The sequence below is a fragment of the Rhodophyticola porphyridii genome (assembly GCF_003688285.1).
Classification (GTDB): domain Bacteria; phylum Pseudomonadota; class Alphaproteobacteria; order Rhodobacterales; family Rhodobacteraceae; genus Rhodophyticola; species Rhodophyticola porphyridii.
The window spans coordinates 1-43993 of sequence record NZ_RCNT01000012.1 but is presented as its reverse complement, the minus strand read 5'-3'; the positions used below and the strand labels follow the sequence as shown (position 1 = coordinate 43993).

Here is a 43993-nt window from a genome sequence, read left to right as displayed (position 1 = left end):
TTCGGCAGGCTCAAGGATTGGAGACGCGTGGCAACCCGCTACGACCGATGCCCGAAGGTCTTCCTGTCAGCCATCGCTCTCGCCGCACTCGTCATTTACTGGCTATGAGTCCTGACCCTAGAGATGCCATCTGGCGTCGAGCTCCTCCACCCCGGAAAGTCCGGGTATGTGCTGAAAGATTTCAGGAGGCTCGCTATGGCTTTCAAGTTGCTCTTGCACTATTTTGAATAGTTGGACATCTGAAATACCAGAATACTCTGCGCAATCCCTTAAAGAGTCCAAATTGGTTCCGTCAAATGCGACAAAAGTCAAATCTGGATCAAATTGTTCACCGTTTGCTCTCGCTAAGTCGAATATCCGTACGTTGACATCTCTCTCCGACAGGTAATTTTCTGCCAGATTCTGGCCAGCGTTTTCGCCCAGAGCCTCTACGGTGTCGCAGAACAGGATATTGTAACTGTCATCAAGATCATTGGCCAAAGTCGCACCGAATCCCAACGGCACACAGATAACCAAGCATATTATCCCCTTAATAAAACTTAAGCCCGCAGATTCCCTGCTTGCTACCACGCTTAACAGGATTTCATAGTGAAATGCGGTGGAAGTTTTTCGGAGGCCTGCCACTCGATTAAAGGCACTCACTACATTAAAGAAACCAAACTTACCCCAACCGGCCATCATTCCTTGCCACACCGGCTCTGTTGCACAAATCCCGTGGGGGATTCATCTCGTGAATCCAGCGTGGTAGCTGGTCTGCATGAGCAGACCCACACTCTCGACCTACAGGACCGGGAACTGGCCAGCCTATAACGAAGCGCTCAAGCGCCGGGGCTCGCTGACGATCTGGTTCGACCCCGAGATGAGCTGGAATGCCGTGCCGACAGGCAGGCGTGGCCGCCAGCAGACCTACAGCGATGCCGCCATTCAGACGTGCCTTTCGATGAAGGTGCTGTTCGGCATGGCGCTCAGGCAGACGACCGGCTTCGTCGAGAGCCTGCTACAACTGGTCGGCCTCGACTGGACGGTTCCGGATTTCAGCACACTGTCCCGCCGTCAGAAGACCCTGGCTGTGATCATACCGTATCGCGGGTCCAAGGGGCCGCTGCGCCTGCTGATCGACAGCACTGGCATCAAGGTCGAGGGCGAAGGCGAGTGGCACGTTCGCAAGCATGGTGGCCCGAAACGCCGCGTCTGGTGCAAGATCCACCTCGGGATCGATGAGGAAACATTGGAAATCCGAGCCGTGGAGATCACAGGGAGCCACATCGGCGATGCGCCAGTGTTACCCGACCTGCTCAAACAGATCCCGGCGCACGAGCAGATCGGCAGCGTCACCGCCGACGGTGCCTACGACACCCGCAAATGCCACGATGCCATCGCTGACCGCGGTGCCCACGCAGTCATCCCTCCCCGCAAGAACGCCAAACCGTGGAAGACGGTCACCGCCGGTGCGGTCGCACGAAGCGAAGCACTGCGGACATCGAAATACCTCGGCCGCGCGATCTGGCGACGATGGAGCGGATATCACCGCCGAAGCCGCGTCGAGACGAAGATGCATTGGGTGAAACTGCTGGGCCAGCGGCTCATGGCTCGGGACTTCGACCGTCAGGTTGCCGAACTCCAGGTCCGCATCGCCGTCCTGAACGGCTACACCGCGCTCGGCATACCTGTCACAGAAGCTGTGGGATAAGTCAGTCTGGGGAAAGGGGAACCTCGGCCATCAGCTCCTTTGTGCAACAGAGTCCTGACGCTCTGCGACGCCCATGTTGCTTCGGTCCAGTGACCAGAGATGTCGACAGACCAGAAAGTGTCGATCCACGTAGTGTTTCCTGTGTTTATTCTGTACTCGGGCCCCGAGGGGCACCACGAAAACCAGCCTAAGTGCTTGATTTTTATGGCTCCGGCGGTAGGGATCGAACCTACGACCAATTGATTAACAGTCAACTGCTCTACCGCTGAGCTACGCCGGAACTGAGCGCCGATATAGCAAGCCCGATTCCCCGCGTCCAGTGGGGCGATGCGAAAAAACCGAGACGGTCGTCACAGCAGGGCAAAGGTGGCCCTGGCGTTCATCTCTCCCAATGTTTCAACCAGATTTCGATCTGTTAAATCAATGAGATGGGCGAGGATGTTGCGCTCGGCCATGGGCAGGAGCGCGGCGGGCGTGTCGGTGTAGATCCGGCCGGCCAGTGCGGCGGTGTCGGCAGGCGCCTGGCTGAGCGCGTCCATGATCGCGGTCTCGCGGGCACGGCGATGGGCGACCAGCGCGTCACATCTGTCCTGCGGTGTCGTGACCGGGTGCCCGTGTCCTGGATAATAGACCCTGTCCCCGCGCGCCCGCAGCCGGGCAAGTGAGGCGTAAAAAGCGGTCATGTCGCCATCGGGCGGCGAAATCAGCGAGCTGGACCACCCCATGACCAGATCACCGCTGAAAAGCGCTCCGGCCCAGCCAAAGCTCAGATGGTTTGCCATGTGACCCGGGGTTTCGAGCGTTTCGATCTGCCAGCCATCGCCATGGATGAGGCTGCCATGAACCAGTTGCCGGTCGGGGGCGAACCCTTCGTCGATCCCTTCTCCGCCGCCGATACGGTCTTCGCGCGCCAGCGCCTGCATCACCGGGCTGCGGCCCCAGTCGCTTGGCCCCGCCGCCAGAACCGGCGCGCCGGTTGCCTCGGCCAGCGGACGGGCGAGGGGGGAGTGGTCCAGATGGGAATGGGTCACCAGAATATGCGAGATCCGCTGCCCCGGCTGCACCGCCTCCAGAATGGCGGCCAGATGCGGCATGATCATCGGGCCGGGGTCGATCACGGCGATATCCGTCTTGCCGATCAGATAGGTATTGGTGCCCCGCCCGGTCATCGGCGACGGATTGGGCGCAACGATCACACGCAAACCGGGTTCCAATGCCGTGGCCGTCATCCGCTTGTCCTTTGCACCGCCCCGCGCCCCGGGTTAGATGGGCCATGATGTTCGGCTGGCTCAAGAGATTCATGCCGCGGGGGCTTTACGGCCGGGCCGCATTGATCCTGATCGTGCCGATCGTCACGTTGCAACTTGTCGTCTCGGCGGCGTTTCTGCAACGTCATTTCGAGGATGTGACGCAGCAGTTGACCGCTGCGCTGGTGCTTGATCTGCGCTATATGCTGGCCCGGTGGGAGCGGGAGGGCGGGCAGGCCGCAGCCGAGGCCGCTGCGTCCCTGCAACTGACGTTGACCGGCGATGCGCCGCCGGAAGAAGACGCGCGGCTGTTCTATGACCTTTCGGGCCGCAAGGTCATGGCCGAGTTGCAGGCGCGGGTGCCGGAAGTGACCCGGATAGATCTGGCCGAAAACGACAGGCTGGTCCAGATCGGTCTGATCACGCCCGATGGCCCGGTGGAGGTCGAGGTGATGCGCGGGCGCGTGTCGGCTTCAAATCCGCACCAATTGCTGGTGCTGATGCTGTTCACCGGGCTTCTGATGACCGCCATCGCCTATTTCTTCCTGCGCAATCAATTGCGCCCGATCCGGCGGCTGGCGCGTGCTGCGGAGGAGTTCGGCAAGGGCAGGGTGGTGTCCTACAACCCGCGCGGCGCGCTGGAAGTGCGATCGGCGGGGCGCGCATTTCTGGACATGCGCAACCGTATCGAACAGCAGATCGAACAGCGCACGATGATGCTGTCCGGCGTCAGCCACGATCTGCGTACCCCGCTGACGCGGATGAAGCTGGGCCTCAGCCTGCAGGAGAGAACACCGGATATCGAGGCGCTGGAACGCGATGTGGCCGAGATGCAGGCGCTTCTGACGACGTTTCTGGATTTCGCCCGTGCCGATGCGCTGGATGATCCCGCCCCGACAAATCCCAAGGATCTGGTCGACCGGATCATCGAGGATGCGGCCCGTGGCGGCGGCACGGTGGAGCTGGTTGCACCGGACGATGTTCCACAGGTGGAAATCCGGCCTCAGGCCGTGCGCCGCGCCCTCGGAAATCTGGTTTCGAACGCGCTTCGCTATGGCGATCATGCGCGGGTCACACTGCATGTTCTGGATCATGCCGTGCGCTACACGGTGGAAGATGACGGCCCCGGCATCCCCCCGGATCAGCGCGCCGATGCGTTGCGCCCCTTTGCCCGGTTGGACGAGGCGCGCAATCAGGACAAGGGCACCGGCGTCGGGCTTGGTCTTGCCATCGCCAGCGATATTGCACGCAGTCACGGCGGCACGCTGCGGCTGAGCCAAAGCGCCGATCTGGGTGGGCTCAGGGTCGATCTGGTTCTCGCGCGTTAAGCCTGACCGTGCCGACGGTTCCGCCTTGAAATCTGCCTCACGGTGCCAGTTCGCGTGGGGCGTATTGCCCCATAAATTTTTGATATTAAATTATTTTTTGGAAGGCGGTGGTAGGCCCGGCAGGACTCGAACCTGCAACCAAAGCGTTATGAGCGCTCTGCTCTAACCAATTGAGCTACAGGCCCGCCTGAGGCAGAGGCTTATCACCTTGCTCCGGCCCGTCAAGCTTGCGCGGTCGCGCGCACTGTCTTATGGCGTCGCGGGAGCCAGCGGACGGAGAGCTTCGATGCCGAATTTGCCCATTTTGTGCCTGCGTTATCTGCTGTGGCTGGTCGGTGTCACCCTGGTTTTTCTGCTGGCGGTCAATCTGGCCGGACTGCCGCTTGGTCCTGCGACGCAGGTGATACTCGCCTCCGCCCCGGCGATCGAAATCGCCGCCAACGCCATTCGCCGCGCGGGCGTCATCCCGCCCTTCAGGGCCTGGGTTCAGCTCTGGGCGGCGATGTTCGCGGTCTACGTGCTGTTGGAGCTTGTCTTCATCGCCACCTTCGCGCCGCAGCTTTTCGGCATTCTGGCGCGGATGGCGGAGGGCAGTCAGGGCTATCTGATCGCGCGCGCCATGGTTCTGCCGATGCTGGCGCTGTTTCTCTATCTGGGTGTGCGCTCGGAACGCGCGCGTCCTGGGCGGTAGCGGAGATGGACAGCCACCCGGCCCGCTGCTAGCAGGGCTGTGACTGTCAGAGGGGGCAAGATGACCGACGCGAAAAACAGCCTGACCTATGCCGAGGCGGGGGTCGATATCGACGCGGGGAACGATCTGGTCGAACGGATCAAGCCGCTTGCGGCGGCCACCGCCCGGCCCGGCGTGATGGCGGGCCTTGGCGGGTTCGGCGCGCTGTTCGATCTGAAAGCCGCGGGATATGACGATCCGGTGCTGGTGGCCGCGACCGATGGTGTCGGCACCAAGCTGCGGATCGCGATTGATACCGGCAAGCTTGACACCATCGGCATCGACCTTGTGGCGATGTGCGTCAACGATCTGGTCTGCCAGGGGGCGGAGCCGCTGTTTTTCCTGGATTACTTCGCAACCGGCAAGCTGGATGTGGAGGGCGCGGCGCAGATCGTCGAAGGCATCGCACGGGGCTGCGAAGGCGCGGGCTGTGCGTTGATCGGCGGAGAGACCGCGGAGATGCCGGGCATGTATCAGGCCGGTGATTTCGATCTTGCGGGCTTTGCAGTAGGGGCGATGGAACGCGGCGCGGTCTTGCCCGCCGGGGTCGGGGAGGGCGATGTGCTCTTGGGCCTCGGCTCCGACGGGGTGCATTCGAACGGCTATTCGCTGGTCCGCCGGGTGGTTGATATGTCGGGTCTCGGCTGGCACGCGCAGGCGCCCTTCGCCTCGGGGCCACTGGGCGCCGAATTGCTGACGCCGACGCGGCTTTACGTCAAACCGGCCCTTGCCGCCATCCGGGAGGGAGGCGTTCATGCGCTGGCCCATATCACCGGCGGCGGGCTCACCGAAAACCTGCCCCGCATCCTGCCGGACGGCATGGGTGCGCTGATCGATCTGGGCAGTTGGCCCCTGCCGCCGGTCTTCGGATGGCTGGCGGATGTCGGCGGGCTGGAAGAAGCCGAGATGCTGAAAACCTTCAACGCCGGCATCGGCATGGTCCTGGTCGTGGCGGAGGACCGGGCGGAGCGTCTGGCCGGGCTCCTGCGCGCCGAAGGGGAAACCGTGTTCCGGATCGGGGCAGTCACGGAGAATGCGGGCATCCGGTATTCCGGGGCGCTTGGGTGAGCAAACGGGTTGCAATTCTGCTCTCGGGCGGCGGGTCCAACATGGTCGCGCTGGCCGAGAGCATGACCGGCGATCATCCGGCGCGGCCCTGTCTGGTGCTGGCCAATTCCGAGCGGGCAGGCGGGTTGCAGAAGGCGGCCGCGCGGGGCATTCCGACCGCCGTCGTCGATCACCGGCCATTCAGGGGCGACCGGCCCGCATTCGAGGCGGTTCTGAACGACAGGCTGGAGGCCGCGAGCCCCGATATCATCTGTCTTGCGGGGTTCATGCGTGTCCTCACAGAAGGTTTCGTGGCCCGCTGGCAGGGCCGGATGCTCAACATACATCCGTCGCTCCTGCCGAAATACCGGGGTCTTGAAACCCATGTCCGCGCGCTTGCGGCGGGCGACGCGGAACATGGCTGCACCGTGCACGAGGTGACCCCGGCGCTGGATGACGGCCCGATCCTTGGTCAGGCCCGTGTGACCATCGAGCCCGGCGATACCGCTGAGACGCTGGCCGCCCGCGTGCTGATCATGGAGCACCGGCTTTATCCCGCGGTTCTGCGTCGCTTCGCGGCAGGCGATCGCCGGCCGGTTTTCCTGCCCTAAGCGCCTGCGTCGCACTTCTCGGCTGCTTGCCACCCCGAGCGTTCGGCCGTCGCAAGAGGCCCGAGCGTCAAGACACTTTCAATTCCGATGCGGCTGGCCTATCACCGCGCCCCAGACAACCTATGACCCGTTTCCAGGAAAAGCCTCCGATTTTGCCCCAGACCCTGACCACCACCGATGCGCTTGCCGCGTTTTGCGCCCGCGCTGCCACCGTGCCCTATGTCACAGTCGATACCGAGTTTCTGCGCGAACGCACCTATTTCGCGCAGCTTTGCCTCGTGCAGCTTGCCCTGCCCGGCACCGATGAGAGCGACGCAGTTCTGATCGACCCGCTGGCGGACGGCATCTCGCTTGATCCGCTCTACGATCTGTTCGCGAACGAGGCCGTTGTGAAGGTATTCCATGCCGCGCGTCAGGATCTTGAGATTTTCCATGTGGAGGGCGATGTCGTCCCCACGCCGCTTTTCGATACTCAGGTCGCGGCCATGGTCTGCGGCTATGGCGATCAGGTCGGCTATGAAACGCTGGTCCGCAAGATCACCAAGGGCGGCGTCGACAAATCCTCGCGCTTCACCGATTGGTCCCGCCGGCCCCTGTCCGACGCGCAGAAAACCTATGCCCTGGCCGATGTCACGCATCTGCGCCAGATCTACGAGCATCTGGCCACTCGCCTGGACGAGACCGGGCGCACCGCCTGGATGGAAGAAGAGCTGAGCACCCTGACGGATGCCAGCAATTACGTGGTGGAGCCGGAAAACGCCTGGCGGCGGCTTAAGCTGCGCAGCAATTCCGGCCGGTTCCTGGCCATCGTCCGGGAACTGGCGGCGTTCCGCGAAACCCATGCCCAGACCCGCAACATACCCCGCAACCGGGTGATCAAGGATGACGCGTTGATGGAGATCGCGTCGTCCAAGCCCAAATCCCTTGAGGACCTGGGCAAATCGCGGCTGCTTCTGCGCGAGGCGCGGCGCGGCGAGATCGCCGAGGGGCTGATTGCCGCGGTGGCCCGGGGTGTCTCTGCCGATCCGAATACCTTCCCCGACATGCCCGCGGGCCGTGACCGCTCGGCCTTGAACCCGGCATTGGCGGATCTGTTGCGGGTGTTGTTGAAAGCCAAGGCGGAGGAGGCCGGCGTGGCGCAGAAACTGATCGCTTCGGCCTCCGATCTCGACGATATCGCTGCAGGGCACCATGACGGGCTCTGGTCCAAGGGGTGGCGCCGCAAGGTGTTCGGTGAGGATGCGTTGCGGCTGACACGCGGAGAGATTGCGCTGTCGGCCAATGGCCAGAAGGTTCAGATCATTACGGTCTAGCCCGCGCCGGGCCGGGCGCTTGCGTCACCGCCGGTTGACGCTCCTCCGGTTCGTCTGAGCCTGCACAACGATGGTGCGGATGCCTTGCAGATCCTGATTGCTCAATTCGGTCCCGGCCAGAATCTCGCGGGAGCGCTGCGTGCCCTCGCGGGTGGCGACCGGGGGTTCGAAAACGCGGAACTCATAGACGATACGGCCCTCGCCCCGTTCCACCTCGACCAGATCGGCCATCCAGTAGCCTTGCCGGGGCGGGAGACCCATTGCGCGCACGATCGCGCCGCCGGGATGCGGATCCACGTTCAGGCTGATCACCTGCGCCACCAGCGGGCGCGGGTCGGTCACAGCCACGGTTTCCACCACAGCAACCCGTTCTTCGCGGTCATTGCCGAACCAGTTGAACGGGTTCAGCCGCGTCGAACAGGCCGAAAGCCCCAGAATTACTGTCAGCGTGATCAGCAGACGAAATGCCATCTTGCCCCTCCGGCTTTTTCTTGAGGAAATGCGTAGCGCATTGGCCCGGCGATGAAAAGCGCCTCTGGACGTTTGCAGGTCCGCGGCCTACCTCAGGGACGCAATCGGATGACGGAGGTACCCATGGCCAGCGCGGCATTTGAGGAGATCGCAGAAACCTTTGAGTTTCTGGACGATTGGGAAGACCGCTATCGCCATGTTATCGAGCTGGGCAAGGCCATGGACCCGCTGGAGGAGGCTTTCCGTGTGCCCGCCACCAAGGTGGACGGCTGCGCCAGCCAGGTCTGGATCCTGCCCCGAATAGAGGGGCAGGGGCCCGATGCGGTGTTCAGTTTTCAGGGCGAAAGCGACGCGATGATCGTGCGCGGACTGATCGCGGTGCTGCACGCGCTTTATTCCGGGCTGACCGTGGATGAGGTTCTGAAGGTCGACGCAGGTGGCGAACTGGCCCGGCTGGGGTTGAACGATCATCTTTCCGCGCAGCGTTCCAACGGATTGCGCGCGATGGTGGAGCGGATCCGGAAACTGGCCGGCGAAACGGTGGCCGCCGCCTGAGCCGAACTCCCGTGCACCCGCGCTTACAAGGGGCGCAACGCGGCCTCCAGATCGCCGTAGCCGGTGAACCGCCGCTCGAAATCGAGCTTCAGGAATGCCGCGCAATCCTTCGCTTTCGCGGTCAGCCCGGGGTCGTCGGTCTGTGCCTGATAGACCAGCTTTGTGTAATGGCCGAAATACATGTCCCGCAAATCGGGGTGCCGGTCGAGACCAAGCGGTTTCGTCACGAAGGCGTCGAATTGCCGGACAAGGAAATCGGTGAGGTAGAAGGCGGATATCTCGCCCCGCGCGGCAAACTCCGCATTCCCCTCGAAAAAACTGTAACAATGCGGGCCTTCGATCATCTCGATGCCCAGCTCGGCGCAGCGGGCCTGTAACAATCCGCCGGTCCCGCAATCGGCATAGGCCACGAAAATCTCACCATATCTCTCGCGCTGCTCCGCGACGGCCTTGGCCACCGCGTCCGGGATTCTTTCGGGCGTGTTGTGCAATATCGCCGGCAGGCAATGCAGGTCCAGATGTGACCAGCCGTTTATGTTAATGATATCAATGATCTCGCGCGCCAGCGCCCCGCAGGCCAGGATCAGGACACGCCCATTTTTCTGTGCGTGGATGCCATGATTTGTCAGAGTCTCGTCATCTATGTGCATTGAAACACTTTACACCAGTCCGTGCGCTCACGGCGCTGTGGGTTGAGCGGATCAGACCCTTGGCCGAGTCTGGCGTCAAGACAAACCCGGATCTCAGACAGACCGCATTCGAAGGATGACACCGATGACAGCCACCACGACGCCCACCGCCGGCAGCGCCAGCCTGCCCGCGATCAATCTCCACACACTCGCCCTGATCTTGATAAGCGGAGCGGCGGGCACATTGGCCTTCGACCTCTGGGGCAAGGCGATTTCCCCGATGCTCGGGTTCGCGCAACTGGCGCCCGTCGGACTGGCGCGCGGTTTTCTGGGCGCGCTTGGTCTGCCGAACGGTGCGGCGGCGGGGAACTTCATGCATCTCTTTCTGGTGGGGGCCATCGCCTATCCGGTGGGTTGGCTTTTCATTGCCCGCCCCGTCATCGCGCGGATCCTGCCCGGGCTGCATTGGGTCATCGGCTCGGCCATTTATGGCGCCGGTCTGTGGGTCTTTGCCATCGGCGGGATCACGATGATCGCGGGGCTGCCGTTCTTCCTGGGCTTTACCGGGATCACCTGGGTCGCTTTGGCGGGGCATGTGTTTTACGCCATCGCCGCGGCGGCCGCGGTTGTGTATCTGGACCGGCAGAGGAGCCGGTGATCCAGCCGGATCGGTTGGGCAGGAACTGGGGCCCGTGATGCGCACGGGCCCTTCGCCGGTCAGGCGGGGTGCCCTGTCTTTTGCCGGTCGCCCCCGCCGGGGCGGCAGGATCAGACCGGCCTGAGGCGCGGCCCCAGAACCGACAGCGCCAGCCCCGCCATGATCACCACGGCCCCGGTCACCTCCAGAGGGGTGAGACGCTCCCCGAGGACCAGCGCCGCCGTGGCGATGCCCACGACCGGGATCAGCAGCGCGAAGGGTGTGACATCGGCGGCCTTGTGCCGCGCCAGAAGCGCGCCCCAGAGCGAGTATCCCAGAACCGTTGAAATCAGCGCCACATAGACCACCGCGACCCAGCCCTGCATGCTGAGCGCGGCGATGGTGGCGACGGGCTCCGGCCCCTCCACCGTCAGCGACAGGGCCAGCATCGGCACCGGCGGGACAAGGCTGGCCCAGATGAAGAGCGGCAGCATCGAAACGCCACGCAGACCTTTCAGGACCAGATTGCCGCCGGCCCAGCACAGCGCCCCGCACAAGATCAGCCCAAGGCCCACCCGCGTGAGGTTGCCGCCCGCGCCCACGCCGAAAATCACCAGCCCGGCGACCGCGACCGAGATCCCGAGTATCTGAATGCCGTGCACCCGTTCCCCCAGAAACAGCGCCGACAGGAGGATCGTGAGCGGCGCCTGCGCCTGCAACAGCAACGAGGCCAGACCCGCCGTCACATCCGCTCGCATCGCGGCGAAAAGAAACGCGAATTGCCCCATGTTGATCAGCGTACCCACGGCGAGGATTTTCCACCATGGCACGGGCGGGCGGGGCAGAATCGCGAGCAATGGCAACAGGATCAGAAAGCGCAGGCCCACGAAAAGAAAGGGCGGCAGTTCATCCAGGGCCAGCTTCATGGCCGTGAAATTCGAGCCCCAGGCGATGATCACGATCGCGACGATGGCCAGATCGCGGCCGTTCATACAGGCAGACGTCCGCTCGGAGACAGCAGCCATGCCGCGCGTCCCTCGATCACGATGGCCGAAAGCGGCCCGCCAAAGGCCGCGCCGGTATCGATGTTCAGCCGGTTGCCATGGTGCTCGACCCGTTCGATGGGCGTATGACCATGGACCACGAGCAGGCCGTGATCCTCGCTGCTTTCCAGAAACTCCTTGCGGATCCAGATCAGATCCTCCGGGTCCTGCTGCTCCAGCGGGAGCCCCGGCCGGATGCCTGCATGCACGAACAGACAGGCACCGTGCAGAAAGGTCAGCGGCAGCGACGCAAGAAAGGCGTGCTCCGATGCAGACACATGGACCCGTGCATCGCGCTGCAGGTCGGCGGCGGGCGCATCGGGATCCATCCCGAAGGAGGCAAGCGTCGCCCGCCCGCCAATACCGGGCCTCAGATATCCGTTCGCCTGCGCATCATCGGTGCCGGGAGGGTTGGTCAGGAAATCGTCCAGCATCTGCTCGTGATTGCCCTTCAGAACCACGATGCGGCCGTCGGTCTGCTGCTGCGCGCTCAGATAGCGCAGCACGCCGGCACTGTCGGGGCCCCGATCCACCAGATCGCCGATATGGACAATCGGGGCGGTCTCGTCGCCGCAGGCCGTGCGGTCCGCGGCGATTAACTCATGGGCAAGCTCCAGCTTGTCCAGATGACCGTGAATATCTCCGATGGCATAGGTTCGCATGGGGGCACCAAATCGGGATGTGAGGGCCGACGCAAGGGCAGAGATCCGGATGCAGGGGCCTTGGGGCACGACTTGCCGGGGCTGATGCCCGGCGCTCCGCCTCACGCGTGCCTTCGCCAGAGCGGCGAGAGACCGGGAAAGAAAAAAGGCGCGCCTTCCGGCCCGCCTTTTTCATTCACTCCGGTCCGCCGAACGGCTCAGGCGCTTGCGGCCATCTGGTTGTGTTTGCGCGCGATCCAGTCCTTGGCGGTTTCCACGGCAACGGCCGCATCCCGGCAATAGGCGTCGGCGCCGATGGCCTTGCCGAACTCCTCGTTCAGGGGCGCGCCTCCGACCAGCACGATGTAATCGTCGCGCAGGCCCTTTTCCTTCAGCGTGTCGATCACGACCTTCATATAGGGCATGGTCGTGGTCAGAAGGGCGGACATGCCAAGGATGTCGGGCTCTTCGGTCTCTAGGGCTTCGAGATAGCTTTCCACCGCGTTGTTGATGCCCAGATCGACCACCTCGAACCCGGCGCCCTCCATCATCATCGACACAAGGTTCTTGCCGATATCATGGATGTCACCCTTGACCGTGCCGATCACCATCTTGCCGACACGCGGTGCGCCGGTTTCGACCAGAAGCGGTTTCAGGATCGCCATGCCGCCCTTCATCGCATTGGCCGCCAGCAGAACCTCGGGGACGAACAGGATTCCGTCCCGGAAATCGTTGCCCACGATGGTCATGCCGCCCACCAGCGCCTCCGTCAGGATGCGGTAGGGCGCCCAATCGCGCGCCAGCAGGATGTTGACGCCTTCCTCGATCTCTTCCTTCAGACCGTCATACAGGTCGTCGAACATCTGTTGGACAAGCTCGTCATCGTCCAGATCCGCGAGGATGATGTCGTCTTCTTCTTCGGACATGATTAGGCTCTCCCTCTTCTGGGTGTCCTGTGCGCATTTTGACCATTAGCTAGGCTAAGGGGGAAAATTGACGCGCTGGATTGCGACACAGGCCGTGCTGCGACCGACCTGCGCTTGTAAATGTTCTTGCTATGTTCTAGATATCGGAGATGGAAACGGACCCGATCCTTTCCCCCGATCGCCGCAAGGGCCGGGGCGCGGCCAGCAACCGAACCGGCCGGTTCGAGCGATTTGAAAGAACAGGATTTTCCGATGGTTGGGCGGAGGAGGAGGCCCTGCCGCCGCTGAAGGCCGAAGTGCGGGAGGAACTGGCAAAGTCCATCATTACCCGCAACACCAGCCCCGACATCCCGTTCGACCGCTCCATTAACCCTTACCGCGGCTGCGAACACGGTTGCATCTACTGCTTTGCCCGGCCAAGCCATGCCTATTGGGGCCTGTCTCCGGGCCTCGATTTCGAAACCCGGCTGACCGCCAAGCCCAACGCGCCCGAGCTGCTGGAGGCGGAGTTGCGCAACCCGCGTTACCGCCCCCGCGTCATCGCCATCGGCACCAATACCGACCCTTATCAACCCATCGAACGGGACCGGCGCATCATGCGCGGCGTCCTTGAGGTGTTGCAGGCGTTTCAGCACCCGGTCGGGATTGTCACCAAGGGTACGCTGGTCGAGCGGGACGCGGACATCCTTGGGCCCATGGGGCAGGCGGGGTTGGCGCGGGTCGGGATCTCGATCACCACGCTGGATCGGGGTCTGGCGCGAAAGATGGAGCCGCGCGTGCCGTCGCCCGCGCGCCGCCTTCGGGCGATCGAGGTGCTGTCCCGCGCCGGCTGCGAGGTGCGGGTCATGGTATCGCCCATCGTGCCCGGCCTCACCGATCCAGAGATCGAGGCGATCCTGACGGCCGCCCGCGACGCCGGTGCGGTGGCGGCGAGTTTTGTGGCGCTGCGTCTGCCGCGGGAGGTCTCGCCGCTCTGGCGCGACTGGCTGGAAGAGCACTACCCGGCACGGTTCAACAGGGTGATGGAGAAAATCCGCGAGATGCATGGCGGGCGGGATTACTGCAGCGACTGGGGCAAGCGGATGACGGGCACTGGCACCTATGCGGAGCTGATCCGGGCCCGGTTTCGCCGGGCATCCCGGGCGCTCGGGCTGGACCGGGACCTGCCACCGCTCAGGACAGATCTGTTTTGTCCACCGCCGGCAAAGGGCGATCAACTCAGCCTTCTGTGACCTCGCCCGCCTCGCGGTCGGAACAGCCCCATACCAAACGGCAACAGGGTCAGGGAAACGCGGCCGCGTTGCGACACTTGCCACGGAAAGGGCCATGACACACGCCCCGGTCATCCGCGCGTGCGGCGCCGGCTTGGGCGCGCACGCGTCGGCCCGGCCCCGTCGGTGCCATCGCTGTCGGACGAAAACCCGCCCAGGGCGGCGGTGATCGCCTCCAGCGTGGGCGCAGCCGATTTCGGCTCTGTCTCCAGCGCCGCGCGCATCTTGCGCAAATGCTCGGGCTGGGTGCCGCAGCAGCCGCCGATGATCGTGGCGCCCGCATCGCGGGCCAGCACCGCATAGCGCGCCATCAGATCGGGCGTGCCATCGTAGTGGATATGCCCGTCCACATATTTCGGAATGCCCGCATTGCCCTTGGCGATCACCGGCCGCTCGTTGCCCGAGGCGCGGAAACCCAGAACCGTCCGCAGCAGGTCCGACGCGCCGACCCCGCAATTGGCCCCGTAGGCCAGCGGTTTGTGATCCAGCCGTTCCACCATCTCGGACATCGCGGCCGAGGTCAGGCCCATCATCGTGCGCCCCGCGGTGTCGAAGCTCATCGTGCCGCACCATGGCATATCGGCCAGCCGGGCGGCCTCGGCGGCGGCCTTGTATTCCTCCGCCGCGCTGATCGTCTCGACCCAGAGCACGTCGGCCCCGCCGGCCTTCAGCCCTTCGGCCTGTTCGTGGAACATCTCCACCGCGTTTTCGTGGGTCAGGGCGCCCATCGGGGCCATGATCTCGCCCGTGGGGCCCATCGAGCCCGCCACGATCACCCGCCGTCCGGCCTTGTCGGCCACCTCGCGGCCGATCTCGGCGGCGGCCTTGTTCAGCTCGAAGGCGCGATCCTGCGCATCATGCAGCTTCAGCCGCGCGCGCGTACCCCCGAAGGAATTGGTCAGAAACAGATCCGACCCGGCCTCCACCGCTCCGGAATAGAGCGCGGTGATCCGGTCGGGATGTTCCACATTCCACAACTCGGGCGCATCGCCTGATTGCAGGCCCATGTTGAACAGCGTGGTTCCCGTCGCCCCGTCGGCCAGAAGCCAGTCACGGGTCGCCAGAAGCTCGGACAGCGCATCGGTCATGTGAATTGGGTCTTTCCTACTTGCAAGCAGGCCGGACATGGCGTCTGTGCCCTTTCCGCGCAAGCTTATTCTCTGCATAATGGTTATGAGCCGCCTTGCAGGGCATGCGGATCGCCGCCTGTCACGCGCCGATCCGCATATGATCGCACCGCGTCTGTCCCTAGTCCGGCGCGATGCCGGGATCGGGGGCGCGGACCGGCCGGGTCTTCATGCAAAACGGCCCCGCGGACATGGATCCATCGGGGCCGTCGAGATGTGGGGTCGTGTCGACGATCTAGACTTCGTTCAGAAGCTGGCCCTTGGCCACCGCCAGAAGCTCGGCATATTTGGCGCGGATCTCGGCCTCCGGCACCCGGTCGCCCAGATCGCCCATCACCTTGCGCATCACATCTTCGTGGCCGGCCTCTTCGAAATCGGCCTTCACGACCTCGGCGGCATAGGCGTTTGCCTCGTCGCCGGTTTTGCCCAGAATCTCCGCCACCCACAATCCCATCAGCTTGTTGCGCCGGGCTTCGGCCTTGAAAGCCATTTCGGCGTCATGGGCGAATTTTGACTCGAACGCGTGTTCGCGATCATCGAAGGTGGTCATGTCTGTTCTCCGTTCACAGGGAATGCCGGTCGACCCCATTATGCCGGGTGGACACAGGCTCGCAAGCGGATATGGCCCATCCGCCTTGCGACAGAGCGCCCGATGGCCTATAGCGCGGCTCAATTGACGGAATGTGGGGGCACGTTTCGGCCCCCTTTCACGGAGACAATATGGCACGGCGCAAACTGGTCTACGAAGGCAAGGCCAAAATCCTCTATGAGGGGCCTGAACCCGGCACACTGGTGCAATATTTCAAGGATGACGCCACCGCCTTCAACGCCGAGAAACGCGATGTGATCGACGGCAAGGGCGTGCTGAACAACCGCCTGTCGGAGTTCTTCATGACCGGTCTGGGCAATATCGGCGTGCCGACCCATTTCATCCGCCGCATCAACATGCGCGAGCAACTGATCCGCGCGGTGGAGATCATCCCGCTGGAAGTGGTCGTGCGCAACGTGGCGGCGGGCTCGATCTCCAAGCGCCTTGGCATTGACGAGGGCACGGCCCTGCCGCGCCCGATCGTGGAATTCTACTTCAAGGACGACGCCCTCGGCGATCCGCTGGTGAGCGAAGAGCACGCCATCGCCTTCGGCTGGGCCAGCCAGCAGGATCTGGACGACATGATCTCGCTTGCGCTGCGCGTGAATGACTTCATGAGCGGCCTGATGATGGGGGTCGGCATCAAGCTGGTGGATTTCAAGATCGAGATCGGTCGGATCTGGGATGGCGATTACATGCGTCTGATCGTTGCCGACGAGATCAGCCCCGACAGCTGCCGTCTCTGGGACATGGAGACCGGGCAGAAATTCGACAAGGACGTGTTTCGCCGCGATCTGGGCAATCTGGCCGATGCATATACCGAAGTTGCGCGGCGTCTGGGCGTGATGCCCACCAATGCCGCTCCGGTGACGAAACCGACCTTGATCAACTGATACCGGGCATTCGGGGCATGGGCCGGACCGGGGCGAAATCGAGACAGAAAGAAGGGGCAGACGCGATGCGCGCAACCGTTACCGTGATGCTGAAACAAGGCGTGCTGGACCCGCAGGGCGAGGCCGTGCGCCGCGCGCTTGGCGCACTGGGCTTCGACGGTGTCGAGGGTGTGCGCCAGGGCAAGCTGATCGAGCTGGATCTGGCCGATGGCACGACCGAGGCGCAGGTGACAGAGATGTGCGAGAAGCTGCTCGCCAACACGGTGATTGAAAGCTACCGCGTGGAGATGGGCTGATGCGTGCGGCGGTTCTCGTTTTCCCCGGCTCCAACTGCGACCGGGATCTGGCGGTGGCGTTCCGGAATGCCGGCTTCGATGTGGAGATGGTCTGGCACAAGGATACCGATCTGCCCGGCGGCCTTGATATCGTCGGCGTGCCCGGGGGGTTTTCCTATGGAGATTATCTGCGATGCGGGGCCATCGCTGCGCAATCGCCGATTTCGGGTGCGCTGAAGGCCCATGCGGCGCGCGGCGGCTATGTGTTCGGCGTCTGCAACGGATTCCAGATTCTCACCGAAACCCGGCTTCTGCCCGGGGCGCTGCTGCAGAATGCAGGGGTCAAATACATCTGCAAGACCGTGACCTTGCGTGTGGAGACGACAGACAGCGCCTTCACCAATGCCTATACGGCGGGGGCGGAGATCGATATCCCCATCGCTCATCACGAAGGCAACTATCAGGCCGATGCCGAAACGCTGGCCCGGCTCAGGGGAGAGGACCGCGTGGCGTTCCGCTATCTCGATGCGCCCAACGGATCCACCGACCGCATTGCAGGGATCCTGTCGGAAAACCGCCGCGTGCTCGGGATGATGCCGCATCCCGAACGGCGTGCAGAACCCGCCCATGGCGGCACGGATGGCGCGGCGCTGTTCACGTCGCTGTCCGAGGCGCTGGTCAACGCCTGATGGAGATGGCTGCAAGATGCTTGAGGCGGCAGGCCTGCATCGCGTAATCTGCCGGCGATGAGCCTTATCAAAACCAATCTTTCTGCCTCGCGGCGCCTTGGCCTGAAGCACACCTGGGTGATGCGCGGGCTGATGATGCTGTTTCTGGCCGCGGCCGTGATCGTGATCTGGATATCGAATATCTGGCTGACCGAACGGTTCACCGAAAGCACCCGCAACCGGGCCGAACTGCGCCTTGCGCTTTATTCCGGTTCGATCGTGTCGGAGCTTCAGCGAAACTCGGTGGTTCCACTGCTCTTGAGCCGCGATCCGCTTCTGATCCGGGCGCTCGATCAGGGCGATTACACCACCACGTCGCAACGGCTGATCTCCTATGGGGAGGAAATCGCCGCGGCCTCCATGTTTCTGCTGAGCCGCGAGGGGCGGGTCGTGGCCGCCACCGACCGCAACCGTCTGGGAGAGCTGTTGAACACGGAGCCCTTCTTCGTGCAGGCGCAGCGGTCGTCAGATACGGTTTTCAACAGCAGCCAGTCGGAAACGGGCGCCTTCGATTTCACCTTTTCGCGCCGGGTCATGGATGACAACCGGCTTCTGGGCGTGGTGGTGGTGGAGGTCAATCTCGCCCGGCTCGAAGACCGTTGGCGTGGCACGACCGAAGCGGTGTTCGTGGCCAATTCCGAAGGGCGGATCATGCTGTCCACCGAACCGCGCTGGCGCGGCCGGACCGAGGAGGAGGCGTTGGCGCTCCGGTCCCCGCCATCGGCCATCCAGCGCGCAATCGAGGCGACGGGGGATTGGGCCTTCGGGGACCCCACGCCCTATTTCTTCGGCGACGCAACGATCCGGCTGGAAAGCCGCATTCCGTTTCGCGGCTGGCGGCTGACCTCGTTCACCGCCTATGCCTCGGTGCGGGAACGTGTGAACGGGGTTCTGGCGCTCCAGATCATGGGATTCGCGCTGCTGCTGGCAGGGGGGTTCTACGTGCTGAGCCGCCGCGCCCGATTGCAGAGCGCGATTTTCCAGCGCGAGTCGGCAGAGCTTCGCCGGTTGAACGACAGGCTCGGGCGGGAAATCGCCGAGCGCCAGAAGGTCGAACGGACCCTTGAGGAGGCCGAACAAAGCCTCGCGCAGATCCAGAAACTGGCCGCTCTGGGGGAGATGTCTGCCGCCGTCAGCCATGAACTGAACCAGCCGCTGGCCGCCATGAAGACCTATCTGGCGGGGGCAAAGCTGCTTCTGCAACGGCGCCGGCCCGATGAGGCGCTGAGCTCCTTCCAGCGGATCGACGACCTGATCGAACGGATGGGCGCGATTACCCGGCAGCTCAAAAGCTATGCCCGCAAGGGCGGCGAGGCTTTCGAGCCGGTCGATCTCAGGGATGCGCTGACCGGGGCGCTGACGATGATGGAGCCGCAACTGCGCCAGATGACCGTGGATATCACCCAGAACCTGCCCCGTCGCCCGGTGATGGTTCTGGCCGACCGGTTGCGGCTTGAGCAGGTGATCATCAACCTGTTGCGCAACGCGCTGGATGCGATGAAGGCAGAGGACGACCGCGAGCTTGACCTGATTGTGGCCGGCGGGGACGAGGCCGTCCTGACGGTGCGTGACAGCGGCAGGGGGATTGACGATCTCGATGCTTTGTTCGAGCCATTCTATACAACGAAGAAACCCGGTGACGGGGTGGGCCTGGGTTTGGCGATCTCGTCCGGGATCGTGACGGACCTCGGCGGGCGACTGACCGCACGCAACGGCGCCAAACGGGGCGCCGTGTTCGAGATGCGCCTGCCGATCCTTGATCGGTCCGCCAACGCCGCCGCTGAGTGAGCATAGAGGACGACGCCATGAAAATCGCGATTGTCGATGACGAACAGGACATGCGCCAGTCGATCAGCCAGTGGCTGGCGCTGAGCGGATTTGATACGGAAACCTTTGCCAGCGCTGAGGATGCGCTGAAAGGGATCGGCCCGGACTTCCCCGGTGTCGTGGTCAGCGACATCAAGATGCCCGGCATGGACGGGATGGCGTTTCTGAAGCGCCTGATGGGCATGGACAGCGGCCTGCCGGTGATCATGATCACCGGCCATGGCGATGTGCCCATGGCGGTGGAGGCGATGCGGATCGGCGCCTATGATTTCCTTGAAAAACCTTTCAATCCGGACAGGATGACCGAACTGGCCAAACGTGCCAGCCAGACCCGCCGGCTCACGCTGGACAACCGCGCCCTGCGCCGCGAGCTGTCGGACGGCACCGTCCTGATGCGCAAGCTGATCGGGTCTTCTCCTGTTATGGAACGGCTGCGGGAGGATATTCTCGATCTGGGGCAGGCGGATGGCCATGTGCTGATCTCCGGCGAAACCGGAACCGGCAAGACCCTTGTGGCCCATGCGCTGCACGCTGTCGGGCCGCGGGCGGGCAAGAGCTTCGTCGCCATCAGCTGCGCCGCCCATGACGAGGATGCGTTGTCCGCCATGCTGTTCGGCCCGGTGGGCGAGGGGCAGGATCTGCCCCTGATGGAGCAGGCGCGCGGCGGATCGCTGGTTCTGGAGGATGTGGAGGCGTTGCCGCAGGCGCTGCAGGCGCGCCTGCTGACCGCGATCAACGATCAGGGCACGCCGGCGGAAACCCGTATCGTGGCGATCTGCAATGCGGCCGAGCCCGAAGGCTGCGAGGCGGCGCTTCGCCCCGATCTCTTCTATCGCCTTGCGGCGATGCGGATCGACCTGCCGCCCTTGCGCCAGCGCGGGGAGGATATCCTGACCCTCTTCAACCGGTTCGGAGAGCAGTTTGCCGAGGAATACGGCACCGACGCGCCCGAGGTCACCGCGCAGGAGGCCGCGCAGCTTCTGCAGGCGCCATGGCCCGGCAATGTTCGGCAACTGATCAACATCGCCGAGCGCGCGATCCTTCAGCAACGGCGGGGGTCTGGGACGATCGCGTCGCTGCTGATGAGCGACAATGCCGAGATAAGCCCGCAGGCCGTGGGCGAGGGCAAACCGCTGAAAGAATATGTGGAGGCGTTCGAGCGTATGCTGATCGACAACACGATGCGCCGTCATCGCGGATCTATCGCCAGTGTGATGGAGGAGCTTTGCCTTCCGCGCCGGACATTGAACGAGAAGATGGCGAAATACGGGTTGAGCCGGTCGGACTATCTCTGACACCGGGCTGTCGGCCCGGTGGGTCAGATCTCGGGAGCCAGTCTGCGGCCAGCCCGCACCCGATTGAGCAGACCGCGCCAATGGGGCTCAATCCATTGATATGGCGGGCTTTTTGAAAGGTCGCGCATATAGCCTGTTTCGGTGGAGGAAGAGAGGTCTTCGCCCCTTGGTCGGTCGGCACTGGGATGCGAGTACGGGGTGGAGCGCGGAAATAGCCCATTGTAATTCCGCCTGCGCTGCCATTAATGTCACCTAAGGGTCGGCAGGGTATGCTGACCCCCTTACAGTTTCTCTGCCCCCCTGTCGCGCCGGGCAATTCGCCGCGCAGCAGCCGGGCAGGTCACAGGGCCGGTTAGGGCCCAGCAAGATTGCCCTTGAAAACAGGGCCAATGAACGGGTGGCGCTGACATTGTCGCGCTATCGGAGACAAACCGCGATGACACGCGCGCGACAAACCCCGATACGAACCAGCGTGGCTTCGGCCCGTCCGGTGGGTATGTCGGCGCGCGTCCTCGCCATTTCAGGACAACATGGCAGCCATGCCGCCCGACGGGCGGGCAAGGGGCCATGCGCAAGGATAACATGGCAAAAAAGATGCTTATCGATGCCACACACGCGGAAGAGACCCGCGTTGTCGTGGCAGACGGAACCAAGGTCGAGGAGTTCGACTTCGAGTCGCTGAACAAGCGGCAACTGGCAGGAAACATCTATCTCGCAAAGATCACCCGGGTGGAGCCATCGCTTCAAGCGGCCTTTGTGGATTATGGCGGCAATCGCCACGGCTTTCTCGCCTTTTCCGAAATTCATCCCGATTATTATCAGATCCCGACGGCGGATCGCGAGGCGCTGCTGGCCGAGGAACGGGAATATGCCGAGGCAATGGCCGCGACCGAGGACGAACCGCGCCCGAAGCGGCGCAGCCGCAGCCGCCGCCGGAAGGGTACCGAGACCAAGGCCGAGAGCGCCGCGCATGACGTGGTGACACGGGGCGAGACCCGCGCGCCGTCGGGCATGGATGTCGTCGATCTGGGCGATGAAGACGAGGATGAGATCGCAACGGCCGATCTGAACGATGCCGTCCACGAAGCACCGGGCGCCCCTGAGAATGGGACGCAGGCGGACACGGTCGAGGAGGATGCACAGGATGCCGCCGAAGCGGACATCTCCGATATGGGCGCCGATGACAACGGCTCCGAAGAGGATGGTGCCGAGGATAACGGGGCCAATGACGGCGACGCGGACAGCGCCGAACAGGATGATGTGGATACGGTCGCCGATGATGATGACCAGGAAGACATCCGCCCTGTCCGCAAGCCGCGCCCCAGGAAGTACAAGATCCAGGAGGTGGTGAAGGTTCGCCAGATCATGCTGGTGCAGGTCGTCAAGGAAGAGCGCGGCAACAAGGGCGCGGCACTTACCACCTATCTGTCGCTGGCCGGCCGCTATTGCGTGCTGATGCCGAATACAGCCCGTGGCGGCGGGATTTCCCGCAAGATCACGCTGGCTGCGGACCGCAAGAAGCTCAAGGAGATCGCAACCGGTCTGGACGTGCCTCAGGGGGCCGGGCTGATCGTGCGGACCGCGGGCGCGAAACGCACCAAGGCCGAGATCAAGCGGGACTACGAATATCTGCAACGGCAATGGGAACAGGTGCGCGCGCTGACGCTCAAATCCATCGCGCCGGCCCCGATCTACGAAGAAGGCAATCTGATCCACCGGTCGATCCGCGATCTCTACAACCGCGAGATCGACGAGGTTCTGGTAGAGGGCGAGGCCGGATATCGTCAGGCCAAGGACTTCATGAAGATGATCATGCCGTCCCACGCCAAGAACGTGAAACAGTACACCGATCCGATGCCGCTTTTCGCGCGGCACAAGGTCGAGGGCTATCTCGCCGACATGTTCAACCCGGTGGTGCAACTGAAGTCCGGCGGTTATATCGTGATCGGCGTGACCGAGGCGCTGGTGGCGATCGACGTGAACTCCGGCCGGGCCACCAAGGAAGGCTCGATCGAAGAGACCGCGACCAAGACCAATCTGGAGGCCGCCGAAGAGGTGGCGCGCCAGGTGCGCCTGCGCGATCTCGCAGGCCTGATCGTGATCGACTTCATCGACATGGATGACCGGCGCAACAATGCCGCCGTCGAGAAGCGGATCAAGGACAAGCTGAAAACCGACCGTGCCCGCATTCAGGTGGGCCGGATTTCGGCCTTCGGGCTGATGGAAATGTCGCGTCAGAGGCTGCGTCCGGGCATGCTGGAGGCGACGACCCAGCCCTGCCACGCCTGCCACGGTACGGGTCTTGTCCGCTCCGATGACAGCCTTGCGCTGTCGATCCTGCGCCAGTTGGAGGAAGAGGGGACCCGCCGCCGGTCACGCGAGGTGTTGCTAACGGCACCCGTGGGCATCGTGAATTTCATCATGAACGTGAAACGCGAATACCTGGCTGCGATCGAGGCGCGCTACGGCCTGTCGATCCGGATCGAGGCCGATCCGCATCTGGTCGCCCCGGACTACAAGATCGAGAAGTTCAAGACCGCCACCCGCAGGGTACCGGAGGCCGCGCCGATCGTCTCGATGGATGCCGCGCTGATGGACGAGATCGAGGAAGAAGCCGTCGCCGACGAAGTTGAGGTCGCGGATGGTCCGGAGGCCTCCGACGGGGAGGAAAACGGCACCAAGCGCAAACGCCGTCGTCGTCGCGGGGGCCGTGGTCGCCGCAAGACCAATGCGGAGACGAGCGACGAGAGCAATGGCGACGGCACTGCAGACGAAGCGCCGCAAGACGCGGATGGGCGGGATGCACCCGAGGCGGTCGCGGAGGATGCCGCCACCGCGGCGCCTGCAACGGAGGCACGTGCCGAGGTGGCAGCCCCGGATCAGGAGAGCGCCTCCGGAAACGCCGATGAGGAGGAGACCAAGCCCAAGCGCCGCCGCTCCCGCGGGGGGCGTGGCCGCAAGAAGACCGACGAGGCGCCGGCCGAAGAGTCCGCCGAGGAGGCACCGGCCGAACAGGAGGTCGCCGCTGCAAGCGATGAAGAGCCCGTGAGCGAGCCCCCTGCACCCGAAGTCAAGGCGAAGAGGACGCGTCGCAAAAAGGCCACGCCGGCAATGGCTGAGGCATCCGTTGCGGAGGCTGATGTCGAAGGGGACCTGCCGACCGAAGAGGCGTCCGAACCCACCACCACGCCGGAGCCCGAGCCTGCGTCGGAGCCCGTGCTGGAAACCGCGAAGGTTGCTGCGGATCCTGCACCGGAACCCGCCCCCGAGCCGCAGCCGGAGACGCAGGCCGCGCCCAAGGAATCGGCCAAGCCGAAACGCAAGGGCTGGTGGTCGCTCGGCTGACGGGCGCGCGTCGGACCCCTTGAAGACCAGACGGCAAAGGGCGCCCCGGTGGCGCCCTTTGTCATGTCGCGGTCTGCCCGCCTCTTTTGTGCCGCGGCTGCCGCTTGTCCTGCGCACGTGTCAGCGCCGGTGGGGCTCCACTTCCGGGGCGGCTGGTCGCAGGTCGGCCCGAAAGCGCGTTGCCCAATCGCGATTGGTCCGGTCAGCCAGCTTGGCGACCGTCGGCGTCACGCCGGCTGCGGCCTCCTGGCTCACGCCAAGCTCGGCCAACAGGCCGCGCAATGTCCCGGCCGGGTCGGCTGCAAGCGTTTCATACGTGATCCGTTGCGGTTCAATGCCTTCGGTGTCGAACCAGCGGGTCCACTCGCGATCATAGGCGAGGAAGCGATCGTGATGCTCCCGGATCTCGCGGCTATCATAGACCGGCGCGCGCGGCGGAGAGACGCGCTCAAGCTCCGTGCCGTCGGACGCCCGATGCCACAGGCCCGTCTGATTGGCCATCGCGTAAGACACAGCCTGCTCGACCTTGTCCAGCCGGGTCAGGTGAATGAAGGCGGTGCGACCGAACGCCATTTCGAAACGCTGCAAATCAGTTGCCGGCTCAGGGTAAAGCACCGCCAGTTTCCGGGCGAAAAAATCGAAGCTGTGTCGTTGCAGCCTGAGCCCGAAGATCCCGGTCTCGCGCCGACCCTTTGCAAGCGCGGCCTGCACTATATCGGCAAGCACGTCCTTTTCCGGGGCGGACGCGGCGGGCGACAGGCCAAGGGCACTGGCCCAATCCGCCACGGACGGTTTGTGAAAATAGGAGTCGGGCTTGCCCGATACACCGGTTGCAGCCAGTAGCTGGCAAAGTAGCGTGCTGCCGCTTCGCGGGGACGTGCAGATGACATAGGATGCGAATTCAGCCATCGTTCACCCTTCGGTGCCGGCCACCCCGGTTGCGCCTGCACAGGCAGGTATCCCGGCTTTGTGACGACGGCGCGACAGGCAAACCGGCGCTAACGCGGCTTTCCTGCAACGCACCCTGGGCGGGGGGCAAAGCTCAGTTCGCTTCGGCCCGCACCTGCTCCGCCAGTTCCGCCATCGCCTCATAGGGCAGGTAGCCGCGCAGCAACTGGTCGCCCATCACGAAACTGGGTGTTCCGCTGATCTGCAAACGCTGCGCCAAGGCATAATTCTCTTCCAGAACCCGGTCGATCTCCGGGACATCGATGCCGGCCAGAATCGCCTCCGCGTCGAAGCCAAGCTCGGTGGCAATCCGGCTCAGGCTCTCTTCGGACACCTCCGCGCGCATCACCATCATCGCATCGTGAAGATCCTTGTAGGCCGCGTCCCCCTCGATGATCCGTGTCGAGAGCGCGAAGCGGGAGGCAAGCGTGGACTGCTCGCCCAGTATCGGGAACTCCTTGATCACGAAGCGGATATTACCATCGCTTTCAAGCAGTCGCTCCACCTCGGGAAAGGCTCGCCGGCAGAAGCCGCAGCGGTAATCGAGAAACTCCACCAGCACGAGATCGCCCTCGGGGTTGCCCCCTTCCCAGGAGGTTTCGGAGTTGAAGAGTGCCTCCGCATTGGCCGCCACGAGGTCCATGTCCTGCGCCGCCTCGGCGGCGGCCTGGCGCTGTTCCAGAACCCCGATCGCCTCCATCAGCACTTCGGGATTATCGAGCAGATAGGCCCGGACTTCCGCCCGGAAGGCCGCGCGCTCCGTATCGGTCAGGGCGTCCAGATCGACGGCGAGGGCAGGGCCGCTCAGGATCAGCATCAATCCGGTCAGGGCGGCGGCAAAAAACGATTTCATCAGCGATTTCTCCGGCTTTGGGCGGCTTCGGCCACCCGTAACACATCTTGCGCGCGAAGCCACCCGCCCGATCCGTTGGGCAGCAGACCGCTGGCGCGGTTGGCGTGAATCTCGGCGTCTTCCATCCGGCCCAGGATCGCGTAGCGCTCCGCCGTCACGACCGAGGCCATGCCATTGTTGCCGGCGCGGGCATAGGCCAGAGCCAGATCGCGTAGCATGCGCGGGTCGAACGGATCGCGGGCATAGGCCTGTTCCAGCACCTCGCGGGCGCGGGCATTGCCGGAGGATGTGTCCGCGGCCAGAAGCGCGCGCCCGTAGCCCGCCAGAATGAGCGGCTCCCGAGGGGCCAGTTGCACGGCGCGGGCATAGGCCTGCACGGCCTGCGCGAAATTGCGCGATTCAAACAGGATCTGCCCCTGAAGCTCCTGATAATACGGATCATTCGGGCGCATCTGTAACAGCCGCCCGACCTCGGATATGGCCCGCGCGGCATCGGCGTTCTGGTGATGCGCGATGGCGCGCGCCAGCGTCGCGATCTCGCCCTGATCGGTGCGGCCCGCCTGCCGGAGCGTCTGGCGCGGGGCATTGAGGAAGCCGCCGAGCTTGGCGCGGGTCCGGGCGAACCAGTACTGTGCCTCGGCGCTGCTTTCGGCGCCCGCCGCGCTGCCGGAGCGCCCGTTGACAAAGGCCTCGACACTGCGCACGCGATCGCGGGTCAGCGGGTGGGTGCGGACATAAGGGTCCTGACGCCCGGCCGACAGGGCCTCCTGACCGCGAAAGATTTCCAACACCTCCAGCATCGCGGCGGGGTCGATCCCGGCCTGAACCATGTAGCGCAGCCCGGCCTGGTCGGCACTGGCCTCCTCGGCGCGGGTATGGGCGAAAAAAAGGCGCGCGGCGGTGGAGCCGGTTCCGATCGCGATCCCGGCGCCCAGGCGGCCATTGTCCGATGCAGCCCCCGCCGCCAGCGCCAGAAGCAGGCCCATGCGTGCGGCGCTTTGCGCGCTGCGGGCATTGGCTGGGCGTCGGGTCAGATGGCCATTGGCGATATGGGCCGCCTCATGGGCGAGCACGGCCTGCAACTCTGCCGGGTCCTCCATCCGCATCAACAGACCGGAATGAATGAAGATATGCCGGGCATCGGCCACGAAGGCGTTCAGCGTCCGGTCGTTCACCACGATGATCCGGGTGGAGGTCGGCAGACCCGCGGCGCGCAGGATGGGCGCCGCCAGTTCCTGCAGGCCGCGTTCGATCTCTGCGTCGCGAATGATCGAACGCGCCTCGGCGGCCCATGCGCTCAGCAAAAGGGCCAGCGCTGCGATCAGCGTCGTAAACGGGCGGCGGCGGGGCATTGACGTCTCCCATGGGGCCTGCTTCAACGCGTCATCATAGGGAGGCTTTCATGCGACATTCAAGCCGGGCCGAGGTTGATCCCTTCATCGTGATGGACGTGATGGAGGCCGCCCGTGCCGCCGAAGAGGCCGGTCGCCATATCATCCACATGGAGGTGGGGCAGCCGGGCTCCGGCGCGCCACGAGCCGCGCGGGAGCGCCTGGTCGCCGAGATGGAGGCCGGGCCGCTTGGCTACACGGTCGCCCTCGGCCGCCCCGATCTGCGTGAGGCCATCGCCGCGCTTTACGGTGAATGGTACGACCTCGATCTGGATCCGGCGCGGGTGGTGATCACCGCGGGCGCCTCGGGCGCGTTTCTTCTGGCCTTCTCGGCGCTGTTCGATGCGGGCGACAAGGTGGCTCTGGGTGAGCCGTGCTACCCGTCCTACCGGCAGATCCTGCGCGCGCTCAGCCTTGTGCCCGTGGGGCTGCAGACGGATCTGGCCAGCCGCTACCAGCCCCTGCCGCGGCAAATGTCCGGCGATCTGGCCGGGCTGATCGTGGCCTCCCCCGCCAACCCGACCGGCACCATGCTGGACAAGACGGCCATGGGCGCTCTTGCCGGGTCCTGCGCGGAGCGAGGGATCTCGCTGATCTCGGACGAGATTTATCACGGTCTGCAATATAACGGGCGCGCGATTTCGGCACTGGAACTCACCGACGAGGTCTATGTCGTCAACTCCTTCTCCAAGTATTTCTCGATGACCGGCTGGCGTCTCGGCTGGATGGTGGTGCCGCCGGATCATGTGCGGCTGATCGAACGGCTGGCGCAGAACATGTTCATCTGTCCGCCTCATGCGGCGCAGGTCGCAGCACTTGGCGCGCTCAGCCCCGAAGGCCGGGCCGAGCTGGATGGCCATCGCGCGGTCTATGCCGCGAACCGGGCGCTGATGCTGGAGGGACTCGCCGCGGCCGGTTTCGACAGGGTCGCGCCCGCGGATGGCGCGTTCTACGTCTACGCGGATGTCTCGGAGATCACCACCGACAGCCAGGCATTCTGCGCCGAGATACTGGAGCAGGCCGGTGTTGCGGTGACGCCGGGGCTGGATTTCGACCCGGTTCGCGGGGAGAGGACGGTCCGTTTCTCCTATGCGCGTGCCACGGCGGACATCGAGGAGGGGCTGGCGCGGCTGAAAGGCTTCATGTCGACGCGGGCCGCCGCCGAATAAGGTGACGATCTCGCCAGACCGGCGTTTTCGTGATCCGTCCCGATGCAGGATGCCTCTTGGGCCGCGCTGCCGGCTCTGCTAGTCTCCGGCAAATTCTTTCGGCGGAAGACCGATGATCCGAGCAGTTTTGAGTTTTCTGATGATCTGGCTGGCGATCCCGGCCCTGGCGCAGGACTTCCGCGCCTTGGCCCGGGTTCTGCCCGCCGACAGTTCGCTGAGCGATGTGGCCGGCGGCGGCGCCCGAATGGCGCTTGCACTGACCCAGGCGGTGCCGTTTCGGGTGTTCACTCTGGATGACCCGGCCCGCGTGGTGGTGGATTTTCGGGAGGTCGCCTGGGACGGCATGTCCGCCGATTTCGATGCCGCCGACGCGGTGGCAGGCGTCGAGACCGGCGGCGCGCTTGAGCCGGGCTGGTCGCGTATGGTGCTGGAATTGTCCCGGCCGCTCGCCGTGGCCCAGGCCGCGATGGCAACCGATCCTGCCGACGGGACGGCTACCGTCCATCTGCGTCTCGACCCCACAAGCGCGGAGGCGTTCGCGGAGACCGCCGGCGCGCCGCCCGGTGTCGCCACGCTGGTCGCGCCGGCTGCGGGCGAAATGGCCCGCCCCCGGCAGAGCGGCGCGGGCATGCTGGTCGTGGTGCTGGACCCGGGCCATGGCGGGCTGGACCCCGGCGCGCAGCGCGATGGCCATGACGAGGCCGATCTGACGCTGGTTTTTGCCCGCGAGTTGCGCGAAACGCTGGTGCGGTCGGGCCGGTTCGAGGTGATCCTGACGCGCGATAGCGATGTATTCGTGCCACTGCCCACTCGGGTCAGTATCGCCCGCGCTGCAGGTGCGGATCTGTTCATCTCGCTTCATGCCGACGCGCTGGCCGAAGGGCGGGCGACGGGTGCGACGGTCTACACGCTGTCGGGAACCGCGTCCGATGAAGCTTCCGCCGCGCTGGCCGAACGCCATGACCGGGCGGATCTGCTGGCCGGGATCGATCTCAGCGGCAGCGACGATGTGGTGGCGGGCGTTCTGATGGATCTGGCGCGGCTGGAAACCGACCCGCGCTCGGATGCGCTGGCCGATGCGCTGGTGGCTGGCATCGCGGCAGCCGAGGGCGATCTGCACAGCCGCCCGCGGCTGGAAGCAGGATTTACCGTGCTGAAAGCCGCGGATATCCCCTCGGTCCTGGTGGAACTGGGGTTCATGTCCGAGCCGGAGGATCTGGCCAACCTCCTGGATCCGGTCTGGCGTGCGTTGATGCAGGCCACGATGCGCGACGCCATTCTGGATTGGGCGGTGGAGGATGCGGCGGCGGCCACGCTCTTGCGGCAATAGAGCAAGGCGCGCCACATGGATCATGGGACAGGCATGGGGGCTACCCGGCAACGGGCCGTGCATTTGTGATCGCGGAAAGATGCCTGTGGCTTTTGACCCCGCCCGCCGGGACCCCTATAAGCAGGCATCAGGTGGCGGCACAGGTTCGACATGATCCGATTCACTCTTGGCATTTTCGGCGCGATCTTCAGTTGGTTGACGATCGGGCTGGTGTTCGCCGCGCTGTCGATTGGCGCGGTCCTGTATATGTACAGCCGCGATTTGCCCGATCACGAAACGCTGGCGCGCTACACGCCCGCAACGATCAGCCGGATCTATTCCGCCGAGGGCGAGATTGTTGACGAGTTCGCCCGCGAGCGGCGCCTGTTCGTGGCGGCCGAGGATGTTCCCGATCTGGTGGCCCATGCCTTCGTGAGTGCCGAAGACCGGAATTTCTACGAGCATGACGGATATGACCCAAGGGCAATCGGCGCCGCCATCGTGGAAGCCGTGCGGTCGCGGGGGCGCGACGTACGCGGCGCATCGACCATCACACAGCAGGTGATGAAGAACTTCCTTCTGGACGGCTCGCGGACGGTCGAGCGCAAGGTGCAGGAGATAATCCTTGCCGCCCGGATCGAACAGACGCTGAGCAAGGATCGCATTCTTGAGCTGTATCTCAACGAGATTTTCCTCGGCCAGAATTCCTATGGTGTGGCTGCCGCCGCGCAGACCTATTTCAATGCCTCCCTCGGAGAACTGCGCCCGGAGCAGGCGGCATATCTGGCGGCACTGCCGCAGGCGCCATCGAACTTTCACCCGGTGCGTGACTACGACCGGGCGATCAACCGCCGCAATTACGTGCTGCGCGAGATGTTCGAGAACGGGTATCTGAGCCGCGATGAAATGGAGACGGCGCAGGCCGCGCCCCTGGAAACCGTTCAGGGCGGCCATATCGAGCCGTTTCGCGCCACGGTTCCGCCGCGGAACTACTTCACTGACGAGATCCGCCGGCAATTGTCGGTGCAGTTCGGGGAGGAGGAGTTCTTCTCCGGCGGCTATGCGGTGCGCGCCACGATGGATGAAAGCCTGCAACAGGTCGCGGAGGTCGCGCTGCGCCGGGGGCTGGAACGCTACGACCGCGCGCAGGGACTGTGGCGGGAACCGCTGGCGGTGATCGACCCCGCCCTTCTGGAAGGCACCGATGAAGAGAGTTGGCGCGCGGCGCTTGCGGATACGGATATTGCCCGCGACATCGAAGGCTGGCATGTGGCGGTGGTTCTGTCGGTCGGCGAGAGCAGTGCGCGGATCGGGATCGAGGATGTGCCCGAGGATGAGGACGGCCATTTCATCCCGGCCGAGGACGTGACCTGGGCGCGGCCAGTGGATGCCGATGGCAACCGGGGCAACGCTGCGCGGGTTGCCGGGGATCTGCTGGACGTGGGCGATGTGATCCATGTGCGCGCGATGACAAGCGACAGCGACGGCAGCTTCATCCGCTGGACGCTGCGCCAGATCCCCGAGGTGCAGGGCGGCTTCATGGCGATGGATGTGAACACGGGCCGTGTGCTTGCGATGCAGGGCGGGTTTTCGTACCAGTACTCGGTCTTCAACCGGGCCACACAAGCAACGCGGCAACCGGGGTCGAGCTTCAAACCCTTTGTCTACGCCGCCGCGCTGGACAGCGGTTACAGCCCGAATACGATCGTCATCGACGCACCGATCGAACTGGATACGGGCGCAGGGATCTGGCGCCCGACCAACGCGTCGAACCAGTTCTACGGGCCTGCGCCGCTTCGCACGGGTATCGTGCGGTCGCGAAACCTGATGACCGTGCGTCTGGCGCAGGATGTGGGTATGGAAACCGTGGCCCGTTATGCCGAACGGTTCGGCGTCTACGACGACGCGGAGACCTTTCTGGCCAATTCGCTTGGCAGCCAGGAGACCACGCTGTTCCGCATGGTGGCGGCCTATGCGATGTTCGCCAATGGCGGTGAACGGGTGCAGCCGACGCTGGTCGACCGCGTGCAGGACCGCTTCGGCGGGACGGTCTATCGTCACGATCAGCGGCTGTGTCCCGATTGTGAACTGGCCTCGCTGGAGCCCGGCGTGGCGCCGCGGATCGTGTCCAACCGTGAACGGGTGATCGACCCGATCACGGCCTATCAGCTGACCTCCATGATGCGCGGTGTGGTGGAGCGCGGCACGGCGTCCTCCACGGTGAACCTGCCGGTGCCGATCGCGGGCAAGACCGGCACCACGAACGACGCGCGCGACGTATGGTTCGTGGGCTTCTCCTCCAATATCGCGGCGGGGTGTTACATCGGTCATGACCAGCCGCGCCCGCTTGGCCGCGGGGCCTCGGGCGGGGGGATGTGCGGGCCTGTCTTCAACGAGTTCATGCAGGCCGCAATCGAGGAATATGGCGGCGGCCCGTTCCGCGTTCCCGAAGGCGGGGTGTTCTACAATATCGACCGTTTTTCGGGCCAGCGCCTGCCCGACGACGCGCAGGGCGACCACGTTGTCGCCGAATTGTTCCGTCAGGGCGAAGAGCCGATCTACGGGTTGTTGGCGATTGTCGATGGCGGGTTCGCGATGGGATCGGACCTGCCGATGTTCGCCCGCGGCGAGGAAGACGCCGGCGAGGCGGGCACCACTGGTCGGACGGTCACCACCTCAACCGGCGACAGCGCGCGGGTCCCCACCGGTACGGGCTTCGGCACGCTGAGTTCGGGCGGGCTTTACTGACATGCGGAAAGTTTGCCCGGGGCCGCGCCCGCTTGCGGGCGCCGGGCCGCTGGTCTAGATCGGTTGGACACTGACATGATCCTTCACGAGGCAGGCTGATCCATGCGGGCCGAGACCCAATCCCATATCGAAAAAGTACAGAAATCGCTTGAGCTTCTGGGCCAGCGATTGGGGCTGGAAACGGCCCGGCACCGGCTTGAGGAGTTCAACGCCCGGGTGGAAGACCCGGATCTGTGGAACGATCAGGCCGCGGCGCAGAAACTGATGCGCGACAGGCAGGTGCTGCTGGACAAGATCGGAACCTATGAGGCGATCAAGGGCGCGCTGGAGGACAATGTCGGCCTGATCGAAATGGGGGAGGAGGAGGGCGATGACGAGGTCGTCGCCGAGGCCGAAACAGCCTTGGCAGCGCTTGTGGAGGATGCGGCGGCCAAGGAGCTGGAGGCGCTGCTCGACGGCGAGGCCGACGCCAACGACACATTCCTTGAGATCAATGCCGGCGCGGGTGGAACGGAATCCTGCGACTGGGCCTCGATGCTGGCGCGGATGTATGTGCGATGGGCCGAGAAACGCGGCTACGAGGTGGAACTGCAATCGACCACCGCCGGCGACGAGGCTGGCATACGTTCGGCGGTTTACAAGATTTCCGGCCACAATGCCTATGGATGGCTGAAATCCGAAAGCGGCGTGCATCGTCTGGTGCGGATTTCACCCTATGACAGCGCGGCGCGGCGGCATACCTCGTTCAGTTCGGTCTGGGTCTATCCGGTGGTCGACGACAATATCGAGATCGAGGTGAACCCCGCTGATATCCGGCTGGATACCTATCGCTCCTCGGGCGCTGGCGGACAGCATGTGAACACGACGGATTCAGCGGTGCGGATCACCCATATTCCCACCGGTATCGTGGTGACGAGTTCGGAAAAATCGCAGCACCAGAACCGCGATATCGCGATGAAGGCCCTGAAATCCCGGCTTTACCAGATGGAGTTGGACCGCAGGAACGAGGCCATCAACGAGGCCCATGAGGCCAAGGGCGATGCGGGTTGGGGCAACCAGATCCGGTCCTATGTCCTGCAACCCTATCAGATGGTGAAAGACCTGCGCACCGGCTACGAAACCTCTGACACGTCCGGGGTTCTGGATGGCGATCTGGACGGGCTCATGGCCGCGACGCTGGCCATGGATGTTTCCGGCAAGAGTCGGGCCGAGGCGCGGGCGGAATAGACGGGCGGGCCACGGCGCGCGGTCGGCGGGCAGACGGAGCCGGTCTGCCATTGCCCCGGGCGCGGCCTTGGGGCCCGATGAAGGGGGCGGAATGTCTGATTTTCTGCATGTGGATGCGGTCGAGCTGTCGCGACGGATAGCGGCGCGAGAGGTGAGCGCGGTTGAGGTGATGCGCGCCACGCTGGCGCGGATCGACGCGGTGAACGCCCGCGTGACTGCGATCGTGTCCCTTCGCGACCGTGAGGCGCTGATGGGGGAGGCGCGGCTGGCCGATGCCATGCCGCGCGCAGGTTGGTTGCATGGGATGCCGCTCGCGGTAAAGGACCTGGTAGGGGTCAAGGGCGTGCGATCGACCTGGGGGTCCCCGTTGCGCGATTGCGTGCCCGTGGCGGACGAGGCGCTGGTGACCCGGCTGCGCCATGCGGGCGCGATCATCATCGGCAAGACCAATGTCCCGGAATTCGGGCTTGGGTCCCATTCCTTCAACCCGATTTTCGGTGTCACGCGGAACCCCTATGATCTGTCGCGCAGCGCCGGCGGATCTTCGGGTGGTGCGGCGGCGGCGCTGGCAACGGGGCTGATCCCGGTGGCCGACGGGTCGGACATGATGGGCAGCCTGCGCAACCCCGCCGCCTGGAATAATGTCTACGGGTTCCGACCGACCGCAGGGCTGATACCGTCCGAGCCGGGCGACAGCATTTTTTCCCACGGGCTGAGCACGCGCGGCCCGATGGGCCGTTCGGTCGCCGATGTTTCGGCGCTTTTGGAAACGCTGACCGACGGGGCGTTTCAACCGGGGCCGCCGCCGCGGAAAGCCCCGCGGATCGGCTGGCTTGGAGACTGGGGCGGCGCCTATCCGATGGAGGAGGGCGTGCTGGATCTGGCAGAAGGCGCCATGGCCGCGATGCGCGATCTGGGCTGGGAGGTGGAGCCGCTGGCTCCGCCCTTCGACGCCGGCGCGCTCTGGCAAAGCTGGACCGATCTGCGGTCATTCACGGTGGCGCTGGAATACGGGGCCGACTGGCGCGATCCGACCCGCCGGACCCTGCTCAAGCCCGAGGCCGTCTGGGAAATCGAGCGCGGCCTTGCGCTCGAGGGAGACCGGATCGAGACGGCGGCGGCGATCCGGACGCGCTGGCTGTCGACGCTGGATAAGGTGTTCGGGCAAGTCGATGCGCTGCTGCTGCCATCGACCCAATGCTGGCCGTTTCCGGCGGAGTGGAGATGGCCGCGGGAGATCGCGGGCATCGCGATGGACACCTATCACCGCTGGATGGAGGTTGTGGTGCCGGTCAGTCTGGCGGGGTTGCCCTGCCTGAACCTGCCCGCGGGCTTTGGCGCCGCAGGCCTGCCCGGCGGCGTGCAACTGATCGGGTCCAAGGGGGGCGATGGGCCAGTGCTGGCGCTTGGCGAAATCTATCATCAGGCAACGCAATGGCCGCAGACCCATGTGCCGGTCCTTGACGATGACACATAAAGTGGCAAATCCGCCCGGCAGGGGCTTGGCGCGCGGCAAGCCCTGCCGCTAGAGTTTCGCAAGGGAGGATCCGGGATGAGCGACATAAGCCAGCCGCGCCCCGCCTCGAAAGTGCCCGCTGTCAACCGGATGAGCTTGGGCGATCTGGGCTATGCGCTGAAGATGGGGCTGCGGGATTATCTGGCCGCGCCGTTCATGGGGCTGTTTTTCGCCCATGTCTATGTGGTGGGCGGCTGGCTGATCTATCTATTTCTCTTCGTCACCGACCAGATTTGGTATGCGATACCGATCACGCTCGGCTTCCCCCTGCTGGGGCCGTTTCTGGCAGTCGGGCTTTACGAGGTGTCACGCCGTCTGGAGCAGGGCGAAGGCTGGCGGCGAAACGATATCTTCGGCGTGATCTGGCGTCAGAAGGACCGGCAACTGCCGTCGATTTCCTGGGTGATCATCGTCTATTTCCTGTTCTGGTCGTTTTTCGCGCATATGCTGTTTGCGCTTTTTCTGGGCCCCTCGGCGCTGACCAATGTCACATCGTCCTACGCATATCTGCTGGAGCCGGAAGGGCTGATGATGCTGATCGTCGGCACCTTGGCTGGGGCGATATTCGCGCTTGTCCTGTTTTCACTGACAGTGATCGCGCTGCCGCTTCTGCTGGACAAGGAACTGGATTTCGTGACCGCGATGCTGACCAGTTTCTCGGTGGTGAAAACCAACCCGGGCGTCATGCTGGCGTGGGGGGGCATCATCGCCGGGCTGACATTCGTGGCGATGCTGCCGTTCCTTATGGGACTGTTTCTGGTACTGCCGATGCTGGGCCACGCGTCGTGGCATATCTATCGCCGGGCGCTCACCTCGCGCGATTAGATGAGAGGTCACGTGCCGCGTATGCGTCCGCTATGCGGAGGCCTCAGTCGTCGTTGCGGATGAAGAGCCAGGATAGGACGGGGCAGCTGGAACGTGTTCTTTCCCATGCGGCAGATACGGGCGCCAAGGTTGTGCTGATCGGATATATAGCTGGTCCATCCGGGGATGTATCAAAATTCGCCTTTGAAGGTCCCGTGGTTGAAGACTACCAGTCTCGGATGGCGGAGTATCGCGTCGCCATAATGGGTAAGGCCACTTATAAATTCGGCTATCAGTATGGATTGAAACGTGGAGCAAATCCTTATGATCACATGCAGACCAAAGTGATTTCGAAAACACTGGTCTGCTCTTCAGACTGCAAAATCGAGGTTGTTTGCGACCTGAATATGGACATCATTACCAAAATGAAGATGACCGTAAAAGGACCCATTTATCTTTGTGGCGGTAGTGATTTGGCAGGACAGCTCTTGAGAATGGGAGCAATCGACGAGTTGCGGCTAAAACGTTCTCCAATAGTGTTGGGCGGCGGAGTATCGTTGTTTGGATAAAACTCAAGCGCCGATAATTTCAAATGCCTTGGTGTTAAGGCCCATGATAGCGGACATATCCTGGAACGGCTTTCACCATAGGCGTTTTCGAGGCGGCTATCGGCGCAAGGACATATCACCGGTGGTCGCCCGCTCCGCAAGACAGTTCTCGGCGCCTGCATAGTCTACAACATCTCTTCGCCTGAGTTCTGATGCGCGTTCTCTGATCGAAGCGTACCTCCTGCCATGTTTCGCGGCTGCTGACGCGCGAATGCGCAACGATGGAGGTTCAGGATACGAAGAGGACATTGCGCCCCTTGCATTCCGCGGCGCCGACCGGTTCCCATTCGTCGGACGCGAGTTCGAAAAGATCCTCTGAAACGATCATTGTGAAGGTGTCTCCCTGCGTCTCGTTGCGCTGCTTTATACGCCGCAGCCTCTCGTCGCGGGGTGCCTCAAGAACATGGATGCAGTAGCCATGTTCAGTGACGTCGACACGCTGGTAGAGAGCAAATCGTTGCGCGCTCTTGAGCAGGCCAAGCTCAACGATCACATCGTGCCCGCAATCGAGTAGGTCTTTGGAGATTTTCCAGATCTGCTCGATGCAGCGTGCTTTTCGTTCCACGTACCAGGTCCAAAAATCCGCATCGGGGCGATCGGCCCGGAACAACGTCGCCATCCATCTGTCCAATACCAGCGGTGGCATCGAAAGCTTGCGCCCAAGGGTCGCGCCATAGGTCGTCTTCCCTGCCCCAACGGGCCCCTCGATGATATGAAGTATCGCCACGCCTAGCCTCGCGAATGCGATGGGATGCACCGCTCTATCGAACATGAACGCTTACGATTAGACCGGTTGCTCGACACTTGGAACCGGCAACGCTGCATGGCCAAACTGCATCGATGCCGGTTCGAGTGAGACACTCGAAGTGTTAGTTGTGTCGATGATTAACTCTATCCCTGTCGCCCAGGCGACGGACATCGGATTTTCCATGACATCCTATTTTTCACGAACGTTTCCTGCTTTCTTGGCGGCGGGCCTCTGCACGCTTCCGGGCCTTCCCGCAGGTGCTCAATCCGACGTTTCAGAGTGTCTTCTTTTGCCAAGGTCGGCGTGTGTGGAGACCCTGAACACGGGGCTGGCGCGTCACGAAGACTCTATGCCCGACCCGAACGCCCAGACATTGGCAAGACTCCAGAGGGTGATGGCCTTGGTGGCGGGTCAAAGGCCTGACCTGGCCGAAGACATATTGGAAGACCTGCCTACGGAAACGCGAGATTTTGCTATCGTTGAGATAATGGCCTTCGCAGCTAGTGAATGGACGCAGCGCGGCCAGACTTTACTGCTGCAGATTGAAAACCCCCAGTTCTATTCAACCGCCAGAGGCTACTATATCGAAAGTGTCGTTGCGGAAGCGGGATTGGACGCAGCGCTACAAGAGCTTGAGGACACCAACCGGCTGGAACAGCGCCTTGGTTCTCCGGGCGTCCTTGCGCTGGCCGACGCGCTCGCATCGCGTGGACGGCTACAAGACGCGCTGGAGATCATTCAACAAGGCGCAGCCGACGACGAAGTGCAATACAACACACAGTTGAACGCACTTGTCGTAGGCTTGATCAACGATGGTTCCGTGGCTGATGCCGAGTCCATTTTGACCTATTTCCGCGACCCGGTCCGACAGTCCATTGCGACGAGTGCGGTTGCCGCGGCTTTGAGCATGAATGGCGGGACGGCTCAAGCCGACGCTGCTTTCAGTCAAGCGCTGGCCACAATGGCGGCTGTAGACTCACCTGAGGCCCGCTTCTGTGTGTTCGACTCACTGCTCCGGAATGCCGTGGATGCAGACAGGGCCGACTGGGCGGTTGCCGCTGCACGCAATGTCAGTCCTCTTCCTGCCGACCTTGCAGTTGCGTTGGGGATGATCGTGGAGCGTGGAGCCGGGCGTCTTACTGAGGACCAATGGCGCCCGATCGTTCACGAGGCAATTGCTTTGTTGGAGGGGCAATGCATGGCGACGCCCGCAGCCCGGGGTCGCCTCGACAACAGCTGGAGCCAGCTTGCTTTTGCAGCAGCGCGGGCTGGGGATCCGATCCTTGCGCTGAGCCTCAACGCGCGTATCTCGGATCCTGGTTGGCAGGCGCAAGACCTCAGCCTGATGATCTCAAACCTGATCGACGATTCCAAGTTGCAGACGGCATTCGATCTCTTGCCACGACTGACCGACATGGACATGCGCGCCCAAGGGTACATCCTTCTGGCGGAGGTCGCGGACTTTTCAGGTATGACGGTCCTTGGCGAGGAGGCAATCAGAATGGCCTACGCCCTTGTCGATGGCTCCAATCACGTGTGGTTGAGTGACGAAACCATTGGCAACTTGGCTCAATATGAAGCACGCATGGGCAATTTTCAGGGCGCCGAAATGCGGATCAGAGGATTGACTAACTCCGAGCTTCAAGCGCGCGCCCACATAATCAACCTTGGATTTGCGGCCGTAAACGGATCGCAAGGGGACTTCGAAACCTATCTGGCCATCGTACAAAACGAAATCGACGCCATTCCCGACGTGGGTCTGCAACATGAGCTCTTGCGCAGACTCGCAATGGAGTTGATCGCTGCCGGGCGCGCCGAGCCTGCGTTGAACTTGGCTGGTGCCATCGAAGAAGGGACCGCGAAGGATGTCTTCCTGAGTAACGTCACAGCGATATTGCTCAGCCATCGCGAGTTTGCGTTGGCCGACGAAGCCATAACTGGGATGTCAGATCCGGGTTTGCGCGACATGCAGCAGCACCAAGTGCTTCTGGCCGCATTACGCGCCTCGTTTTCGGAATGACATGTCGGGGGCAAGGGTGGGAAGATCTTTCGGATCCGACAGGGCACGGCTTTTTGCGGCGGCTCGGTCAAAAAGATAGTTCGGGCCAGTTCGGCATGCGGTTTGCAGGGCCGCAAGGCATACAAGTCTGTAAACGGGCACTGCGGGCGTTGAAGGAGCCATAGGTGCTCTGCCCCCTGAAAACTAGATCGTTTGAACGCGCACTGGTTCATGGGCCTTGCGGATGCCCGCGAAAAGGTGGATGCTTGGCGCAGGCACTACAACGAGGACAGACCCCACAGCGCGATCGGATACAACGTCCTGATCGCCATGCATTATCCCGATGGCGTCACCAGCCCGCCATCGTGAGACAGTCGGAATAATCCAACGTCCGGCGGTCCAAGGTTGGGGAGCAGTGCAGCCCACGATGCACTAACAATCAAATTGGACCACTCAGGTGGGGGCACGCCAACCAGCCGGTAGTTTAGGGGTTGCTCCTTTGTCGGCGTCAGGTGCGACGGAAATAGGTATTGCCTACCTCGGCGCTTCTGCGGTGGAGGCGCTCTGGTATGTCGTCATGTGTGGTTGATGTTGCGGCAAGGGGATGAAGCCTTTTGCTCTCGCGTACTGATGGCCGTCGGAGTAAACAAACATTGGGATAGCGGTCGACTCAAGTGCCAGTGCTCTTGAGCCCGAAGCGTGGAGGGTTAGTGGTGTGACTTGCTCAGGCAAGCATCTGATTATTGCGGCATGACGCGAGTTCTCATCACGGGAACCGCCGGCTTCATCGGCTTCCACCTCGCGCGGTTCCTGCTCGATGAAGGATTCGAGGTTCATGGGTTTGACGGGATGACGGATTACTATGACGTCCGCCTGAAACGTCGCCGCCATGGTATGCTCCTGCAAAAGCCCGGCTTCGTCGCAACCGAAGCGATGCTCGAGGACCAGGAGGCGGTCGACCGCGTGGCCGACGCGTTCCAACCCGATGTCATCGTACATCTCGCAGCCCAGGCTGGCGTGCGCTACAGCCTGGAGAACCCCCGCGCCTATCTCGATGCGAATGTAATCGGCACATTCAACGTCATGGAGGCCGCGCGCCGGCTCGAGGTCAGGCACCTGCTGATGGCCTCGACCTCATCGGTCTACGGCGCCAATGATGAAATGCCGTTCACGGAGACCGAGAAGGCGGACACGCAGCTCACGATCTATGCCGCCACGAAGAAGGCCAATGAGAGCATGGCGCACGCCTATGCGCATCTCTGGGGCCTGCCGACGACGATGTTCCGCTTCTTCACGGTCTACGGGACCTGGGGCCGGCCTGATCTCGCGCTCTACAAGTTCGTTGATGCGATCCTCGATGACCGCCCGATCGACATCTACAATAACGGCGACATGTATCGCGACTTCACCTACGTCGATGATCTGGTGCGCGGTATTCGCCTCCTGATCGACGCCGTCCCGGAGCGCCCCGCCTCGAACGAAGACATCGTTCCGGGCGACAGTCTCTCGCCTGTTGCGCCCTTTCGGATCGTCAATATCGGGAACTCGGAGAAGGTACGGCTGCTCGACTTCATCGACGCGATCGAGGAAAGCCTCGAGAAGAAAGCCACCCGCAATTACATGCCGATGCAGATGGGTGACGTGCCGGCCACCTGGGCGGATGCGTCCCTTCTGCAAAGCCTGACGGGCTACCGTCCGCAGACGCCGTTCCGGGACGGGATTGATCGCTTTGTCGACTGGTTCAGGGAGTATCATGGGAAGTGATTTGTGCATTGATGGTGCGGTGATTGCCGTCATCGGGCTGGGCTATGTCGGCCTGCCGCTCGCCGTGGAGTTCGGCAAGAAGCGGCGGGTGATTGGCTTTGACGTCAATGAAAGGCGCATCTCGGAGCTCCGCGAGGGCAGTGACCACACGCGGGAGGTTGAGGCTGAGGAACTCGCGGAGGCGCGGCACCTCGCCGTTAGCTCCGACCCAACGGATCTGAAGGACGCGACAGTCTTCATCGTCACGGTTCCCACGCCCATCGATGCCCACAAACACCCGGACCTGACACCACTTTTGAAGGCCTCCGAGACGGTGGGGGGCGCCCTCAAGAGGGGCGACATCGTTATCTACGAGAGCACGGTCTATCCGGGTGCGACGGAAGAGGATTGCGTGCCGGTTCTCGAGCGGGTCTCCGGTCTGACCTTCAATGAGGATTTCTTCTGCGGCTACAGCCCTGAGCGGATCAATCCCGGCGACAAGCAACACCGTCTCACCACCATACTGAAAGTGACCTCCGGTTCCACGCCAGAGATAGCAGACAAGGTTGACGTGCTATACGCCTCCATCATCGAGGCCGGCACTTACAAGGCCGAAAGCATTCGCGTGGCAGAAGCCGCCAAGGTCATCGAGAACACGCAGCGCGACCTCAACATCGCCCTGGTCAATGAGTTGGCCATCATCTTCAACCGGATGGAGATCGACACGGATGCGGTGCTCCGTGCCGCGGGTACGAAGTGGAACTTCCTGCCCTTCCGGCCTGGTCTTGTTGGTGGGCACTGCATCGGAGTCGATCCCTATTACCTGACGCACAAGGCCGAGGCTTTGGGATACCACCCGCAGGTGATCCTCGCCGGGCGCCGGATCAATGACGGGATGGGGAGCTATGTTGCGGGTCGCTTGGTCAAGGCGATGCTCAAGCGCCGGATCCAGATCGACGGCGCGCGTGTGCTGGTTCTCGGGCTGGCCTTCAAGGAGAACTGCCCTGATCTGCGCAACACGCGCGTGGTCGATGTCATACGTGAGCTCGCGGACTTCGACATCGAGGTGGACGTGCATGACCCCTGGGTCGACGCGGCTGAGGCAAGGGCGGAGTACGGGATCGAGTTGGTGGCAGAACCCGAGAACAGCACTTACGATGTCGTCGTTCTAGCTGTTGCGCACGACGCGTTTCGAGCGGGAGGGGCCGCCGCGTTGCATGCTCTCGGTAGAAAGAAGCACATGTTCTGTGACCTGAAGAGTGTTTTCCCGGAGGACGAAAGTGATTTCCGCCTATAGGCGATGCGGTCTGCCGGAGGATAGGCTTCATTCTAAAGTGGTCGAAAAATGGAAAGGCGGGTGAAAACAGGTGTCAATGGCACATGACATTCCAAGGCGCATACTTCACATTCATTTCGGCAAAGAGGGTGGGGCCGAACGCTTCTTTGTTTCGCTCTGCCAGAGCATGGCCGAGGCAGGTGTCGAACAGCGCTTCTTGATCCGTCCTGGGCGCAGCTGGGCAAACCAGGTTCGTGCGCTTGGAAATGTGAAGGAGGCCAACTATCCGCGCCTTGCGCCGGTTCGAGCGCTCCTTCAGCGGTGGGTCGACCGGCAGGTCAGCGATTGGCAACCCGATGCGGTCGTTGCCTGGATGCCGAAGGCCGCCACCCTTCTGCCAAAGGCCGAGGGTCCGGCCAGGCTTGTTCGGCTTGGGGACTACCCACGCCATATCAAGCACTTTCAGCGCGCTGACTGCATGATAGGGAACACACCCGGAGTTCAGGCCCGCCTGCAAGAGTTGGGCTGGGACCGCCCGATCGAGATTATCTCGAACTTCCCACGCGAGGGGGAGGCCAACCCGGACGCTGTGTCTTTCGACCTGCCAGAAGGCTGCTTCGTACTTAGCGCAGCGGGGCGGTTCGTGGAACTCAAGGGTTTCGCAACGCTGATCCGTGCGATGGCACAAGTGGAGGGCACCGCCCTATGCCTCGTAGGCGATGGGGAACAGCGTGCAGAACTCGAAGCGCTGGCTAAAGACCTCAATGTCGCCGACCGCCTCCAGATCACGGGTTGGGTCAACAGGCCGCTCGACTGGGTTGCCAAATCCAATGCTGTATGTGTCACTTCCTCCCACGAGGTTCTGGGTAACGTGGTGCTAGAAGCTTGGCTCTGTGGTGTACCGGTAATCTCGACGCCTGCGCCGGGTCCCAAATGGCTGATTGAGGATGGCGAGACTGGACTCCTGCTGCCTGACTTTTCCTGTGATGCATTGGCGGTTGGCATCAAGCGGCTGATGGAAGATCAAGAGCTGACCGCGCGTCTCATCGCGAACGGTACGAAAAAGCTTGAAAAGCATTTTTCAAAGAAAGGAATTACTGATTCCTACTTCCGCCTGATACGTGCTCATCGGGGCGGGTATTCTTAAGGTCAGGACTCATAATCAATAAATGACGATTGCGGTGAGAGCGATTGCAGAGAGGAAGACCTGGGCAAGAAGCTTCGCATCCTGACCGTCGTCGATACCCATTCTCGCCTCTGTCCGGCGGCCGATCCGCGCTTCAGCTACCGCGGCGAAGACGTCGTTCAGACGCTCTGACCTGCTCCCCTGAAAAGTCCTCGCTTTGAGGTTAGCCTGTTCTCCAACTGAGGAGACAGACGATGAAGAGAAGCCGTTTCAGCGAAGCGCAGATCATTCATTGCCCGGCAGGCGATTT

39 protein-coding genes, 2 tRNA genes and 2 pseudogenes are annotated in these 43993 nt (G+C 63.2%); 28 read left to right on the top strand and 15 right to left on the bottom strand.

What is annotated here, in order from left to right:
• A pseudogene (locus D9R08_RS18160) lies at positions 1-108 on the top strand (IS5/IS1182 family transposase); the annotation flags it as partial.
• 9 nt (positions 109-117) lie between these two features.
• Here the strand turns inward: D9R08_RS18160 and D9R08_RS18155 are convergent.
• A complete protein-coding gene (locus D9R08_RS18155; RefSeq protein WP_233557570.1) occupies positions 118-678 on the bottom strand; it encodes a hypothetical protein in 561 nt (186 codons plus the stop codon).
• A gap of 79 nt (positions 679-757) precedes the next feature.
• Here D9R08_RS18155 and D9R08_RS18150 point away from each other — a divergent pair, with 79 nt between their 5' ends.
• Positions 758-1690: an IS5 family transposase gene (locus tag D9R08_RS18150; protein WP_121899542.1), complete on the top strand. Its 933-nt coding sequence runs from the start codon at positions 758-760 to the stop codon at positions 1688-1690.
• A gap of 205 nt (positions 1691-1895) precedes the next feature.
• Here the strand turns inward: D9R08_RS18150 and D9R08_RS18145 are convergent.
• Positions 1896-1970 (bottom strand) — tRNA-Asn (locus D9R08_RS18145).
• A 70-nt stretch (positions 1971-2040) separates the two neighbouring features.
• Positions 2041-2919, bottom strand: a complete 879-nt coding sequence (locus D9R08_RS18140) for an MBL fold metallo-hydrolase (protein WP_121899541.1) — start codon at positions 2917-2919, stop codon at positions 2041-2043.
• 47 nt (positions 2920-2966) lie between these two features.
• On the opposite strand from D9R08_RS18140, the gene D9R08_RS18135 reads away from it, so the two are divergent.
• The gene (locus D9R08_RS18135) at positions 2967-4265 is read left to right on the top strand and encodes an ATP-binding protein (protein ID WP_121899550.1); all 1299 of its coding nucleotides are present in this window, start codon (positions 2967-2969) and stop codon (positions 4263-4265) included.
• A 108-nt stretch (positions 4266-4373) separates the two neighbouring features.
• On the opposite strand, the gene D9R08_RS18130 is transcribed toward D9R08_RS18135, so the two are convergent.
• A tRNA-Ile gene (locus tag D9R08_RS18130) sits at positions 4374-4450 on the bottom strand.
• A gap of 101 nt (positions 4451-4551) precedes the next feature.
• On the opposite strand from D9R08_RS18130, the gene D9R08_RS18125 reads away from it, so the two are divergent.
• The 4 genes from D9R08_RS18125 (at position 4552) to rnd (ending at position 7966) form a co-directional block, all read left to right on the top strand.
• Positions 4552-4956 carry a hypothetical protein gene (locus D9R08_RS18125; protein WP_121899540.1) on the top strand — a complete coding sequence of 135 codons (405 nt, stop codon included), beginning with the start codon at positions 4552-4554 and terminating at the stop codon, positions 4954-4956.
• Positions 4957-5016: 60 nt separating this feature from the next.
• On the top strand, positions 5017-6063 hold the full coding sequence (gene purM, locus D9R08_RS18120) for a phosphoribosylformylglycinamidine cyclo-ligase (RefSeq protein ID WP_121899539.1): 1047 nt from the start codon (positions 5017-5019) through the stop codon (positions 6061-6063).
• Positions 6060-6653 carry a phosphoribosylglycinamide formyltransferase gene (purN, locus tag D9R08_RS18115; RefSeq protein ID WP_121899538.1) on the top strand — a complete coding sequence of 198 codons (594 nt, stop codon included), beginning with the start codon at positions 6060-6062 and terminating at the stop codon, positions 6651-6653. Before purM ends, purN begins: the two co-directional genes overlap by 4 nt.
• Positions 6654-6775: 122 nt before the next feature.
• On the top strand, positions 6776-7966 hold the full coding sequence (gene rnd / locus D9R08_RS18110) for a ribonuclease D (RefSeq protein WP_121899537.1): 1191 nt from the start codon (positions 6776-6778) through the stop codon (positions 7964-7966).
• A gap of 24 nt (positions 7967-7990) precedes the next feature.
• Here the strand turns inward: rnd and D9R08_RS18105 are convergent, their stop codons facing one another.
• Entirely contained in the window at positions 7991-8437 is a 447-nt protein-coding gene (locus D9R08_RS18105) for a hypothetical protein (protein ID WP_121899536.1), read from the bottom strand.
• Positions 8438-8560: 123 nt separating this feature from the next.
• On the opposite strand from D9R08_RS18105, the gene D9R08_RS18100 reads away from it, so the two are divergent.
• Positions 8561-8992, top strand: a complete 432-nt coding sequence (locus D9R08_RS18100; RefSeq protein ID WP_121899549.1) for a SufE family protein — start codon at positions 8561-8563, stop codon at positions 8990-8992.
• A gap of 23 nt (positions 8993-9015) precedes the next feature.
• Here the strand turns inward: D9R08_RS18100 and D9R08_RS18095 are convergent, their stop codons facing one another.
• A complete protein-coding gene (locus tag D9R08_RS18095) occupies positions 9016-9642 on the bottom strand; it encodes a DUF1638 domain-containing protein (RefSeq protein ID WP_121899535.1) in 627 nt (208 codons plus the stop codon).
• A 124-nt stretch (positions 9643-9766) separates the two neighbouring features.
• Here D9R08_RS18095 and D9R08_RS18090 point away from each other — a divergent pair, with 124 nt between their 5' ends.
• Positions 9767-10279, top strand: a complete 513-nt coding sequence (locus D9R08_RS18090; protein ID WP_121899548.1) for a hypothetical protein — start codon at positions 9767-9769, stop codon at positions 10277-10279.
• 110 nt (positions 10280-10389) lie between these two features.
• Here D9R08_RS18090 and D9R08_RS18085 read toward each other — a convergent pair whose 3' ends face one another.
• The 3 genes from D9R08_RS18085 to D9R08_RS18075 all read right to left on the bottom strand — a co-directional run bounded on the left by D9R08_RS18085 (position 10390) and on the right by D9R08_RS18075 (position 12868).
• The gene (locus D9R08_RS18085) at positions 10390-11283 is read right to left on the bottom strand and encodes an EamA family transporter (protein ID WP_121899534.1); all 894 of its coding nucleotides are present in this window, start codon (positions 11281-11283) and stop codon (positions 10390-10392) included.
• Positions 11247-11963 carry a metallophosphoesterase family protein gene (locus D9R08_RS18080; RefSeq protein ID WP_121899533.1) on the bottom strand — a complete coding sequence of 239 codons (717 nt, stop codon included), beginning with the start codon at positions 11961-11963 and terminating at the stop codon, positions 11247-11249. Before D9R08_RS18080 ends, D9R08_RS18085 begins: the two co-directional genes overlap by 37 nt.
• A 197-nt stretch (positions 11964-12160) precedes the next feature.
• Positions 12161-12868 carry a corrinoid protein gene (locus tag D9R08_RS18075; protein WP_121899532.1) on the bottom strand — a complete coding sequence of 236 codons (708 nt, stop codon included), beginning with the start codon at positions 12866-12868 and terminating at the stop codon, positions 12161-12163.
• Positions 12869-13017: 149 nt separating this feature from the next.
• Here D9R08_RS18075 and D9R08_RS18070 point away from each other — a divergent pair, with 149 nt between their 5' ends.
• Complete coding sequence (locus D9R08_RS18070) at positions 13018-14100, top strand: PA0069 family radical SAM protein (protein WP_121899531.1); 1083 nt, start codon at positions 13018-13020, stop codon at positions 14098-14100.
• Between the two features lie 110 nt (positions 14101-14210).
• On the opposite strand, the gene bmt is transcribed toward D9R08_RS18070, so the two are convergent.
• Both bmt and D9R08_RS18060 read right to left on the bottom strand, forming a co-directional pair.
• Positions 14211-15227, bottom strand: coding sequence for a betaine--homocysteine S-methyltransferase (gene bmt, locus D9R08_RS18065; RefSeq protein WP_121899530.1), 1017 nt, complete (start codon positions 15225-15227; stop codon positions 14211-14213).
• A gap of 274 nt (positions 15228-15501) precedes the next feature.
• Positions 15502-15816, bottom strand: coding sequence for a DUF1476 domain-containing protein (locus D9R08_RS18060; protein ID WP_121899529.1), 315 nt, complete (start codon positions 15814-15816; stop codon positions 15502-15504).
• A gap of 170 nt (positions 15817-15986) precedes the next feature.
• On the opposite strand from D9R08_RS18060, the gene purC reads away from it, so the two are divergent.
• From purC to D9R08_RS18030, 6 genes are all read left to right on the top strand, one after another.
• Entirely contained in the window at positions 15987-16748 is a 762-nt protein-coding gene (gene purC, locus D9R08_RS18055) for a phosphoribosylaminoimidazolesuccinocarboxamide synthase (RefSeq protein ID WP_121899528.1), read from the top strand.
• 65 nt (positions 16749-16813) lie between these two features.
• Complete coding sequence (purS, locus tag D9R08_RS18050; RefSeq protein WP_121899547.1) at positions 16814-17044, top strand: phosphoribosylformylglycinamidine synthase subunit PurS; 231 nt, start codon at positions 16814-16816, stop codon at positions 17042-17044.
• Entirely contained in the window at positions 17044-17712 is a 669-nt protein-coding gene (gene purQ / locus D9R08_RS18045) for a phosphoribosylformylglycinamidine synthase subunit PurQ (protein WP_121899527.1), read from the top strand. The genes purS and purQ overlap by 1 nt, the downstream gene beginning before the upstream one ends.
• Positions 17713-17832: 120 nt before the next feature.
• A complete protein-coding gene (locus D9R08_RS18040) occupies positions 17833-19539 on the top strand; it encodes a sensor histidine kinase (protein WP_121899546.1) in 1707 nt (568 codons plus the stop codon).
• 17 nt (positions 19540-19556) lie between these two features.
• Positions 19557-20873 (top strand): sigma-54-dependent transcriptional regulator, encoded by a 1317-nt coding sequence (locus tag D9R08_RS18035; RefSeq protein WP_121899545.1) that lies wholly within the window; start codon positions 19557-19559, stop codon positions 20871-20873.
• A gap of 582 nt (positions 20874-21455) precedes the next feature.
• Positions 21456-24218 (top strand): Rne/Rng family ribonuclease, encoded by a 2763-nt coding sequence (locus D9R08_RS18030; RefSeq protein ID WP_121899544.1) that lies wholly within the window; start codon positions 21456-21458, stop codon positions 24216-24218.
• A 120-nt stretch (positions 24219-24338) separates the two neighbouring features.
• On the opposite strand, the gene D9R08_RS18025 is transcribed toward D9R08_RS18030, so the two are convergent.
• The 3 genes from D9R08_RS18025 to D9R08_RS18015 form a co-directional block, all read right to left on the bottom strand.
• On the bottom strand, positions 24339-25127 hold the full coding sequence (locus D9R08_RS18025) for a Stf0 family sulfotransferase (RefSeq protein WP_121899526.1): 789 nt from the start codon (positions 25125-25127) through the stop codon (positions 24339-24341).
• A 133-nt stretch (positions 25128-25260) separates the two neighbouring features.
• Complete coding sequence (locus tag D9R08_RS18020) at positions 25261-26019, bottom strand: DsbA family protein (protein WP_121899525.1); 759 nt, start codon at positions 26017-26019, stop codon at positions 25261-25263.
• A complete protein-coding gene (locus D9R08_RS18015) occupies positions 26019-27371 on the bottom strand; it encodes a M48 family metalloprotease (protein ID WP_121899524.1) in 1353 nt (450 codons plus the stop codon). The genes D9R08_RS18020 and D9R08_RS18015 overlap by 1 nt, the downstream gene beginning before the upstream one ends.
• A 50-nt stretch (positions 27372-27421) precedes the next feature.
• On the opposite strand from D9R08_RS18015, the gene D9R08_RS18010 reads away from it, so the two are divergent.
• From D9R08_RS18010 to D9R08_RS17980, 7 genes are all read left to right on the top strand, one after another.
• On the top strand, positions 27422-28579 hold the full coding sequence (locus D9R08_RS18010) for a pyridoxal phosphate-dependent aminotransferase (RefSeq protein ID WP_121899523.1): 1158 nt from the start codon (positions 27422-27424) through the stop codon (positions 28577-28579).
• Between the two features lie 112 nt (positions 28580-28691).
• Positions 28692-29909 carry an N-acetylmuramoyl-L-alanine amidase gene (locus tag D9R08_RS18005; RefSeq protein WP_121899522.1) on the top strand — a complete coding sequence of 406 codons (1218 nt, stop codon included), beginning with the start codon at positions 28692-28694 and terminating at the stop codon, positions 29907-29909.
• A 150-nt stretch (positions 29910-30059) separates the two neighbouring features.
• On the top strand, positions 30060-32636 hold the full coding sequence (locus D9R08_RS18000; protein ID WP_121899521.1) for a penicillin-binding protein 1A: 2577 nt from the start codon (positions 30060-30062) through the stop codon (positions 32634-32636).
• Positions 32637-32738: 102 nt separating this feature from the next.
• Positions 32739-33863 carry a peptide chain release factor 2 gene (prfB, locus tag D9R08_RS17995; protein WP_121899520.1) on the top strand — a complete coding sequence of 375 codons (1125 nt, stop codon included), beginning with the start codon at positions 32739-32741 and terminating at the stop codon, positions 33861-33863.
• A 91-nt stretch (positions 33864-33954) separates the two neighbouring features.
• Positions 33955-35340, top strand: a complete 1386-nt coding sequence (locus D9R08_RS17990; protein ID WP_121899519.1) for an amidase — start codon at positions 33955-33957, stop codon at positions 35338-35340.
• 75 nt (positions 35341-35415) lie between these two features.
• Positions 35416-36204 (top strand): DUF2189 domain-containing protein, encoded by a 789-nt coding sequence (locus D9R08_RS17985; protein ID WP_121899518.1) that lies wholly within the window; start codon positions 35416-35418, stop codon positions 36202-36204.
• Positions 36205-36422: 218 nt separating this feature from the next.
• Positions 36423-36752 carry a dihydrofolate reductase family protein gene (locus D9R08_RS17980; RefSeq protein ID WP_407690619.1) on the top strand — a complete coding sequence of 110 codons (330 nt, stop codon included), beginning with the start codon at positions 36423-36425 and terminating at the stop codon, positions 36750-36752.
• A 268-nt stretch (positions 36753-37020) separates the two neighbouring features.
• On the opposite strand, the gene D9R08_RS17975 is transcribed toward D9R08_RS17980, so the two are convergent.
• The gene (locus D9R08_RS17975; protein ID WP_121899516.1) at positions 37021-37563 is read right to left on the bottom strand and encodes an AAA family ATPase; all 543 of its coding nucleotides are present in this window, start codon (positions 37561-37563) and stop codon (positions 37021-37023) included.
• Positions 37564-37846: 283 nt separating this feature from the next.
• Here D9R08_RS17975 and D9R08_RS17970 point away from each other — a divergent pair, with 283 nt between their 5' ends.
• The 5 genes and pseudogenes from D9R08_RS17970 (at position 37847) to D9R08_RS17950 (ending at position 43704) form a co-directional block, all read left to right on the top strand.
• A complete protein-coding gene (locus D9R08_RS17970; protein ID WP_121899515.1) occupies positions 37847-39559 on the top strand; it encodes a hypothetical protein in 1713 nt (570 codons plus the stop codon).
• Positions 39560-39751: 192 nt separating this feature from the next.
• Positions 39752-39907: pseudogene (locus D9R08_RS17965) on the top strand (integrase core domain-containing protein); the annotation flags it as partial.
• Positions 39908-40288: 381 nt separating this feature from the next.
• Positions 40289-41302 (top strand): NAD-dependent epimerase/dehydratase family protein, encoded by a 1014-nt coding sequence (locus D9R08_RS17960; RefSeq protein ID WP_121899514.1) that lies wholly within the window; start codon positions 40289-40291, stop codon positions 41300-41302.
• Positions 41292-42578 carry a Vi polysaccharide biosynthesis UDP-N-acetylglucosamine C-6 dehydrogenase TviB gene (gene tviB, locus D9R08_RS17955; protein ID WP_121899513.1) on the top strand — a complete coding sequence of 429 codons (1287 nt, stop codon included), beginning with the start codon at positions 41292-41294 and terminating at the stop codon, positions 42576-42578. The genes D9R08_RS17960 and tviB overlap by 11 nt, the downstream gene beginning before the upstream one ends.
• A 76-nt stretch (positions 42579-42654) precedes the next feature.
• Complete coding sequence (locus D9R08_RS17950; protein ID WP_121899512.1) at positions 42655-43704, top strand: glycosyltransferase; 1050 nt, start codon at positions 42655-42657, stop codon at positions 43702-43704.
• The last annotated feature ends 289 nt before the right edge of the window (positions 43705-43993 follow it).

Coding starts and splice junctions, on each gene's coding strand:
- D9R08_RS18155 (WP_233557570.1), bottom strand. CDS start 678: ATGGCCGGTTGGGGTAAGTTTGGTTTCTTTAATGTAGTGAGTGCCTTT.
- D9R08_RS18150 (WP_121899542.1), top strand. CDS start 758: ATGAGCAGACCCACACTCTCGACCTACAGGACCGGGAACTGGCCAGCC.
- D9R08_RS18140 (WP_121899541.1), bottom strand. CDS start 2,919: ATGACGGCCACGGCATTGGAACCCGGTTTGCGTGTGATCGTTGCGCCC.
- D9R08_RS18135 (WP_121899550.1), top strand. CDS start 2,967: ATGTTCGGCTGGCTCAAGAGATTCATGCCGCGGGGGCTTTACGGCCGG.
- D9R08_RS18125 (WP_121899540.1), top strand. CDS start 4,552: ATGCCGAATTTGCCCATTTTGTGCCTGCGTTATCTGCTGTGGCTGGTC.
- purM (WP_121899539.1), top strand. CDS start 5,017: ATGACCGACGCGAAAAACAGCCTGACCTATGCCGAGGCGGGGGTCGAT.
- rnd (WP_121899537.1), top strand. CDS start 6,776: ATGACCCGTTTCCAGGAAAAGCCTCCGATTTTGCCCCAGACCCTGACC.
- D9R08_RS18105 (WP_121899536.1), bottom strand. CDS start 8,437: ATGGCATTTCGTCTGCTGATCACGCTGACAGTAATTCTGGGGCTTTCG.
- D9R08_RS18100 (WP_121899549.1), top strand. CDS start 8,561: ATGGCCAGCGCGGCATTTGAGGAGATCGCAGAAACCTTTGAGTTTCTG.
- D9R08_RS18095 (WP_121899535.1), bottom strand. CDS start 9,642: ATGCACATAGATGACGAGACTCTGACAAATCATGGCATCCACGCACAG.
- D9R08_RS18090 (WP_121899548.1), top strand. CDS start 9,767: ATGACAGCCACCACGACGCCCACCGCCGGCAGCGCCAGCCTGCCCGCG.
- D9R08_RS18085 (WP_121899534.1), bottom strand. CDS start 11,283: ATGGCTGCTGTCTCCGAGCGGACGTCTGCCTGTATGAACGGCCGCGAT.
- D9R08_RS18080 (WP_121899533.1), bottom strand. CDS start 11,963: ATGCGAACCTATGCCATCGGAGATATTCACGGTCATCTGGACAAGCTG.
- D9R08_RS18075 (WP_121899532.1), bottom strand. CDS start 12,868: ATGTCCGAAGAAGAAGACGACATCATCCTCGCGGATCTGGACGATGAC.
- D9R08_RS18070 (WP_121899531.1), top strand. CDS start 13,018: ATGGAAACGGACCCGATCCTTTCCCCCGATCGCCGCAAGGGCCGGGGC.
- bmt (WP_121899530.1), bottom strand. CDS start 15,227: ATGACCGATGCGCTGTCCGAGCTTCTGGCGACCCGTGACTGGCTTCTG.
- D9R08_RS18060 (WP_121899529.1), bottom strand. CDS start 15,816: ATGACCACCTTCGATGATCGCGAACACGCGTTCGAGTCAAAATTCGCC.
- purC (WP_121899528.1), top strand. CDS start 15,987: ATGGCACGGCGCAAACTGGTCTACGAAGGCAAGGCCAAAATCCTCTAT.
- purS (WP_121899547.1), top strand. CDS start 16,814: ATGCGCGCAACCGTTACCGTGATGCTGAAACAAGGCGTGCTGGACCCG.
- purQ (WP_121899527.1), top strand. CDS start 17,044: ATGCGTGCGGCGGTTCTCGTTTTCCCCGGCTCCAACTGCGACCGGGAT.
- D9R08_RS18040 (WP_121899546.1), top strand. CDS start 17,833: ATGCGCGGGCTGATGATGCTGTTTCTGGCCGCGGCCGTGATCGTGATC.
- D9R08_RS18035 (WP_121899545.1), top strand. CDS start 19,557: ATGAAAATCGCGATTGTCGATGACGAACAGGACATGCGCCAGTCGATC.
- D9R08_RS18030 (WP_121899544.1), top strand. CDS start 21,456: ATGGCAAAAAAGATGCTTATCGATGCCACACACGCGGAAGAGACCCGC.
- D9R08_RS18025 (WP_121899526.1), bottom strand. CDS start 25,127: ATGGCTGAATTCGCATCCTATGTCATCTGCACGTCCCCGCGAAGCGGC.
- D9R08_RS18020 (WP_121899525.1), bottom strand. CDS start 26,019: ATGAAATCGTTTTTTGCCGCCGCCCTGACCGGATTGATGCTGATCCTG.
- D9R08_RS18015 (WP_121899524.1), bottom strand. CDS start 27,371: ATGCCCCGCCGCCGCCCGTTTACGACGCTGATCGCAGCGCTGGCCCTT.
- D9R08_RS18010 (WP_121899523.1), top strand. CDS start 27,422: ATGCGACATTCAAGCCGGGCCGAGGTTGATCCCTTCATCGTGATGGAC.
- D9R08_RS18005 (WP_121899522.1), top strand. CDS start 28,692: ATGATCCGAGCAGTTTTGAGTTTTCTGATGATCTGGCTGGCGATCCCG.
- D9R08_RS18000 (WP_121899521.1), top strand. CDS start 30,060: ATGATCCGATTCACTCTTGGCATTTTCGGCGCGATCTTCAGTTGGTTG.
- prfB (WP_121899520.1), top strand. CDS start 32,739: ATGCGGGCCGAGACCCAATCCCATATCGAAAAAGTACAGAAATCGCTT.
- D9R08_RS17990 (WP_121899519.1), top strand. CDS start 33,955: ATGTCTGATTTTCTGCATGTGGATGCGGTCGAGCTGTCGCGACGGATA.
- D9R08_RS17985 (WP_121899518.1), top strand. CDS start 35,416: ATGAGCGACATAAGCCAGCCGCGCCCCGCCTCGAAAGTGCCCGCTGTC.
- D9R08_RS17980 (WP_407690619.1), top strand. CDS start 36,423: ATGGCGGAGTATCGCGTCGCCATAATGGGTAAGGCCACTTATAAATTC.
- D9R08_RS17975 (WP_121899516.1), bottom strand. CDS start 37,563: ATGTTCGATAGAGCGGTGCATCCCATCGCATTCGCGAGGCTAGGCGTG.
- D9R08_RS17960 (WP_121899514.1), top strand. CDS start 40,289: ATGACGCGAGTTCTCATCACGGGAACCGCCGGCTTCATCGGCTTCCAC.
- tviB (WP_121899513.1), top strand. CDS start 41,292: ATGGGAAGTGATTTGTGCATTGATGGTGCGGTGATTGCCGTCATCGGG.
- D9R08_RS17950 (WP_121899512.1), top strand. CDS start 42,655: ATGGCACATGACATTCCAAGGCGCATACTTCACATTCATTTCGGCAAA.